Genomic DNA, 57671 nt, shown 5'->3' with positions numbered 1-57671 from the left:
TCATCTCTAGGGTTTCAAACTCCCAGCAATTTTGGAATGGCTGCATAATGTTGGTGTCCGGTTTTTCGAGGCAGGATCAAGATGCTTCAATACAAAAAACATCCACCATGAATAGCATATCGCGGCGTTGGCCATAAAACCAACTGTTGAGAGATGTGATGTCAAATGGGTTCGCAATCATGTGGTATAAATAAATCAATTTGATTTAACAAAGGGCATGAAAATTGGAGGAAATTTTTGACATCAAAACCATCACTGGCATAGTATACTCTGACGTGTCTCTTCAGCACACAAACGTTTAAGTAAAAACACAGGATTGCGGGTGCAAGGAATGATGGGCTAGGGTTAGGGGTCAAGCAACGATCGCGCCCAACGGTGAGCAATCGAACCATATCTAGCACCCAGCATTCGATTTTAGCCTATCTTCAGCAAGGAGCGCCCATGAAACACCAGTTATTCTTATCACTTACCGCAGCCGGCGTGCTGGCCAGCCAGTCTTTTGCGGGCACCATGGGACCAATAACCCAAAAAAACTGGTCGTGGATAGGCTCTATCAGCGCAGGCCCCGTCTGGGCTAGGGGTGGTGAGACGCAGACGTTTTTTCTAGCACCGGATGTTGAAAAAACCTATGTCGCCAGAAAATCCAGCAACGCACTCGCCTCAGGCGAGCTTTTTTTAGGCCTACAAAAACCATTGGCCACCCAATGGCTAGGCCAACTGGGACTGGCCGTGGCCACCACCGGTAATGCCAAACTTCAGGGTGTGATATGGGATGATGCCGACCCCCAGTTTGATAATTACAACTACCAATACAAAGTACGCAACACTCGCTTGACGGTAAAAGGCAAGTTGCTGCTTGATAAAGGCTATTGGCTGATGCCCTGGGTGGGTGCGAGTGGTGGGGTTGGTTTTAACCGCGCCCATGACTTCACCAATACACCCCGGATTTTTGAAGCAGTGCCTAACGCCAATTTCAGCAACCAGACGAAAACCGCGTTGACTTATACCTTAAGTGCCGGCGTACAAAAAGCGCTTAACGACCACTGGCAGGTGGGTGCGGGCTATGAATTTGCTGACTGGGGTAAAAGCACACTAAGCCGTGCGACAGGCCAAAGCTTGAATTCAGGGCTAGCGCTTGATCATTTGTATACCAATGGCGTTTTGTTTAACCTCACTTACCTGGCATAAGGACTGAAAGCCATGCAACACACCGTCAAAAACAACAGATTAACGAACAAGCTAATGCTTGGCCTGCTTTCTTGCTTTATATGGACCGCATCCCACGCAGCCGGTCCATTGTGGACCGTAATGCCAGCCCCAGGAAGTAATCCCACTCAGACCGTGCCGGAGAGCAGCACTTCATTCATACAATATATAGTACAGAATCAGTCGGGCAAGCCTAAAAAACTAGTGATTCAGCCGATGCCTGGCATTACACAAACCACACCTTGTCAATTGGCACCCAAGGGGCAGGTGGGTAGTAGCTGCACTTTAAATCTTTCTATCATCGGCAGCGCCTTGCCCCAGGGCGGTGTTCATGGTGGACCTGCACTCTGCCTGGCCAATCCAGATGGCAGCCCAAACCTACTCCAATGCTATCAGCCAAGCCAGGGCAATATATTAAATATCACCCGTAGTGATGCGTCAGCGAGTGCTATAATTACTGTTAATCCATCAACTTTATTGTTTGCTGAAAACTCAACCGGCGAGGTGACAGTTACCAACAGTGCGGACTCCCCCACGTCGGCCACTAATGTAGTTGCGCAGATTCCAGGAGTCAGCAGCATCAGTGTACAAAGCAACACCTGTGGTTCAAGCCTTCCGATTGGAGCGAGTTGTGCCATTATCTTTGCATCAGGCTCACAAGAAGGACCAACTGCTATTCCCATTGCAGGAGACAATACCAACACAGTGAATGTGAATGTGACGGTGACCAGCCAACCGCAGATAAGCATCACCAGTCCTGTACAGCAAAGCCGGGTCGTTACAGTATCAGGAACAGCGCTTTCATTAGAAGTCACCAATGATGCAGGCAGTGCTGTGAATGCCAATGCGATTACGGTCAGCAACAAGGCAAGCTGCCCTAATCTGTCCGTTAATGACAGCAATTGTACCAGTGTGGCGCCGGGAGATAGTTGTGATTTATTGTTAACCTCGCCAACGCCTTATGCGCCCTGCACTATCACCATAAGCGGTGATAATACCGCCAATAGCCCAACCACCTTGATTGCATTCCAGTATTTAAACGGCTTGGTTTTTCAAGAAAGTGGTGGTAGCGGTAAAGTAGTAACATTGTTAGCAGATGAGTTTACAGCTCAATGGAATGATGGTAGGGATGTTGCTGGCACGAGTATAAATGAGAGTACTGGCGCTAATAATACTGACTTAATTATTAATGCGGGTGGGTGCGGCACTGAAGCTGGATGTGCGGCATATGGTTGTCGCCATCTAGGTGGTGTGAATACGCCAGACTGGTATTTACCCGCAAGAAGCGGCCTGGTTGCAGTGGTTAACAGTCTTTGCCCTGGCGGCAGTTGCAATTTTGGCGGGTTTTCGTCCGTGACTTACTGGAGTTCGTCGCAGATCGACATCATCAACGCCAGCGCGTGGGAAGTGGAGTTCCCGTCGGGTATCAGCAGCGGCGACCTCAACAATAAATTCATCGGACATCCTGTTCGGTGTGTCCGGGATTTTCCCCCTTAGCCCCTTTATTCCTTTTCTTTTGAGGCAGCAAAGCTGCCTCATGATTTCTTTAAAGACGAATGTTTTGGATTTATATTGATGGCTTTCTATACGGAGTTACCGGTTTATAAGGCCAGTTATCAGTTGGTTCTAGGAGTGTTTGAGGTAACCCGCGATTTTCCAAGAGAATATCGATACACACTTGGTCAAGATATGAAGCGCGATACGCTTCATTTGCTTCGTTGCATTTACCGGGCCTACAAGCATCAAACCGTCATTCCGCAGTAACTTTTTGAATTAAATTTATAAGAAAATTCTTGATCAAAGAGAATGGTCGATTTAATAAAGCTGCTGTTGCTCTTGCGAATAAAAATGCTCGTATTGCAATGGCTATGCTCTTGTCTGGCCATGAGTATAGAAAGGCAGCTTAACAGGTTTTATATAGTAACGAACTATGGTGGATTAAAGACGACAATTGAATTGCGAAGAATAATCAACATGATGTTAAACAGGTAAGACCAACGCTTGAAAAAACCTGATAGGGTCTGTGGCAATTGAATTTGCCGATCAACAGATAAGGAGCAAGCGTGCAAATTTCATCAGGGCACGGGAGGATAAAACCCAATGTTAATTAGGCCTTACCAGATGTCGGATATAAGACTGGAAACTTAACCTATTTAATCAAAATGAGGATTAGACTTTGACAATACGGTCGAGTCCATATAAGACCCTAGGGAAAAATAGAAACGAATTACAGAGAACATTCGATGCTATACTATTCGATGCTATACTAATAGTACAGACCAAATGAGTCTGCACCAAGAAACATGGAAGATTAAAATACTAGTTGTATTTATTTTGAAACAGGAGTTCGCATCATGAATAAGATTATCCCGTTAAGTCTAGTAGGTCTAATGACTTTTGGCACAGTTACTTTTGCTGATAAAGTAATGATTACTGGCGAGCCAGTTACTTTAGAACATACTGGTGATGTCTATCAACTTCCTGATGATTATTCTGTAACCACTTCATACCATTATGTGACCGTTAATGATACAAAAAGAGTATGTTACGCAGAAAAACAGCCAAATTTTGCATCATTGGATGTAATAGATATCAATGTTAAGGTCGGTGGTTCAGAGATCGTATGGCATTGTTATGAATATAACCCAACGTACTTTGAAATTACTTCTTAACAATCACTTCACATAGTAGCTCGAGACCTAGGTTTCGAGCTAAATTTCATTCAAGAGCCCATTCAATAACCTTGGTTCAAAATAAATACTTGATATAGTAAATGGTATTGATTCTCAACCTTTATCCTAACGCGTAAATATTATGGAAAACGAGCTATCAAATAAAATCATCCAATATGAGAAACGACTTATTTCTAAACAGGAATCAGCTTGTGTTCTGCAAGATCTTCTTGACGATGACTTTATGGAAATGAGTCAAAGTGGGAACATCGGTAAGCAAGATGTCATTGCTTGGCTTAATCGTCACAGTAAATCGGAGCGCGAGGGCTTTCAGTTTCAGGCAAAGATGATATCCGAGGATGTTATTCTCTTAACCTATATTAGCCGTATTAAGGAAGTGAATGCCAATAATGTTCAACAGACGTTTCGGTCTTCAATTTGGCGAAAGTTGGGTGGTCAGTGGCGAATGGTTTTCCATCAAGGTACGCCCATCCATGAGATGATTTAATCGATTATTCAATGGCATAAGACCGCTTAATGTGTAAAGTTTTCTCAAAATGCGTGATTTATGCTGTTTCTTTTTCGCCCTGCCACATTTTGAAAAACTCGCAAGGGAATGCTTTTTAAAATGCGACAGAACAAAAAATAAAGGCACCTAAAAACTCGCATTTTGAACGATCACGGGTATAGAAAGGATCAATCATGGTGTATAAAGAGCCGCCAAAATGCGTGCCGACGTAGTTCTGATTCCAAAATCGAAGTTTTATTGCTACCAAAATATAGGTATAATCCTCACTAAAATCTTTTATGCGTATTCCCGCGCCCAGAAACGGAGGCCAAAATCGCATTAGCCTTAACAGCCACTTCGCGCTCATCGTGGTGTTTTCTTTTGTTGTTTCCCTCGTGTTTTATAATTCGGTAATAGTAAAACCAAAAAGCAACAGATCAACAGAGAAATAACTAGAATTCCAAAGGCAAAGCGATAGTCTTGTACCGAAAATAAAGGCGTTCCAAATTCTGTTTTAGCACCGTTCCATTTATAGTCCAGAGCATAGCCAATCAACGGCTGGTATAGTCCGGCACCAATGGTCACAATACAATTGGCCATGGCTGTTGCCATGCCTGTTGCAAGGAGTGGGCTCAAATCCTTAGCAATGGCAAATACCAGAATTTGAGGGCTAGCAAATACCCCAATTAAAAATAACAAAACATAAGCCACGGAAATCGATATTCCTGACACATAAATTAAGATATATGAACTCGCCAAACAACCGACACTACCAATAAATAAAGGAATTTTACGGCTTTTTATTTTGTCTGAAAGATGGCCAATAAATGGCGAAGCGATGGCGACCCCTAAAAAGACTAAGGATGTCGCAGAAGCGGCAGCTGCTGTTAGTAAATGATACTTTCTTGCAATAAAATCAACCCCCCATAGAGAGGCGAATACTGAAATAGGAAGGAATAAGAGTAAGCCAACTAATCCATTCAACCAAGTATAAAATGAGCCTGCTAAAAGACCAAAACGCTGCCAGATATTGCTCCATGAGTGATAGGTTTTCGGAGTCGAGCTTAATAATGCCGGCGGTCTTTTTTTAATGAAGAGGAATAAAACAATGGATAAAACAAATCCTGCTAGCCCCGTTAAATATACGGCATGTTTCCAGCCAAAATCATATACCATATGAGAGAGGACATTATCCGCAGTTACCGCGCCTAAGGTACCAATCGCTGAAGTAAGACCTGCAAACAGTGCAAACCGATTCTCAGGTAACCAGATAGCGGCAAGTTTTAATGCGCCGACAAATGCAAATGCAGATCCTATACCCATCAGTGCTCGAGCGAAGCATCCAATGAAATAAGAATGTGTAGCAGCGAAGAGTACAGCGCTAACAGCACAAATCAAACAAGAAAGCGTTAGAACTATACGCGGACTGTATTTATCAACCACGACCCCAGCAGGCAGTTGTAAGGGGGTATACGTGTAATAGTAAAAAGCCGATAAGAGTCCAATTTGACCAGCGTTAACCCCATAACTACTCATTAAAGGATGAATCATAATGCTTGGCATGATGCGCAGTAAGAAGTCATAGAAGTAAAAAACGGTAGCGAGTAAGCAAATAAACCATGGGGATATTATGGTTTTAAAAATCGATGGTTTAGGTTTGTCGCGTTGAGCCATGTTAGAATCCTTTAAATGTTACGTTTTATTATCAAGCGCAGTCCGTTTAAACCCACATGCCCAAAGATTCTGACCTTGATCTCTGGATTGCCACACTAGCTACGCTAGTTCGCAATGACGGTAGCTAAAGTCCAGAATAAATTAAGCTCATGAAAACATCCAGTATTGATCATTTATGATCCGAAGCTGATCTTGAAGAAGTGCTTTGGCGTTTGCATTAAAACAAAAAAATTGAAGAACAAAGGTGAGCCAAACTGAAGCGAAGCACGCAGCCATTAAAGAATTTGAGTAATGCAAATTTTGCGCAAAAAAAACGCTTAATGTGAAATATGCGCTCATCGCAGCTATAATTTATAATGCAAGTACATCAAAGGAATGAGTCATGACTTCGCAAATTAATATTAAAAGTACGCTTCTTTCCGTCCGTTTAGGGATGAGTTTTGTGTTGTTGTTAATTCTTTTTTCGGCTTCCACCAGAGCGAATCAGCCCTATATCCTCGTTGAGGAAACTGAATTCACTTCCTGTGATAATAACGTGGCGTTCGTCTATAAAATTTCTCCTTGCCGCTATCGCTATTGGACAAAATGGAATCAAATCAATCTTTACTGTCAAAAAAGGTGTCTAGTGGATAGTTGGCACTATGTAATTCAATGTGAAACACGTTGTTTATAGCAACAATAGCTTGGACGGTTAGAGAATTGCCGCATCCTATTGGCTCGGATTAACAACTTAGTGCTTAAAACCCGCGGACTGAAATTCATCGGCCTGTAGCTTAGCAGCGTGCTCTTCATCGGTTAACGCCTGGCCTGCTTCTTCCTTTCTAATAGCGGCATCCGCTTTCTCTTGGATAGCTTTATGCTCGCTGAGTAAAGTAGCAAGTTCAAGCTTATAAGCAGTCGAGTTGGATTGTTTATCAAAAAACTTAATGGTTGCACGATAAATTTTTTGTTCTTGACGAGTCGATCTCGCTTCAAGTTCTTTCAGTTTCAGGGCTTGTGAAGGAGCCTCATCACCTACTTGATGAAATAAATCACCAACTGGTTGTTGTGTTTCTAATTTCAGGGAAAAGTCCTGAAACGCTTTTCTAAGCTGATCGACCTTATTACCTTTTTCGTCCAGCACTTGAACTAAAGCCGCATTATAGTGCCCTACATTCCCTAATTGATTCTTTTTCTTATGGCTATAGGCACAAGTGAAATCGCCGCAAGCATAGCCATCGGATTGTGGAACCAAAGGTCCAGTGAACTGTATGTTCACATCAGATGGATTAAGATTACATGCTCTTAGAATTTCCTCTGCATAAGGCTGAATGGCACGAGCGTTATTCGGCCCATAAGGATCAAATAGCTCTAAGGTATATTTTTCATTTAAAGCCTTGGGTTTGCTTAAATAAAATCCTCTCCAATGGCCAGGACCAATAGGCATAAAAATATGTTCAATTACAGTATTCGCCAAAGCTTCTTTTAAGCCTTCTAATGTGGAAGAGATATTGCTCAATCGGTGCACAGGGGCTAAAACCTCAATATTTCCTTCCGATTTAGGCATAAACATGGTGATGTCATGATCTTGCAGTTGGTCTCTTAACGAGCGTCGGTGTAATCTTAATTGTGAATATTGCCCTTGTTGGTGGTGTTGAGTTTGAAGAAGTTTGGATTCGACGGCTAAAGCTTCATGAATGTCAGCGACGATCTCATTGGCCGTTCCATCTACGTCGGTAGAAAACTGTAGTTCGTTTACGCGTTTAAACAGTAACTCTAAAACAGGATCGCTTTGAAACGCAAGAGAACAATTGGCTTCAGCCAGTTTCAGGTTTACTCTACGAATGAGTTCTTTCGCTGAGGGACTAAGTTCTGCTTCTTGCAGAAGCAGGGCCTCTAAACTTTGATTGATTATCTTTCGCGATAGCATTTTATTTTCTGGGATTAAAAAGATTATAGTTTTATTATATTAGTTAAAGCTTAAGGAAACATTATACTTATCCTGGGAATGATTAAGTTGAATCATTTAATTCGTGTTATCCTAAATAAAAATTATTTATTTTATGATGTCTTCGAAATCAACCCCACTCTTATTACTTGGCTTCATGTCTGCCTTTTCGCTGTTGACCTTTGATTTATATCAGCCGGCGTTGCCAGTCATTGTCGAATATTTCAATACTTCGTACAGTTTAGGACAGCTTACGTTCAGTTTATATTTATTCTCATTTGGTTTAGGACAGTTAATTTGGGGACCGTTGATTGATCATTATGGTCGAAGGGTTATGCTACCTCTAAGCATAGGGATATTTTTGGTGGCGACCTTAGCCTGTACTTTAGCTCACGACATTTGGGTGCTTATTATTGCTCGTGGCATACAAGGGTTATCCGCTTGTTGTGCTGGGGTCGTCTCTATTTCTACCACACGAGATTGTGTGGATAGCACGGAACGGGCAAAAGCGATCTCTCATATATCGATGATTGTGGCGGTGTCACCGATTTTTGCACCATTAATTGGATCGGTTATTATGCATTTTTTTCCGTGGCAAGCAAATTTCATTTTAATGGGTTTAATTAGTGTCTTCTTAATAACATTAAGTTACTTTTTTTTAAGAGAATCCCCAAACTGGAGTTCTTCAAGCTATTCGTTTCAATGGATAGAGACCGTTAAATCGTATCAGTCTATTTTTCGACATCAGCATTTATGGGTTGGAACGACAACCATTGCTTTTTCGTTTTCCATGTTAATGATTGTAGTGATTAATGCATCTTATTTATTAATTACCCAATTGCAATTCACCCCAATGATGTTTGGGATTTTTTTTGGCATTAATGGAGCGATGCTGATTTTAGGAAATTATATTGGAATCAAGTTGCGTGAACACTTTTCGATGATATGGAATATACGCTTTGGTTCGGTATTCCTGCTGGTAGGCGCTGGCTTAATTCTTTTGGGCTATTTTTTCTGGGGCCTTAGTTTGTATATGCTTGCGCCTTGTTTATTGGTAAGTTTAGGTAACAGTTTTCTAAACCCTCCAGCGCTTGCGATAACATTGGCTCATTATGAACGTAACCCCGCTACTGCGACTGCAATTATCAATACCATTCGTATGTCTGTTTCAGCACTATTGGCTGGATTCATTGGCAGTATTTTAGTTCATCACTTGGTATTTCTCCCGCTAAGTCTATTGTTTTGTGCGATGGTCGTGATGTTCGCCAGCGCATATTTTCAAAGAAATTAGAATTATGGTTCCCAGAGAAAGTATCACGGATCTATACCTGTGATTGTTCTTTTCTTTTTCGCCCTGCCTCATTTTAAAAGATCGCTACAGGACACACCCATTTTGATCAATATTGACTCAATTGAGCTATAATTTATTATGAAACTTGGACTTCAAAGGAATGAATTATGGCCACCCGTACTTATAGGATATTTTTGGGGGTTCCTATTCTGGCTTTATTAGTCACATTTCTAGGAGCCGGATATGCTCCTTCCGCGTATGCTATATCTAATACAGAGTATACGCCTGAACAAAAACCCGTTGAATTGGCGTTTTGGTGGGTTCATCGTGACCGGTATTATAATTATAAAGCCCCAGGCTATCGTTACCGTTACTGGACGAATTGGCGTCAAGTTAGCCCACGTTGTCATCGAAGCTGTTTGGTCAATCATCGCGGAGATGTTATTCGCTGCGTGCGGCGTTGTTATTAAAGATGCGTGCGAGACTTGAACGATTACGGGGTATATAAAAACAAAGCGTTATAAAAACATAGACAAATGCTTTAAATATTATCAAAATAGCCGGTTTTTAATGTTAATGAATTAATCTTAAATCATGAAAAAAGTAGTCTATTGGTTTTTTGCGTTAACTATCTTGGTCGGGTTTAATCTTACCTTTGCTGCACAAGGGCAATCTCAACTATCTGATGCACAATATCAGCAGCAAGTTTTATATTATGTGAACGAATATCGTGTAAAACATCATCGTTCCCCTTTAAAATTAATGTCGTCGATTTCAAAGATTGCTGAAACACATAGTGCGGCCATGGCGCAAAAGCGTGTTCCATTTGGGCATCAAAATTTTAGTCAGCGTATTAGTGTCTTATACAAGCAAATTAAACACTGTCAGGGTGGGGCAGAAAATGTGGCTTATTATAAATATGGTCCAAAACAGCTAGTAGACGCCTGGATAGCTAGCCCTGGACATCGTAGGAATATTTTGGGTGATTATAATTTAACGGGAATTGGAATTGCCCATGATAGCAAGGGGTGGGGGTATTATACACAACTGTTTTTGAAAAGCCCGAATGCTGTGATAAGTTAATAGCATCGACGAATTTAAAACAGCAATGTGCTGCGTATGTGAATATATTTTCGAGCGAACAAACTAGAGGTAAAATTTTTAATTAGGATTATTGCTACTGTGGCAGCCGCTGTGCCATTAATTCCATAATAAATCGTTGCTGGTGGAACAAAAAGACATAGAGCGAATAAATCCATGAGATGTGAACGAAACATAAGTCGTTCATATCCAGTATAAATTAATAAAATACTACTAAAGCTCATTAGGCCGGCAAGAGAAATACCCAGACTTAGAATAATCACGCAATAGCGTGCGTCAGCATAGGATGGACCAAAATGGGATAATAAGGTTGGTGAGAAATAAAGGAGTGTGCTCGTTATAATAATGTAGATTGAAGTCACCGCGACATTTGTTACATCTAATTTTTTTTGCAGTATTTTTAAGCCCTCAGGGGTTTGAATTAATGAGACAATTTGTGGTTTTAATCCTTGATACAAGCTAGTTGGAAGCAGATATAAGACACCGGTAATTGCTAAGGCAGCAGCGTAATGGCCAACATCGGATTCGTTTGATGCAAATACTTCAATGATAATTAAGTCCATAGCAGAAATAAGCAAGTAAATAATTGAGGTTGAAATATATGAGGCTGATTTAGGAAACCATTCATTTTGGTAAACAGGAATGGTTTTTGTTTTTTTTACGGCTCTAGTCATCATTGACAATATATTTTCATTTAATGTCAAAGTACTAAAGATGGCTAAGAATAAAAAGGACAGAAATAAAATGCCTGTAATCGCAATGTTATCTAAGGTTGTGCCAAGAAACAAAATTGCTAACGCAAAGAAAAGCAGTTGAATCAAATAACGTAATATGTCAGTAATCACTGTAGAAAAATAAACTTGCTCGGTACTAAGAAAATAATTGCTGGCCATCATGACAAAAGCAGCGATCGGTGCTATCCAGAACATATACAGCGCTAAATGGTATTGATCATAGTCGTGGATTCCAAGGTGGTCCAAAAAAAGCATAATGGTTAACGATAAGCCTGCGAGAACAATACAGAGTAACGAGGTAAGCCCAATTAATTTAAGATTCCAAGCAATGTATTGTTCAGCTTGATTTTTTGCCTCAGTACGCAAGTAACTGGCCAAAAATCGTTGGGAGCTGACATTAGTTCCAAATAAAATTAACGTTGTTAAAATATTTAAAAGCTTGATTGCAACACTAAAGTTTCCGTAAAGATGCGCTTCAAGATTGCGAGCCAAAAAAACATTAAGTCCATATTGTATGAAATAGCTCATTAAGGCTAATAAAAAAAGAGAATAAGTAAGTTTAAGTTCTTGTTTCATAATATAGGGAACTTGATAGAAAAATTTTTATAACTATATACTCAATCAACATCAAAATGCGACTTTTATGCTATCCATTTTTTCGCCCTTGTGTTGTTTAAAAACTCGCAATAGAGCTGGCTCTACTCTATTTGGAAGAGCATATTGAAATATGGCAAGAAAGCGGCTTAAGTCAGCCCGCATAGTGCGAAGCTTTTAAATCCCTTGTTTTAAAACAGCAATGTGCTGCGTATGTGAATATATTTTCTAACCAACAAACTAGAAGTAAAACTTTTAATTAGGATTATTGTGCCTGTGGCAGCCGCCGTGCCATTAATCCCATAATAAATCGTTGCTGGAGGAACAAAAAGACATAGGGCCAATAATTCCATGAGGTTTGAACGGAATATAAGTCGTTCATGGCCTTTATATATTAATAAAACATTACTAAAACTCATTTGACCAGTAAGAAAAATAACCAGGCTTAGAATAATCACGCAACTGCGTGCGTCCTCATAAGATGGACCAAAATGGGATAATAAGGTTGATGAGAAATAAAGGAGTGCACTCGTCAAAATGATGTAGATTGAAGTCACAGCGACATTCGTTGCATCTAATTTTTGCTGCAGTATTTTTAAACCCTCAGGAGTTTGTAATAAGGAGACAATATGTGGTTTTAACCTTTTATATAATTTACCGGGCAGCAACCATAAGATACCCGTAATTGCTAAGGCAGCAGCATAATGACCAACATCAGACTCGTTTGATGCAAATACTTCAATGATAATTAAGTCCATAGCAGAAATAAGCAAGTAAATAATTGAGCTTGAAATATATGAGACTGATTTAGGAAACCATTCATTTTGGTAAACAGGAACGGTTTTTGCTTTTTTAACGGCCAAAGCCATCATTGATAATATATTTTTATCTAATGTCAAAGTACTAAAGATGGCTAAGAATAAAAAGGAGAGAAATAAGGTGCCCGTAATAGTAATGTTATCTAAGGTTGTTCCAAGAAACAAAATTGCTATGGCAAAGAAAATCAGTTGAACCAAATAACGTAATATTCCAGAGAGCGCTGTAGAAAAATAAACTTGCTCGCTACTAAGAAAATAGTTGCTGGCTAGTATGACAAAAGCTGCGATCGGCGCTATCCAGAACATATACAGCGCTAAATGGTATTGATCAAAGTCGTGGACTCCAAGGTGGTCCAAAAAAAGCATAATGGTTAACGATAATCCTGCGAGAACAATACAGAGTAACGAGGTAAGCCCAATTAATTTAAGATTCCAAGCAATGTATTGTTCAGCTTGATTTTTTTCCTCTGTACGCAAGTAATTGGCCAAAAATCGTTGGGAACTGATATTAGTTCCAAATAAAACTATAGTAATTAAAATATTTAAAAGCCTAATTGCAACACTAAAATTCCCGTAAAGATGGACTTCAAGATTGCGAGCCAAAAAAACATTAAGTCCATATTTTATGAAATAGCCGATTAAGGCTAATAAAAAAAGATAATAAGTATGTTTAAATTCTTCTCTCATAATATAGGGAACTTGATATAAAAAAATTTTTATAACTATATGAGTTAATTTATTTCTTTTCAAATGCTTTATTTTAAGCCACCTTAATCTTCCTAGCGGGTACTTTCTAGAGCGGGAATAGGAAAACTGAGCGTTACAAAAACATAGACAAATGCTTTAAATATTATCAAAATAGCTGGTTTTTAATGTTAATGAATTAATCTTAATTCATGAAAAATATTGCCTATTGGTTTTTTGCGTCAACTCTCTTGGTCGGGTTTAATCTTACCTTTGCTGCGCAAGGCCACTCTCATCAATTATCTGATGCACAATATCAGCAGCAAGTTTTATATTATGTGAACGAATATCGTGTAAAACATCATCGTTCCCCCTTAAAATTAATGCCAACGATTTCAAAGATTGCTGAAACGCATAGTGTGGCCATGGCGAAAAAGCGTGTTCCATTTGAGCATCAAAATTTTAGTCAGCGTATTAGTGCTTTATACAAGCAAATTAAATACTGTCAGGGTGGGGCAGAGAATGTGGCTTATTATAAATATGGTCCAAAAAAGCTAGTAGACGCCTGGATAGCTAGCCCTGGACATCGTAGGAATATACTGGGTGATTATAATTTAACGGGAATTGGAATTGCTCATGATAGCAAGGGGTGGGGGTATTATACTCAATTGTTTTTGAAACGCTCGAATACCGCAATAAGTTAATCGCCTAAAACACGCATTTTGAAAGATCACAGGTATACATCGCTAAAGTAGCGATTACATATACCTTCCAGATGACTTAAAGATTCGCACTGATTTACTTCGATTATAAAGGCTGTTTTTTGTGGTAAGCCGCGAGCATAATATTTGGCGAACTTTCTAGCTTGAATCACGGCAAATTTTTCACTGGTTAACAGTTTGGCAAGCTCGGTGATGTGCTCAAGAAACAATTCGCTGATTTGAGGAAAAGAGGGTTTGAAGAAGGGCTGGTTGTTATATTCGGCGATGAGCTGAGCGATGAGCCAAGGTTGGCCAACTCCTGCGCGCGCAATCATTACCCCAGCACACCCCGTCGCAAACATATTCCTTAGCGAATCAATACAAGCGATATCGCCATTACCAATGACTGGAATGTTAAGTTCTTCAACAAAAAATTGGATTTGATCGGTGTTGCATGGTGTTTCATAATGCTCAGTCCAATGGCGGCCATGGACAATTAAGTAGTCCGCGCCCGCTTCTGCGACTACTTTGACGATTTCTTGGTTATATTGATCCGAGCTATGGCCATCAACACGAATTTTAATCGATATGGGCACATGAGTGTTTGTTTTCATAGCCTTTATCGCTTCGTATAAATTAGCGGGGTTCGTTAAATGCTTAGATCCCGCTCCTCTAGAGCGAATTTTATTCACTGGACAACCACAATTCAAATCGATTAAATCCGCGCCATAGTCGGTGACGATTTTGGTGGCTTCAGCAATTTTCTTAGGCTCTCGCCCGGATAACTGGAAGCAAACTGGACCCTCATCTAGACTTTTGGCGACAAAGCGATGATTATTGTTCGAGCCATTGATAAGCGTTTCACAGGAAATCATTTCAGTGCAGGTAAATGCAGGTTTCGTGTACTTCCAGAATAGGCGTCGAAAAGGCGCGCAACTGATGCCAGCCAAAGGACCTTGGATTAAATTTACCGGAAATGAGGTTTGTCCAAGCGTAAGTTCTGTAATCAAAATTTACCCATGTACTGCAAAATGAAAACAATTTTAATGTAAAAAGATCAAAATTAGAACCTATTAGGCTTATACTGCGATTGGCTGAGCCAAATTCGATAAAATTAGCTGTTTCGCGGTTGAATAATCTTTTTTGCCACTAGCCAATTTTGGGATGACTTCAAGGGGCATTAATGTATTTGGTAACATAAGCCGCGGGATATCAGACGCTTTTAATCGTGACATCAAGTGTTCAGGGGCTTGTTTGCCACTGTAGATAAGTCCTATGCATTCTCCTTTTTTGCCATCAGGCAGTGAGACCGCAATGACTTCCAGTTCGGGATCATTAAACAATTGACTCACTTGTGCTTCAACTTGGCCTAAGCTAATCATTTCTCCGCCAATTTTTGCAAATCTTGAATAGCGATCGACGATGGTTAAGTAACCCTCTTCATCAAGACGTCCTTTATCTCCTGTTTTATACCAGACGATATCACCATCTTTAATAAGAACTTCATTGGTTTTTTTAGGATCATTGAGATAGCCACGCATGACTTGGGTGCCCCCAATCAGAATGAGTCCTTCTTCTTCGATAGGTAAGTCGATTAAAGTGTCAGGATCGACAATACGAAAGGCGCTTCCAGGTAACGCTAAACCAACCGTGCCAGGTTTATTGCCCTGATGAATATGCCAATCGGCTGGAGAGATTACGTCTGGAAGATTACAACTTGCAACCGGTGCTACTTCGGTAGCTCCATACCCTTCGTAAATGTCATGATTGAATTTATTTTTAAATTCTTCACGAACCGTAGGGGATAATTTTTCAGCTCCAGAAATAACCAATCGCAATGATTTTAGTAAGAGGGGATGAATCTTAGAATTGCGATTATACATGCTTAAAAATGTAGAAGTAGCACAAAACATCGTGATGCGATGACTATAAATTAGACGGGCGATGGCAAGTGCATTGGTTGGATCAGGATAACAAACCATGGTTAATCCTTGAATTAAAGGCACCAATGTCGTCATGGTTAGACCAAAGGCATGAAACAAGGGCAAAGAATTCAACATCACATCGTCTTCCTGAATGGCAAAAACGCTGGTGACTTGTTTAATATTGCTAAGAAGATTGCGGTGGGTTAGTTCAACCCCTTTCGGCTTGCCTTCACTGCCACTGCTAAATAAAATCGCAGCCACACTGTTTACGTCAGATTGTTTGATAAAATAGGGTTTCAGCAAAAATCCAGGTAATAATTTTACCGCCAAAAGGTTTCTTGCGATGCTCACTTTTGCGGTTTTCTTTTTTAAGTCTTCCAAATGAATGAGGTCGGTGGTATGAGCTAGGTTGGAAAGATTAAATCCTTTATCGTTTAGTTTATCTAGAAAAGTAGAAGAGGTAATAATCGTTTTGATGTTTGCTTGTCCAATGGCTGAGTTTAAAGCATGCTCACCGGCGGTATAATTTAAATTCACAACGGTTTTACCACGACAAAGAACCGCTAAATTGGCAATGACTCCCGCGGCGCTCGCCGGTAAAATAATACCAATATTGGACTGATCGTCCATTTTAGGAGCGAGTTTTTTAGCAAAATAGATCACAGCGGCAAGTAACTTATGCGCCGAGAATCGACTACCGCTTGAATCAATTAAAGAAATAGCATTGCCTTGATGTTTGGCCATGCGAAACCATTCTAACTGGATAGAATCCATTTCATTGGTGAAGTACTTCCAGGACTTGATGGATAACTCACGAACCTTTTGTCGCACTTCGAGCGCTGAGGCATGATTAGACATAGGTTGGCCGTAGATCACACTGATTCTGCGGTTATTCATTTTGGCTAAATCTTTATAATGTTCCGTGGCATAGGAAGTTTTCGCTCCCCAAAGCCCATGGAGATAGAAAGGGACGATTACAGCATTGGTTTCTTCAGCGGCTCGCTCAAAGCCCGAATGAAAGGCTCCTATTTGACCGTTTCGGCTTAAGCGTCCTTCAGGGAAGAGCGCGATGACTTCGCCTTTATTCAATGCAGCATGAATTTCTCTCAGCGCGTCTTTGCTGGCTGAATTGCCAATAGGAATAATCTTGAATTGTTTCAACAGCCATTTTAAATACCATTTTTCATAGATTGAGCGCTCCATGACAAACCGAATGGGACGGGGACATGCAATTTGTAAAACTGCCCAATCAATAAAGCTGGTATGATTTCCGAGCAATAAGATTCCTCCTGTCGAGGGCAAATGATTCAGTTGATAAACACTTACTGAATAGAATTTAGAAACCACACAATAGACCAAGTAACGAATGAGCGATTGTGGGAGCGCGAACAACGCATAGATGGCACCGGCTAAGGCAACCGTGGCTAATGCATACAAGAAATAAACACTTTCTAACCCTCCTAGACTAAATAAAGCGGTTAGAACTAAAAAACCAAACATAAAACACGTCTGTATAAAATTATTGGCCGATAAAATCTTACCCAGGTCTTTCTTAGTCGCATTAAATTGAATCAATGCATTTAATGGAACAATAAGCATGCCACCTAAGAACCCATAAGAGAAAAATAGCGCAAGGATCGCTAAAGGATTGGAGAGGGTAGGTAGGATGAAAAGAGAAACAGCAGCGCCAATCGTGGCTATGGGAATAATGCCTGTTTCGATGAATCCTTTTGAAAGTCGGCCGGCGTATAAAGCCCCCAGAACAATGCCTATGCCTCCAAATGCAAGTGAACCTTGCGCAAACACTACACTGATATTGCTTAAGTGGTCTTTTAAAAAAGCGCCATAGGTGGCTAAAAGCACTTGATTTAATCCCCAAAAAATCGCAAGCCCAAGCATGCAAGTGATAATAATGGGATTTTGGGTGGCTTTTGTCAGATAAGAAGCCAGGTATTTGCCTTTAAAATAATGTTTGGCTTCATAATTAGAGGATGGGTCTACGGCCGGCTGTTTAGGAAGACGAAGAGTTAATGCGCTTTCCAATAATGCACTAATAATCAATAAAAATCCCGCGGGAGCGAAGGCTTTAAGTAGTCTCGAATGATCCATCACCGTATTCATGTTTAACGATTTAAGAAAATGGCTAAAGATCAAGGTAAAGGCAAAAGTGCTACCTAAGATTGCCACAATAGTTAAGGTTTGGACCAAGGCATTGGCTTGTGAAATATGTTCTTTACCAAACAGTTCCTTAATATAACCGTATTTTGCTGGCGAATTGATGGCGCTTTGTACCGCTAGAAGAAAGGTCAAAGCAAATGCGCCCCAGAAAAACCCCTGGTAATAACATAAGGTTATGAGAATCGTTAGAGGGATAGCTATTGCAGCCGTGATTTTTAAGGTGGTCGCTTTTGGAAATTTATCGGCAAGAAAGCCTGATGGAGTGAATAAAAACATGTAGGGCAATAAAATAAGCCCATTTACTATCGCGGCTAAAATGGTATAGCTTTTTCCAGTGGCGGTTTGATAAAGGGTATCCTGAATAAGAATCTTATGGCCGATATCAACGAAGGTATTCAAAAATACCACTATCATAAAGGGGTAAAACCCGCGAATATTAGACAGTTTCATACTGGACTCCGTAAAGGCAGGGGTAATGCTCATTAAGTCATATTAGAGACGTTCGCTAGGAGAGTGTCTCTAATTTTTCAAAAGCGGCGAACATAGCAAATAAGCTTTTCTATGTCACGAGCTAATTGAAGTATCTTGGGGTCATAGCCAAGATACTGTGTGAGGACGATGATGCCTTATTTAATGACGCTTTCATGATTGGACTATGGTCATTTTTAACAATGAGCTAGAAAGTGTCGTCATTTGCAAATGAAGTGAAGCAGAATGATTTCTACCAAGGCAGTCCACTGCAACAGCTTGCACCTTGAGCGCTAAACACATAATTATTTCCGCCGCATAGGTTGTTGCATCCACCCCATCCGCAGCCGGTTAATTGAATACTTGTGAAAATCAAAATAAGAGAAAGAATGATTGTTTTTTTCATGGCCTAATCCTTGGCGTATGATCTTAATAATTATTTTACGACAAGAATCAAAAAAACACAAAAAGATGCAAATCAAACCAAATTATGTTAATTGAACGGTTAATGAATAAACCCCTTTCCCGCACGATCAAACAATCATTCTTCTTGGCAGAAACTAATTATTAGACTAATCTATTATTGTGCAATGCAATAAAAAAAGGGATTGGAAATGTCTAATAAACATTCGAAAGAGGATGCCGGAGTGTTTACCCTTTCTGAAAAGATACACATTTTAGAAAATTATTTTAATGCGCTAATGACGCGGCTCTCCAAAAACTTAACTACCTTTGAAAACGCCATGTTGCAAGAAGATAAAGCCAAGCGGGCAGAATTTCTCGATCGCATTTTTCACGCGCAACTCGGTCAACTCACGACAGGATTATCCCCGGCAGCAATTTTAATTGCTTATACTGATTGGTGGGCACATACGACGATCGCACCTAATCGATGCTTGCAATTGATGGAAAGCGCTTTTGATAAAATGAATGATTTTTATCAAAATCTAAGCGAATTCGCAGCCAATAAAAATACAAATTGTTTTGATATTGAAGACAAGCGATTTCATGAGCGATTTAAAGATGAAGGTTGGCGAGAATGGCCTTATTGTGCCGTAGCTAATAGTTTTATGCTTTGGGAAGACTGGTGGCAGGAAGCTTCCCAAATTCGGGGTATGGCCAAAGATCACCGCGAATTGGTTTCGTTTATACGTTATCAATGGATTAATGCGCTTTCACCTGAAAATAATCCACTACTAAATCCCACTGTGTTAGAAAAAACGTTGGAAACTTCAGGAAAAAATTTAATCGATGGGTGGCAAAATTTTCAAGAAGATTTCTGGCGATACCTCAAGGGGGAGCCAGTCGCTGGAGCAAAAGAGTTCGTAGTCGGGAAAGATGTGGCCATAACAGAAGGCAAAGTCGTCTATCGAAACGATTTAATCGAATTAATTCAGTATGCGCCTCAAACTGAGACGGTTTATCCTGAGCCAGTTTTAATCATTCCAGCTTGGATTATGAAATATTACATTTTAGATTTATCACCTCATAATTCGTTGGTTAATTATTTAGTTAAACAGGGGCACACGGTCTTTATGATCTCTTGGAAAAATCCAGATGCTAGTTATAGAAATTACGGCATGCAGGATTATATAAAAAAAGGAGCGTTAGAAGCCATCAATGCAATTAATGGCATTACAGGACGAGATAATATTCACGCCACAGGTTATTGTATTGGAGGAACGCTACTCTCCATGGCCGCCTCTTACATGGCTCGTCATCATGATGACCGTTTGAAAACCATTACGTTATTTGCCGCACAAACAGACTTCGAAGAAGCTGGGGAATTAATGACGTTTATTGATGAAAATCAACTGTGTTATCTTGAAGATATTATGTTCACACAAGGCTATTTGCGCGGCGATCAAATGTCTGCCACGTTTGAACTGTTGCGACCTAAAGAATTAATTTGGTCTAAAGGTGTGCAGCGGTATTTGCTTGGAGAGCGATTGCCATTGAATGATTTAATGGCTTGGAATGCAGACACCACACGGCTACCTTATAAAATGCAGACGGAATATTTACGCAAGCTCAATCTCAATAATGACTTAGCGGAAGGCGACTATATCATTGATGGCGAACCGGTTGCCTTGGAAGATATTAAATCACCCCTGTTTGTTGTTTCTACAGAACAAGATCATATTGCGCCTTGGAAATCCGTTTATAAAATCCATCTTTACACCAGTACAGTTGATATTACATTTGTGCTTGCCAACCGAGGCCATAATGGCGGTATTGTCTCTGAGCCAGGCCACAAGGGACGAAGTTATCGCATTGGCAAAACACGAGCGGATACGGCTTATATAGCTCCTGAAACATGGTATCAGGAACATAAACGCCATAAAGGCTCTTGGTGGCCAAAATGGCATCAATGGTTAGCCAAGCACTCAGGAAAGAAAATTACACCACCTGGCATAGGAGCACCCGAAAAAGGATATCGAATTTTAGAGGATGCCCCTGGCCGTTACGTTATGGAGAAGTAACCCCCCGTTACGTTTAAAATGCGATAGTTCAAAAAATAAAAGCGCCTAAAAACACGCATTTTGAAAGATTACGGGTATATTACTCTTCCAATGTGGCATCCATGGTAATCTTCGCGTTCATTAATTTAGATACTGGACAACCTGTTTTAGCGTTCTCAGCGGCTTTATCGAATGTAGCGTGGGTTGCATTGGGAACACGAGCGTTGACAGATAAATGAATGGTGGGAATTTCAAATCCATCTTCCGATTTTTCAAGGGTCACGGTGGCGGTGGTTTTGATGTAATCGGCAACTAAATCAAAGGTTGCCAGTTGACCGGATAAGGCCATGGAAAAACAGCCTGCGTGGGCTGCTGCAATTAACTCTTCTGGATTGGTGTTGTTTCCGTCTTCAAACCGATCTTTAAATGAATAGGCCGTTTCCGATAATATTTTGCTGTCTGTCGTTAATTGGCCTTTCCCATCTTTTAAACCGCCATTCCATATCGCTGTTGCATTTCGTTTCATTAAGATTCTCCCTTATCAGTATGTCTCTGAAGATTAGACTATTTTTAAAATTATTCCTAATTGCAGTGGTTTTTTTCTTCTCTTATTATGGAATAGACTTCATTATCACCAATGATGAGATGATCCAACAGTTGGGTATCAATCAGTTCCAGCGCCTTTTTTATACGTCTGGTTACCATCAAATCGCCTTGACTCGCATTAGCATGCCCAGAAGGGTGATTATGGGCAAGAATAATGGCGGCAGCGTTTAGTTTCAGTACTCGCTCGATAATCGGTCTTAGATGAACGAAGGCAGTATTAATGGTTCCGGTAAAAAGCTCCTCATAGGCGATAACGCGATTTTGATTATCCAGAAAAATGCTGACAAACGTTTCATTTTTTTTGTCGCGCAACTGTCGTTTTAGAAATTCATACGTTTGCTGGGTGTTGGTTAATTGCGTAAGGTGTTTTAAATCAATGTAATCACTGCGACGACACATCTCACGCACGGCTTGTAGTTGAGCGTATCTGGACATGCCTAAACCAGGGACCGTTTGAAAGGTTTCAAAGTCCGAATTGAGAAGGGCTCTTAAGTCACCAAATTGGTGAATCAAATCTTGGGCTAAATTAAGACAAGAGCGGTTTCGGTTTCCAGAACCAATAAAAACGGCAAGCAACTCAATATCGGATAAGCTATGCGCACCATAGGTTAACAGAGTTTCACGAAGCTGCAACGGACGTGCTGAATTTGAGCAAATCATCTTTATTCCTTTATTATGATAGCAAGGTTAGAATATCCTGAAGTTTTCTATCCAAAATCGAATGAATATGCAAGATTTTTCAAATAAAAATATTGTGTTGGCGGTTTGTGGTGGCATTGCCGCTTATAAGTCTGCCTATCTTGTGCGCGAACTAACCCAGTTAGGCGCCAATGTTCGGGTGGTCATGACGGACTCTGCACAAGAATTTATCACACCTATGACTATGCAAGCTTTATCTGGCCATGAGGTTCGAACCGAACTGTTTGATTCACAAGCCGAACGCGCCATGGGCCACATTGAATTAGCGAGATGGGCGGATTATTTGGTGATTGCTCCAGCATCCGCCAACTGTATGGCTAAATTAGCATGTGGCCTCGCGGATGACTTGCTTTCAACCCTGTATCTCGTGGTAGAAACTCCTGTGGTTATTTGTCCGGCCATGAATCGCAGCATGTGGGCTCATCCCGCAACGCAAGAACATTATGAAACATTGATAAGACGCGGTGTTGTGGTCGTTGGCCCCGAGGAAGGGTCACAAGCCTGCGGCGAACAAGGGTATGGTCGTATGAGTGAAGTCGATCAGATTATTGATGCCTTGCGCTTAGTGGAAATTAAACCCTGCTTAAAGGGCAAAGACGTCTTAATTACTGCAGGTCCAACTCGTGAAGCCATTGACCCGGTCCGCTACCTAACCAATAAAAGCTCTGGAAAAATGGGGTATGCGCTGGCAAAAGCGGCTCGAATGGCTGGAGCTAATGTGACTTTAATTAGCGGGCCGACGGCGTTAAGACCCCCTGAGGGGATTTCTTTTGTTTCCGTCGAAAGCGCTGAAGAGATGCTTAATGCAGTGAAACAGCATTTAAAAAAAGATGTGATTTTCATCGGCGCTGCAGCGGTGGCGGATTATCGGTTAAAAATTGTTGCAGAGCAGAAAATTAAAAAAAATAATCAAATGGATACCACGCTTGAATTACAAGAAAACCCGGATATTATATCGTTTGCTGTAGAAAGCGGTATGCCTTCTTTCGTGGTGGGATTTGCAGCCGAAACCTCCAGTGTGGAGCAATATGCTCGCGCTAAATTGCAGAAGAAACAGCTTGATATGATTATTGCCAATGAAGTGGGTAAGAATAAAGGGTTTGATGGCGATGTAAATCAAGTGACGGTGATTTCTAATGAGCAACACATGGATCTTCCTTTGGTGCATAAAGTTCGATTGGCGGGTCAAATTGTTGCAATCATCGCATCAACCCTGCAGAATACCCCTAATCAAAAGGGTTAAGAGGTTAATTAAACGTGCTGAGAAAAGAATCCAGAGCGTTAGCAAACAAGCCCATGATCCAAAATTCCCACCGTTAATTAAAGACAGTGATAACGTTTATTTAAGGAATAACATGGAAAAAGCAATCCAATTAAAAATTCTTAATCCTAACGTTGGTGATCGTTTTCCATTACCGACTTACGCTACTCCTGGCTCTGCGGGCCTAGACTTAAGAGCTTGTCTTGATGAGCCGTTGCAAATTGCAGGCGGTGAGACCGTCTTACTACCCACAGGGTTGGCGGTTTACATTGCCGATCCCAATTTAGCGGCGGTAATTTTACCTCGTTCTGGACTGGGGCATAAACATGGGATTGTCTTGGGTAACTTAGTGGGCTTAATCGATTCTGATTATCAAGGGGAGCTTAAAATATCCTGTTGGAATCGTAATGAAGAGCATTTTACGATAAACCCTGGTGATCGCATTGCTCAACTCGTTTTTTTACCGATAGTTAAAGCTGCTTTTACGATGGTTGACTCCTTTGATGAAAGTAAGCGAGGGGATGGTGGATTTGGCAGCTCAGGGAGAGAATGAATGAAACGCCGTTATCAACATAAGCGCGTTGCTCGTAGCGTATTTAGGGCATACGATATCCGAGGCGTGATTGGTGAGCATTTGGATGAAGATGCTTTTTATAGTATCGGTAAGGCAATTAGTTGTCGTTTGCATGGACTCAATCGAACCGGCTTATTCCTAGGCCGAGATGGGCGTTTAACCAGTGATTCTCTGGCGAGTGCCCTAACCCAGGGATTATTAGACAGTGGCATCAATGTATTTGATTTAGGCGTTGTTGCAACGCCCATGATGTATTTTGCAACTCACAATTATGAAATGGATTGTGGGTTAATGATCACAGGCAGCCACAATCCCGCGGATTACAACGGCATTAAAATGGTATTGGCCGGTAAAACTCTCGCAAATGCGGATATTGATCACCTATATCAATTAAATCAAGCGCTGGAGTCTATTGAAGGTCAAGGTCAATACCATGCGCTTGAGATCGCTGCCGATTATATTCACCGCATCGTTGGGGATATTACAATACATCGGCCATTAAAAGTGGTGATCGATAGTGGCAATGGCATGGCAGGCCCAATAGCTCCTACGATTATTAAGCAACTAGGCTGCGAAGTCATTGAAGTGTATTGTGATGTTGATGGCCGCTTTCCCAACCACCACCCCGATCCTACCATTGAATCCAATTTAGCGGATTTAAAAGCCGCCGTAGCTAAACATAACGCAGATATTGGCTTCGGGTTTGATGGCGATGCCGATCGCTTAGGCGTTATAACCAATGAAGGCGAGTTGATCTGGCCTGATCGCTTGATGATGCTTTATGCCCAGGATGTATTAAGTCGAAACCCAGGGGCATCCATTGTATTTGATGTGAAATGCTCAAGCCACTTAGCACAATTTATAGAGCAAGCTGGAGGAGTGGCTCGCATGTGTCCAACGGGCCATTCCATTGTGAAATCCATTATGCGTGAAGAAAACGCAGTACTGGCCGGTGAGATGAGCGGTCATCTCTTTTTTAAAGAACGATGGTATGGATTTGATGATGCGATATACAGCGCATGCCGTTTATTAGAAATTTTAAGCCGTTCCTCCCTTTCCGTCAGCAAGCAATTTAAAGAAATTCCAAATAGTATCAATACGCCTGAAATCAAAATTCCTATTTCTGATGAGGTCAAGTTTTTATTTATGCAGCGCCTAAGTGAGCAAGCTCAATTTCCAGATGCGCGATTGATTGCAATTGATGGCTTAAGGGTAGAATTTGCCCATGGCTGGGGCCTTATTCGAGCGTCAAATACGACGCCTTGTTTGGTGGCTCGATTTGAAGCGAAAGATGAATTAAGTTTGGCCAGCATTCAGTCATTGTTTAAAGCGCAACTTCATGCCTTAGATGGTAGTTTGGATATCCCTTTTTAATGTCAATGTTCAAAGGATCGTATTTTGCATGCGAATTCGGATGTTGTTATGGCTCTTATTGGCATTGTTTGCGACAAATCTCTTTGCAAATCGCACATTAAGCGGTACCTGGGATAGCCTTACCTTTATGTTCGATGAAAATAAACCGTTTTTTTATTTTGTTGAACTTGAGGGACGCTTTTACAATCGACCGGAGATTAATCAATCGTTAACACGCTTGGCCGCTGGCCATAGGATGGATGATCTTCGGTTTTGGCTTGGATATGATTACTCGCAATCCTTAGATAGCTCGAAAAGAAACATTCAAACCATCTGGCAACAGGTTTCCTTTAATTTAGTGGATTCTAATTCTTTTATTTGGTTTTATTATTCTCGCTTTGAGCAGCGATTTTTTTCACAAGGACATGGCACGGCGTTAAGAAGCCGTAATCAAGGAACAATAATTGCCAGAGATTTTTTTCCAAAGCGAATTTCACCTGTTTTTGTCGGTGAATTGTTTGTGAATGTGAATCATCCTCATTGGGTATCAAGAAAAACAATCAGCCAAACCCGATACTTCATGGGAATTCAAAAGCCGTTAACCAATTCAATGACGCTGACATTGGGGTATTTAAACATCAATGTCTTTCGCGAGCGTGAAATGGTTCATGAACATATCGCTCGTGTTCGTATTGGAGTCAATTTTGAGTGAGATGCTTGAAAAATTTTCGTCTACAACGAAGATATTCGTAATCGGTCTGTAAATCACCAAAATGCATACAAGACCTGTTTAAAAAACCATCCGCCTGACCAATCATGCCTCATTACGAAGTCGAATATCAGGAGTATCGGCCCTATTGCCCTTGCAGCCGAAAAGCATGGTCTATACCTCTATTGTGTTTGGTTGTTAAAGAAACGATAACGTATAGTGTTGGAGAGGACTATGATGATTAAGAGTATATTAGCAACCTTCTTAGGTCTTGCATTGACAAGCTCTTTTGCCTTTGCCGATAAGACGGATGACAAAGGTATGATGGCTACGTTTAAAACCGAAGATGGGAAGCAGATTAGGTGTTTGGTACATAAGGATGACCACGCCGTAGTGCAGGCAGTTGTAGGAGAAAAAGTCAAGCTAGATGATACTAAAGCTCTCGCCGTGGAGCAGGATATGGCACCTTAGTCGTTGAGCGAGCAGAAGTGGTACGATTTAGGGTATGTAGTTAATACAGCTTATAAACCGTAGACGTGGTCAATGACGCTTAGCCACATAGAGCATGATACTCAGTTGCTCGTTATGTTGTCGTCGTCCGGTGATTTTTTCTTGTCGAATTAAGTCTAGATTTAATTCATGGCATAAAGACTGAATATAATCGGGGCTATGGCTAAATCTGGCTGTGGGTTGTAGCTGCCATGGCTTATCATGGGCAATTTCGCAAGTAAATACAAATAAGCCATTTGGAGTTAACCGGTTGCTAAGTGCTGTAAAAAAGGGGTTAAGATCTCCAAAATAAGGCAGGACATCTGCCGCTACCGCTAGCTCAAAACGCAGAGAGGTGGTTTCTAAGAACTGGATTACATCCGATTCAACCAACTCGTCATAAATTTCTTTGTCTTTAGCTTTGGCGATCATTTTTGCTGACACATCGACCCCGGTTAAGTGTTGACTGATTTCTCGCAAAACCACACCACTTAATCCTGTTCCGCAGCCTAAATCCACCGTGTTTTGAACGTTCAGCACCGATAATTGATGCAATACTTTGCCTATTTGTTCCGGAAGCATATAGTTTAAAACGCTTTTCATATGTTGGTCATAGTAAAGGGCGTAGTTATTAAACAAATTGCTGATGTAATCGAGGCTGGCTTTGGCTTGATTGGTGTCGCCAGTTAAAGCTTGCAACATAAATTTCGTGGCAGAATCGCTTGGCTTAACATTCAGCGCTTTTCGTAAATAGTTAATCGCTTCTTGCCGTTCTTCTAACCGGATATAAATGGCAGCCATATTATTGAGAGCTGCGAAATGATCTGGTTCAAGAGATAATAATTTCTCAAAAAGAGTTAAAGCCTTTGGCAAATGACCTAAGGTCATTTCGGCAACGCCACTGTTGTAGAGATATTCGATGTTATCGGGATCGTTTTTCAGCAAGACATCATAATGCATGAGCGCGTTTTCAAATCGGTCATAGTGCATGAAGGTGGCGGCTAAATTATTACGCGCTTCGATATGGTCATTATCATACGCTAAGGCTTGAGTAAAATAATCAATCGCGATTTGACCTTGATCTTGCTTTAATGCAATGACGCCAAGATTAGTCAGTGCTTGGACATGCTCACTATTGATTGAAAGCACTTGTTTAAAGGCTTGTTCTGCGGATTCAAGCAAGTGAGCATTCAGGTGTAAAACCCCCAAATAAAAATGAGCATCTAAATGCTCAGGGTTTAAGGCGAGGACATTGTTGAACTGAGTCTCTGCGGCTTTTAAATGTCCAAGTTGTAACAGCAATAACCCCAGATTGTAATGAATAGGAGCTGAATCGGGTTGAACATGGATGGCTTTATGATAATGCTCTAGGGCTTTTGGGAATTGACCGCGCATCGCATACAGGGCTGCTAAATTATTGTGCGCTTGAGCGTAATCAGGGTTAATGTCGATCGCAGTTTGGTAAGCTTCAATGGCACGTTCATAGCGCTTTAACTGCTTATACGCATTAGCTAAATTATTATACAAACTTGCGTCTTTGGGCTGAATTGAAAGCGCCTTTTCGAAATAATCAATCGCTTGGTTCATGTCTCCCATTTGCGCGTAACAAAGCCCCATAAAATGTAAGGCATCGGCATGATCAGGCGTTATTCGCAAGACTTTTTGATACAATGCGATGGCTTCGGACAGCTCATCTTGCTGTTGTTTTTTATAGGCTTCATCAAACAATTGATTTACATTATTTTTCATCATGATCATTGCTGATAATCAATCATCCCATGCAACAGCGCTTTTAAAGCTTGAGCACGATGGCTGATTTGATTCTTAATCTCTTTTGGCAGTTCTGCAACGGTGGCTTCATAATCGGGTAAGAAAAAAATGGGGTCATACCCAAAACCACTGGATCCTCTGGGTTCATCCACAATAACCCCTCCAAGTGTTCCGGTAGCAACCACGGGCGTTGGATCTTCGGGATGTTCTACTAATACCATAGCACAATAAAAGTAAGCTTGACGCTCATAGGCAGGAACTGTTCTTAAATTACTCAGCAGTAACTGAACATTATCTTCATCGGTTGCGTTTGTACCGGCATAGCGAGCGGAATAGATACCTGGCTCACCATGAAGAGCTGGGACGACTAACCCAGAATCATCTGCCAGTGCTGGTTTCCCGGCTTGCTGACTCGCATGCCGTGCTTTTAAGATGGCATTTTCTATAAAACTCAACCCAGTTTCTTCGGCTTCTGTAAGGCCCAACGCTTGTTGTGGAATACAATGGATAGGCTCTAAAAGGGCTTGTATTTCTTTAATTTTACCTAGGTTGCTGGTGGCCAAAATAATTTCTTTCATACATACTCTCTTTTTGATTCAACGGGTTTGTGGGTAGTGTCTCAAATTAATTGGGACCGGTTAAGCTTTTGTAACTCATCAATCGCTTTGGCGTGACTAATTCGTCCCTCGGCTAAATCTTCATAAATCTTGTCGGCGACTCTACGTCGTTGCACGCCTTTATAAATATCCAGTAATCTGGCAACCGTAGCTTGTATGGCTGTGCGCCAACTGGGTTGTGGTTCAGTTTGAATCTGGCGTTGAATCGCTATCATTCTCGTTTCAAGCCGTGCTAAAATTTGAGTTATCTTTGTTTGATACCACTCTTTCTCTGCAATCGGTCTTTGATTCAAGTCCTTCATTGTCTTATGGACATACTCCTCACATAAGATATTAAACTCTTCAAACGCATCTAACGCTTCTAAGCCTTCTTTAATCTCACTGATATTCTTTTGTTTGGTTTTTTCACACGCGTTGAAGCACCTTTCCCAAGCCAGCCAATCTCTCACGACCGCCAGTCCTGGCCCTTTTATATTTTGAATGCCAACTACCGTATTTTTATAGCCAGGTGGGGTAATTTGCTGAATTTGCATATTAATATAATCCCCACTTGCTTCTAAGTGTTCAATGACGAAGAGCTTGTCAAAAAACCAGTCGTGCATTAGTTTTCTAAAGGCTTGATTCAGGGTCTCATGCTCACTAGTTTCTGCGTTTTTTGCTGTATTAAGAAATGATTTAAATTGTTGATAGTTCTTTAAGTTTTGATTATGTGCTTTTAAAATAGCATCCTGCCATGGTCTGAGATCAGATTCTTTAAGCGCTTCACTTAATTGCTCCACCGAATCCCACAATTTAACAAACGCAGAGATTTCTTGCTCGGGAGCAACGCCTTGCAGCATGGCTTGCAGTCGTTTTTGAACTGATTTTTTATGATAAGTGATGCGCATTCGCTTTGCGTACCTAATCACTCGCTCTTCTTCGAAATGATCCGTGTTCTCGGGCCATAAGTTGATGCTGGTTTCATAATTTTTCCAGGCTTGATCAAGGTATCCTTGAAGACCACGAAGATTGGAGCCTACTAAAACATGCTTATCTACATTTAAATTTTCAACCATCATTTCAGCAAACGCTTGCGAGCGATCGACTCGATCAGCGCGGTTATTAACCAACGTTGTTAGCCATTCATCATAATGGTCATAAGGATCGTGTTGATGAAGATTCATTTTTTCCCAGCTTTTTAAACAACCATAACGCTCATTGGCCGACATGGCATTGACGAAGATCAAATTGCGTGTTTGAATCGGAGCTGACGGAAAGCGTTTAAAGGCGCCGATGTCTGGAATTAAGCGCTCGGTAATGGCTTTCAATGCAAACGATGGTTCAATGCCTAGGTTTTCACTGAGTTTGAGTACTAAGGCCACATTAACAGAATGCTCTTCATAAGGAAACCGCTCGAGGATATCTGGCGTCACAAGGCCCGTATTCACCCAATCCACAGCAATTAAATCCGTATTCAATTGTTTTGACGCTTCCGCTAAGACGGGCAACATTTGCTCTTCGCTGGTAATTAGTTTTGAGCCAGGATTTATAAAATGGGTTATGGATTCAGCCACATTAATTCCAGATGGGCCTTGGATATCCTCATGGTCTGGATAAGTGTTGGTAATGGTTGAAATGTCATCTTTTGTCCATTGCCGTTGTAATATTTCAATGTAACTGGGGGTTAGCCCCATACATTCCCAGAGAAAAACATCCACATCCATTCTTTGGGCGAGAGATAAAAGTTTGATTTGCTCCCAAATAGAGGCTTTTTCATAAGGACGAAACAGATTAAACTCATGCGTGTCGCAGAGTGGATATCCATGCAAAAACATCGCTTCTGAACCAGTTGTTTTACACAGAACATTGTACCCTAGGGCACTAAACAGTGCGGCTTTCATTCGCTCTACGCCGGATTTACCCCGTGTGCCATACCCTCCAATAACTAACGGAATGTGTTTTCGAAAGCGATAAATTCGCCAGTTAACATAAAAAAGACGGCCGATAAAATAAAATAATACAATTAAAGAAAAGAGAAACAGCTCTGAAAGAGTATTGCTGTAAGCCGTAAAAACATAATTCTTAAACTCATCCCATTGGTTAAGTATTGGCGTAAACGATACGCCAGTAAAAAAACGGCTTACGGTTTCATCCGAGGATTTTCCATTGTAGGCGTTAAATTTGATTTTAAAACCAAGTTGTCTAAAGGCTGCTAAATAACGCTTAGGTCCGAAGGAACTGGATTCCTTCCAATTTCTTAGAGCAGCGTAGTTGGAAAATCCAAGGTTCAATCGCCACTTGGCCCAAAGCCGCTTGATTCTTTTTTGAGGCGCTTTAATTTCTGTAATGCCCTCGCTGGTGAATAGTTTAATGGCTTTATGAGGGTGCTTCAGACTGCTCAGAATATCATCCATTAACGGCAAATAAGGGCGATAACCATCTTCCTCATCTATGAATAAAGGCTCACCAGGAACGTTGGTTTTAGTAACCTCTGCAAGAATCGCAGAGGGCGCTCGAAGTTCTCCTGTTGAGATTCTTGCCGTTGTATAGGGAAAGCCTTGGCGTTTATTCGATGAGGGGTGAGAAATCTCATACATTAATCGCCAGAAGCGAACACCAAAGCTTGGGCCGCGCGTGATTTTTGAACGAAAGCGTCGAGATTCTAAATAGAGTCCAAAATCTTTTTGTGTCAACGCTGCCATGACTCGTCCCATAAAAATCGGGTCGGTTTGTTTGATTAATGATTTAGACAGCGTTTTGGTATGGCCGGGTTTAAGATTCTGAATGGCTTTCTTTAAAGCCTCGCCAAGGGCTTGTGCTTCTTGATTTTGTTGATACCAGAGCGCTTCAACCGCTTGTGCTGCCCAGCGTCGTACCTTAAGACTTGAACCTTCTAGGTGTTTTTTATTCAAGCAAGGGTTGAACTGATCAAACCAGGCTTTTGCTGAAGACGGGTCGATTTTTTTTAAACGTTGATAGCCGTCTACAATAACTTTGAAGCTGATTCTAAGCACAAACACATCTTGTTCATTGATAAAAACTTGCTTGAATACGTTGATTATTTCTTCAAACAATGATCGCTTTGTAATGAGATCTAAGCTACTGAGAATTGCCGCAGCACGAACTGCTGCGATGTTATCTTCTAAAACTAGTTGATACAAAATGGTGCTAATGGATGTATCAGGTAAGCGAATGAACTGTTTCGCTAACGTTTGCCGCACATAAGGGCTTTCGTCACCAACCGCTAAGGCGATTAATTGATTTTGCATCACAGAAGAGTCGTTGCTACAGAGAAGGCATACAGCATGACTGCGTATAAAAAAGTCATCCCCTGGTTTGGGATGACTTAGCCGCTTATGGATCAACTTGATCAGCACTTGAGGTGAGCTGTATTCCACGGTACTCATCGCCTCACATTGGATCCAAGTGTTATTGTTTGAATCGAGTGCGGCACGTAAAATCGAAAATCGCATTGTCTGGCTGATAAATGTTTTACGATAGGATGTGGGTAAACAAGCCATAATTCCTTTAATTGCTTGTAAAGTAATCACGACAACACGTTCATTGTTCTCATAATTTAATAGGGACTTAAGTGTTTCACTAATATTTACTTCTGGCCAATGCGTTGCAAATTGTTTTTCTTTCAGCCGTAGACAAAGATCTTTGGTGATAGGCTCTAGTCTCTCAACGCACAGTATGATTTGTAGTTCAAGTTGAGAACGTAAGGTTATATACCGCTCCACCATTGCTTCTCTATCCAACCATCGTCCTAAGGCTAGGCGGTCCTCTTTAAGATCTTCATCGGATGCGCCTAATCGCTTGGAAAAACTTAAGAGCAATAATTTCTTTTCTTCATCGGTAACGGCTTTACGGTAAAGCCGTTCAAATTTAGAGTGATGGAGGTACAATAAGGAGATTTCATGTAGGGATGTTTTAATCTGAGTGATTAAAAAGTTTAATAAGCTAGATTCCCAGTTGATGGATTGTCGTTCATTCATGGGCAATTGACTAGCTCTCTTTTTTTCTTTTCTTAGAAAGGCATCAAGGATGGGTTTAAGTCTTTTATTATCGATGTTTGATAAATAAGTACCCTTTGAGGGTTTAATTCGTTCCATGAGTTCTTTTTGCATGGTTCAATCCACATTCATTGCATTATTTGGCCAACCAGGAACTTCTCGTTGGCGTATGTCTCTAAATTCAAACGGTTCGGGAGCAACGTCGCGAAAACCTCGTCCATTGCTGTTTCGCCAGGTAAATATAAGAAATCCAGTAGTGGCTGGCGCATCAATGTCTCGTTGTATCTGAAATCTTATTTGATAGAGATTTAAACTATCGCACCATGTTTGCCAAAGAAGATCAAATCCATACGTTCTTCTTAAAAAGTCCTCCGGATAATATTTGGCATATTGATACGATACACCTGCCTGAAATGGGCCTAAAAGTTGCTGCCAACCGAGATTGACTTTGCTGTAAAGAATGCTTAATCGCTGATTGTTTGCAACATCACCTCCAGCGTAGGCAATGGAATCTAGCCAAGGTCTATGATAAAACGTATCCGAGAACTCAAAAATTTGGCGGTGATCTGATGTGTATGGCGTGAAAATGTCTTGATCGACCGTCCTTACATCATAGTCTTCCGTATTGTCTAAACTCATGCCGCGAATTAAGGCTGAAAACCGAGGAATGTGGAACGTTTTGGGGGTAAAATCGCGTTTTTGGTGTATGGAGCCTATCCAAGTGGTGGACCATTCCTGTTTTCCATCCAGTGGCAGCCATTGATTGCCCTCTGGATTTTGGAAAAAGGCATCTCCATAAAGCGTCATATTCACTGGTAGCCAGTTTGGCCGAAATTGGATGCGCTCCACAAGCCCTAATGTCGCGCCACCAAAACGGCGAATATGTTCTTTAAAATTGGTGGTGAAATAGGTATTTAAATGTTCATTGTAATAGTGATGCCCCAATTGGGGCTCTAAAAATTCTTCTAGGTCTAAATCGTTCACATCAGAGACAAGCACATTCTGTCGTTTAATCTCACCCAGCGAATAACTCCATGTGCCATCTTCTTGCCCGCCTAGCTTAAGTCCATCTTTTAAAATCACTTGCTTCGGCTTGGTTGGGGTAGGTAAGGTCTCATAAGAAGGTAGTACGGGCTGATAATTAACTTCATTAAAGCGCGGTTTTGCGGCTTTGATGGGCTCATATTCAACTCGTTGCGAGATGCGAAATAAGGCTTCTGGTCGTTTGGTGGAAGGCAGTAACTCCAGTGTATGTGTGCCTTCAGGCACAAATTGATAGCGTGTTATGATTTGTCGTTCGCGTTGTTCATCAATGCGAATCATCACAGGGCCTACGATTTTAAACTGTACGGGTTGTTTACGGGTGGCAATGTAAAAAATTTCTTCAATATGCTTAAACTCGGGTTTAAGACCATTTTCTTCAAAATTAAGAATAAGATATTGGTTAAAAACGGGGTTAACGAGCTCGATTTTGATCAAATGTTCACCGCTTGGTACAGAAATTCGTATGATTTTTTTCTGTTGACTGGCCTTGAAATTCAAACGTTTTGGTTTTTGATCATCAATGCGATATTGCACCGTCATCGGGGCAGGCGATAGAATAGGGACGTCTGCCACTTGCATAACGATACCTAACTGGACCGCTTGTTGTGATTTTATCGTATAGACCAATCGCCCTTCGCCAGTTAATACAAATTCTTGGTTAGAAAGCGCTGGGGTTAGGGCTTTCCGTATCCGCATCAATTGACCTTCTGGCTGCCAGTGTTCTTGTTTGAAATAGCGAACACCAGCGCTATTGTAAATATTAGTAAACAAGAGCCATTGCAAATGACGTGTTAAACGGGTTTTTAAAGGTTGTAGTTCAGGAATTTCAGGATAGCTATAATATAACATCTCCCCCTTCGCTAACGCTTCAGCGCGTTTCTCTTTATTATGTTCGGCTAGCCAAAGCAACGCATTCATTTTCCGGATAATGGCTTCTTTCTTTTGCTCGGGTAAGGTGTTGGGGGGCATGGTATTGTTAGCCGCGAATGGTGTAAGCGAGAATATAGTAAAGCACCCTATGACGATGGCGTTGATCATCAACTTGTTTATTTTGCTGTTGGCTAACGTTTGCATCGTTCTTTGCATAAGGGAATGGCTGTTTTTTGATTCGTACACTTGGATTTATTTTTAATCACCGTAAGGCAGTGATAAAAGAAACAAGGATGTTTAACTGCTTTAGGATCTATTAAGCCACCTTGGAGCGCTGCCTGTCTAGTGGCAGAATTTAAGGTAGGTAAAATCGGTACTGGAATTTCAGGGCGCAGTAAATGGGGGCGTAATAAAAACGAATGATTCCCTGCATCGACGGTAATATTATGAGGTCCTGCTCCGAGATTAAACTCAACAAAGAAACGCTGACCGGCTACATCATTGGGTTTGCCAATGATTTTAATGGCTTGTGACGGGAAATTATTGCTGATGGCATAGGGCGTAACGCGTTTATGCTCACGAATATAAAACCAGCCATCAAGCGGCTTAAAGGCAGCGCTAGAATGCATGGGACGAACTTCAAGCCTAACTTTAATCGGCCCTATAATGCGCATTTTTACAGGTCGGGTGCGGGTGCCTTCATAGACTTGTGAGTACAGATCTCTTTCAATGCTATAGAGTGTGTATCCGTTCGCATAATCTTGTATGATATTGTCCTCGTTTTTCCAAACGTAATGGCCGGGTTGATTGGCTTGCCAATGCTCCCAGGCTTTAACACCATTCGCTCTGATTTGGGGATTAGGCGATGTAATTTGTGTTTTAATGACACATCCCTCAAGCAATATTTTTTTCCAGGGTTGCCCCAAACGACCAGACGCTGTAAATCCTTCTAGAGCTTCTTTAAAGTTGGATTGCTCCATGAGACGTAATGCGTTCCAAAATTGTTGGGCCTCAATGGTTGGGAGCTGTTGAGTTAAGCGCACATAAAGACCCCACCAGCGACTCTGATAGGCGGCTCTAAGCATTGAATCAATTGGTTGAAGCGGCTCGGGCAAGGTTAATCCAACCATGAGGGCTAATGTCGGTTCATGTTCAGCAAGCAACGCTTCAACCAATTGCTTGGTGACTTCAACTTGAGGGCTTATCATCATCATTGCGGCCGTTAAGGTCGTGATTTCTTCAATGGCATGTTGTTGCTTATAAAGCGCTAGCAGTTTCTTGTAAGCCCAAATTCTTATGGGGGAATCGCCAGATAAGAGGTAACTACGCAATTTCATTTCTGCAAGATAATGCTCTCCAAGATGATACAATGCATTAATTTCATGCTGTTTCGCGAAGGGTTGTATTTCTTTTGAACCTTGCTGAGATAATTGACTCCACAGTTCTAAAGCAGGCACCCATTGCGACTGGCGCTCAAGTTGTTCGGCGTTTGTTTTTAGCTGAGCGACTACCTTTTGGTCGAGGGTTTTGTGTGTATGTTGCAACATAGTGGGTTGAGTATGAACGGGAGCAGAGAACTGCTTATATCGCGACTGAATAAATTGGACTAAAGGAAGCCAATGGTTTTGCAGGGTTTTTTCAGCCGCGGGCAACTGAGTGGCATGAGGTATGTGTAAGTAGGTTTGTAACAAGCGGATCACAGGTATGTCAGGAGACAACGTTCGGAGGGCGGCCCAGTAGCTGGTTTCAGACAGCACGAATGGATCAGAGGCCCGATATTGCAGCGCTAAGGAGACCGTTTGTTTGTCATTGGCTTTCCAAGCGGTTACCACCTGAACGTCAGGCGGTAAAGTCAGTTCTAAGGTATTAGCTAAAATTAAAGGGGCTGGGCTTTGCCATTGACTAAAAGGGCCACTTAAGGTTGGGCATAGAGTGACTTTTTTTAGCTGTTTAAGCATCTCAGCTCCTGACTGCCCTTGAATTAAAGCATATTCTTGCCAGGGCAGTTCAGGATTGCGCGTCACATGCATGGCAATTGGTGTTTGGTGATTAAACTGAATATAAAATAATGCGCCTGGAGTCGTGTGCGTAGGATCCACAATGACTCGTAACGGAACGGGAGCAGGGCGTTTGGGTAGGTAATAGTGATGTTTGGCAGCGTCATTTTCTCTTGTAGCGGTGGGTAACCCGACAAAAGTTGCACTGGAAACTCTATCCAGCAAGGCATTTAAAAATTGCTCGGCAAAAACAAGCCCTTTACCTTGATTGCCAAAATTATGCAACGGTTTAGGAAGAAACCAAGCTAAATACTGCGAAAAACGTGGATTTTTATTGACCGGATTTACAGTGCGATAAAAAGTATGATATCCAAACAGTTCGTCCGCTAATTGTTTGATCCGTGGGTAATCCTGATGGTCTCTTGCATAATGTTCCATCACCATTACCCCAAGGACACCACCTGCTTTTCTGGCATTATCGCGTATGATGCGCAGGACGGCTAATTCTGTTTTGGCGGGCAGGGCGTTAGGATGCTTAATAATGGCTTTAACGTCGCGAGGTGTCATTTCCCATAAGTTAAGTCTTGATTGCTTAATCAATTGTCTCGCTTGTGCTGGAGAGCATTTCGGTCCATTTAATTTGGGAAACAAATAGTCTGGATTTTGTTGCTGAAGCAGTCTTCCGACGATTCTTACCGAGGGTTGAATTTGTAAGGTATGATCGCCTGGAGGAATCTCTAAAAAACCTCGTTCAAGACGCCCAACGACTTCAAATTGACCATTAATTTTTACCGGCCAACTGGTTTCCAGAGAGGTAACGAACTCTAAGATCTTGAAGGGATGATGGTTGAGTTTCGTCTTGAGTTCATAGGTTTGCACCAGGCTCGATTCAAATGGAGGGTAAGCCAGTCGATGTTCAAACGTAAGCCTTGTCGGGCCTTTAATCCGAATCGATTGTTCGACTCCAGGTTCTAACAACCAGTAAGGCTGCTGACCACCATCTAGCTCTCGCCCCATGAGTACTTGTTTAGAACATAATGGCACAATTTCACGATAAGGGGCCATTTCAGGAAGATATTCATAGCGCGAGGCAAATAGGGCGAATTGAAGCGGGGTTGTCTTGTGTTTGGGTCGAGAAAGGATAAAAAGCTGGGGTTTATACCAAGCTTCTTCGCTCACTAAAGAATGGTTATCGCGGCTAGGGATTAGAGGGACTTTGGCATACAATCCGCTGCCATTGGATGTATCGACGGCTAACTCGGAGTTTGAAAGGAGTTGGCAGGGGCTGGTTACCCGCAATCGGCTTTGCTCATTTATCCGAACTTTGACGGATTGGCCAGGATGCAGCGTTATCAGATGCATGCCAAGTGCTGGAGAGTAACTGGGTTTGGCTCCTGATACCCACTCTGGTGGCCCTTCGATGTTGTCCCAACGTAAGGGCGTTTGATAAGTGGATAATAACACGCTTTGCAGATTATCCAGTTCTGAAAACGCAGCCTTAGAAAAGAATAATCCGCATAGGAGGCAGACTCCCAATACTATAGCTTTGTTCATTCTTCTAAGCAGTCCATTAGCATCATTAATAAATTTGGATTGTTTAGTAATGCCTTTCGAACACCATAACTTAACTCAAGATGGATTAATCCCGGGTGTCGTAATGACTGAAGCATTTTCCCAATCGTATTTTTTGTTCCTCCAAGCTCGAATATATCGATAAAACTAATATAAACCTCAGGATCAACCGTTTCTTTCAAGCAGGTTGCTATCTGTTGAACGGCTTTAGAGGGATAAGATGTACCACTGCTAATAATGATCGTTGCATTTTTGCCTGCTTTACTCAAGCGTTTGGATTGAGAAAAGCCATGAAGTTGAATTAAGGTACGATTAGGATGCGCTTTTGCAAAGGCACGGCTAAAGGCCATTAAAAAACTTTGCTGATGATGAACCAAATCAAGTTTTAGTCGTGATATCGTATTCCAGGCTGCTGCAGAAAAGCCATTTTCAGTAAAGAGTTTCAAGGCGATCTCGCGGGTTAACCGATCATAAAAACTATGTGGAGCTTGTAAAGCATTACCGCTTACGCTCTGGTGAAATACGTAAAATCCCCGGCCTTCTTTACGGTGATCTTGTTCCCGAATTAAGATAAATGATTGCCCGTCTTCTTCGAACGCTTTTAGCTCAAATCCTAAATGATTCCATTTTTGTTGTGAGTGATTGTTGATGCTTCCCTGAAATAACTCAAGGAATAACGCTTCGCTTTGACGAAGCTCATCCGGGTCTGGAGAGACATAAGTTCCTCCTTGGCTAGCTTTTAATAAAGTGGGATAAATCGTTTCATAAGCACTGGCAAAGGATGAAGCGTTAAAAATAAACCCACAGAGGATTAGGAGGAGCGGTTTAAGGTATTCTATCGCTTTAATAGAATTTAACATCGCGTAACCGCGGCTCGATAAATATTCTTTTTTTACCCGACTCCCCAGGGAGTAAGCGCGATACCAGCACATATCCTGGTTCTCCTTCTAACAAAGTAACTCGGACGGTGTACGTTCCTGGTTTGACATCCTCCCCTAAGGGTATCGTAAGCAAGCGTCCTTTATCCACTGTTTGTGCTGGCGTGTTTAATACCGGCACTTTTGCTTGTAAATTCGGTTCAATATCAAAAACCCGCTTCAACAAACTCCAGTGACGCAGCGGACTTTTCTGTTCTTGTGGCGCCTCTATTTCAACGGCTACTTTACTGCGCTTGGTCGTCCCATAGGGAACATAATAACGCAGCGATAAGGTTTCTTTACCACGGCTCAGTTTTTCATAGTGAAATTCCAATGCCTGGCGCCCTAGATAATTGACCAAACGTTTTAATACGTTCCCTTTGGAAGTCGAGGTATGATTCATAAAAAATGCAGCATTATCCTCACTTCTGATTTCAAAAGCGTGCTTTCCTTGGCTTAAAGGCGGCAGCAGGATTTCACCGGCTTCGCCAGTCAATAGGCCTTTGTAGTGCAATCGGCCATCCACACTGAGACTAAAAGAGCCTGTAAAGGTGTTTTTGCGGATGTAAACCAAGCGCGGATCAACACTAGGTTTATCAAGAAATCCATTAAGTGTTAATGAAAAAACGGTATTAGTCGGAACCGCTTGAAAAACACTGGCTAAGGCTTCCTCACGCAATGACACGTAATCATCGATTGGTGTGAGTATTAAACGACCAAACCAATTGCCTATCGGATGAAAATCCTCCCAGAAATAATTTTGGACAAGAACGGCCCAGTTTACCTCTGGGGGTTCGATTTGCGTGGTTAATAAAACCGACTGGTTATTTAATAATAATTGATCGTTTTGGATGGGATTTAAGGAAAACCAAGCCGGTTGTCTTAAATCTGGCGCATCTAAAAAGTAATACGCTTCTGGTACTTTTATCGTACGAGTCATATGGTAGGGACGGTTATACGCCCTAAGAAGTACAGGATTATGGGATGAAAATTTTATTTCAGTGACTTCGGGCTGCAGCACAAAAAAATAACTCACAAGCGATGAAACCCGAGTTTGGATCGGTTCTTTAGCGACGCGCTCGTATTGAGATAACCATTCCTTTTCTTCAGCAGGATTGATGGTTAACGATCCTGATTTTATGGTTTTTCCCTGCTTATCAAGTAATGAATAATCCACTTGGGTTTGATAAAAAGGCGCACTATCATCGGGCAACAACAGCCGAACGTCAATTCTAAACAAGGTCGGTTGATGGCGAATATGATTAATGCGATAACTGACGGGTTCCTGCAATCGACTAACATAAGTTCTTAAATAAAGCGGTTCGGGTGTGATCTCTAGAGGTTTAGCCCCCAGTTCGTAAGCACGCACCACAAGCTGCCCGGCTGCCATGATAGTCAATTGTCCAGGAGGAAAAACATGGTCCCAGCGAATGGGTTTTCCCTTCCAGGTGACAGCAAATTGTTGAAATTCAAACGCAGTTCTATCTTGCCAGCGGATTAAAATTTTGCTGTTTAAAGGAGGGGGTGAGCCTAACTCTGCCGTTTCAAAATCAAGTTGGATTCTGTTTTCTCCTTTGGGCAAGGGAATCACACCGTGGACAACACGGTCCACAAACACACCTTTGGGTAGAACGGGTTCGGTAACCTCATCGAACGTTTCATGTTCTATCGTGTATAAATTACGTGCGATATAGTCTGAACCCTTAATGCCACTTGGGGCGATTGGTTGAAACGTTTCACTTAATAAGTTACGCACCTCTTGCTCACTGAGAAGGTGCGGTGGAAAGAGGCTTCCTTTGGCTACTTTTTCTTTCTGCTCTTGATTTAAGCGATACCATCTCATGGGGTATTCGTAGTCTGGAACGGGTTGTCTCGCATACACTCTTACATTAACCTGTTGAATAATTGGTGATTTTTCCAATAAACGCATGCGGATGGTTTTAATGGGTTGATTATGCCTAAAATTTAAACGGATTAATTTCCCATCCGAAGGAATAAATTTAGGCGATAAATAAAAGGAAGAGGTGACTGGCTTTGAAAATCTCGGATCATGATAGTATTTTACAGTCGCTTTAAAGTAATGGATGTTTGTTTCAATGTTCTCTCCATCCCAATTGATGAGTTGATATTCAATGGCATAAGGCCAATTATCTTGCGGTGTGATATCTAGGTGGGCAAGGAGGTCGGCATTAGTGACTAGCTTTACAGATTCCGTATTAGGCGGCAACTGAAATTCTAACCAAGCGTTGCTTGTTAGCGTGTAAAGAATACTTGATTCAGCTTCGTCTAATCTCGTTTGGATAATTGGATCGGCTGGTTTGGTGTCCAGATTTAAAAACCAACCCACACCAATGGCCAATAGAATCAGTATTAAAAATAATCCTTTCTTCATGGCGCATTTTCCAAGATAAGCCAAGCTGCGCGTGTTTCGATATAGTCACTCACCACTTGACGAGGCAGAGTTCTGGTGTGAATACTAACCAATGAATTCGGATCTGGGGCGGCTAAGTGAGCGACCAAGAGCAGACGATCGCTTGAGTCAAACACCAGTAGATAAGGTTGTCTGCTGTTCTCATCAATGAAGCGTTTAAACGTGTAGTCAGGCCAGGAATTAACCAGTGATTGTAAAATTATGATATCTTGAAGCCCCATATAGCGCTCTATGGCTTGTTTTAAGGCGTTGGGCGCTTCATCTGAAGTTCCCAGTTTACTCGAGCGCAAATACGAATAAAGCAGTCCTTGTACGGTAGGAATATTGGCGGCATTAAACTTTGCCTCATGAAAAATATTGTCCTCAGGCGTTCGAAAATAAGTGTTCGTAACCGGCGATAACCAAAGAATGGCTAACTGCTTGTTTTTTAATTGTTCAAAATAGTGTGTGATATAAGAACCGCTTGCTTCATACCCGGTTGTAGCTTTGGATCCACCTACCATCTTTAACTGTAATCCCATTTGTTTGATTGCTTCAATTAACTGTCTGTCTAACGTTGAAAATTGTTCAAAACGGGTGGCGCCATCGTCAAATGAAAGCAGCACATCTGCCTCGGGTGCTGGGTAGTTAGGATAAAGGCCAAACGCCCGACTTTGAATTAAGAGATAAGGAGTATCCCCCGTTTCACGTAAAAAAGTTTGGGTGGCAAGGTTCAATAAATTATGACGATTCACATACCGCAAGAGATCGGAGCTTTTATCAAGATTTGCATAGGGGTGAGCTCCAGCCAAGAACAGAGCGCGGGCGTTGAGTAATTCAAAGAGCGCGAGCCCATATTCAAAACTATTCATTTCAAATACTGGTCGAGGAATTTGAACAAAATAGGGATTATATTGATTTAGGCGAATAATGAATGTCCCTCCATAATGGCGCTCCTTCAATTCGGGGATTTCCCTGAGTATTAAATAATATTCATCCGTGTTTTTATGATGATAGTACGTAATTTGATAGCCCATAGCACTGGCTTGGGCATTGATAAGTTTTAATTTATTGAGTGTGTCTTTAGTCCATTGTAGCGATTGATCATGCTGAAAAGAAACCATTAACAAAGGCGTCAGTATTTCTCGGTCAAAATATAATAATTCTGAAAGGCTTGGGGCTTGATACAAATTCGAACCTTTGTCGGCTAAAGGGTTTTCTTTAAACACTCGTTCTAATAAATAGCCTTCCAGATTTTGGTTAGAAGAAATCATTTTTATACTAAATTGTGGAGAAATTAGAGCGTTTAATAATTGGTTGGTTGCTTTCGCTGTAAACACAATCTCAGCAAATCCGCGGTCCGTTTTATCCCACTGGAGATTTGATGACGCGCTTTTTCCCCATACAATCTCCATGGGTCCCACCCATTGTTTTAACGTTTGTAGATTTAATAGTGGCGGCAACGATTGTTTGATAAAGATTTTGGTTTGGAGTTGTGGGGCACTCGTTGTACGAACTTGGATAACATTTTCATCCGCAGCAGCTTTATGAAACGCTTGATAAAAAGTTAAAGGATTGGCTAACACATTAGCATAGGGACTGACATCCTCAGCCATGGGGCGACCAGACACAGCAAATGATTTCGCTTTAAAACGCGCATAAAGAGCAGCCCCAACATCATAAGCGTTCTCTTCACTTAAAGGTCGTGGAACCTCAATTAACCCAGATGCAGAGGCTTTTGTATCGATGACATAAAGTCCCCAGCCATTAACTGGTGGAGTTTCTTCCAATAAAAAATAACGGTTTTCTAGGGTGTAGATTTGATAATGAATTTGACTTAATTGTTTTTGAGCGTGTTTAAGTTCAGGAGTATGTTCTGTCGACTTTAAAGCAAGTAGTGTGTTAATGGCCTGAGTAAAGCGTCTTAGTTCTTGAAGGGTTGGTTGTTTAGAAGAGTCCATTAATTTATTTTGATACAACTGAATTTTTGCAAGTCTTAAGGCTTCTTCTAGATTGGTTTTTCTTGGTAAAGGCGCGATCTTTTGAGCGGCAAAATCAAGAGCTTCTGCTTGAGTGGTAAATTGGGGCACAAAGGTTAAGCTATAGCCAATGATACTGGCAACAAACACGGAAATAATCGAGGTTTGTAAGGTACTTAGGGTCAAATGAGCTAAGACGTGCTTATCATACATTTTGATTGCAATCAGTGTTGAAAGCAGATAGCCGAATCCGTAAAAATCTGTAACTTGAACTTGAGGAAAAAAGTAAAACGATAAATAAGCGAGAATGATCTTATAAACAAAACTGACGTTAAAAAATAAGAGTAATTTATAAGCCCCTTCAATGTTTCGATGACGGAAAAAACGGGACTCTAATAACGCAGAAGAAAGACCAAGAATAATAAAGGCTTCAACAAATGAAGATACAATTTTAATTGGTTGATACCACTGTAGCGCCAGTAATGCGGGAATTAAAATCCCATTATACTCCCAGCCATAACGTAGATTTAAGCGCGAAGCGATAAGTGCTGTAACAATTAAGATAATGTATGATTTTGGACTGGCCAGCATAGACATAGCAATATTGGCATACATGTATTGCAGATTGCTGACATCAAAATTCGTAACATTAATGAGCACATAGCGGACAATAAAATAAGTGATGAACAGCGTAACCAACATATGAACTAAACCACGATTTAAACCCGATTTCCAAAGCTGATTACTGATTAACGCGACAATAATTAAGCCAAAACTTTGTAAGCTGTCACGGTAATCAATTTGAATGCCAAAATGAATATTGATGAGGTTTGCAATTTCCGGGAGAACCCAACCATCCATTCCAACCCGCACTAACACACTTGCCAGAAACAAGGCAAAAAAACGATCACGGCCAAATAAATGATTAAAATGATGAAATTTTGTAAAATAGTAAGAATACGACCATACAAAGACGTAGGTCAGCACGGCTTCAATAAAAATAACAAATACGGATAAAGGCTTAATGATAAGAAGTGGCACTAAGTATCCAGGGATTACAAATCCAGAAAGTAGCCAGCCTAAACGTAGATTAAAAAAAGCGATGACAAACACACCAATCCAGACCGTGGTAATCACCGAACTGGATAACGCGTAAGGAAATAATTGTAATGGGAATATATTCATTGAAACCTAACCCTTAATCTCCCGCCTGCAGCCCGCTTCGACCGCCCAATTAATTGAATTTCAAAGCCAATGAATATTAAGCAGGAATCGTCGGCTGTACTCAAGCTTTCTGTACTCAATCCTTCTTGACGAACTCAAAAAAAAGCCCACGTCTTTCTAAACTAAGCATGCCTTGTGCTTCTGTTTTATACGATTCTACACCCACATTGGGAACAGAAAGCCTAAGTTGAAATTGTTGTTCGTAGTGATTGGGCAGTTGTATATCAAAAACTATTTCAGTCCCTATTACGATGAGTTCTTGTAAAACCTCCCGAGCATTGTCAAGATTCATGTTGGTAATGCTGACTAATAAATCAAGTGCAGATAATTCTTCGGTCAAGATTTCCGCTCGTTTAAAGATTTGTTCGGCTTGTTCATTTGCTAATAATTGACGTCCGAACAGATCAAAATAGATACATCCTGTGGTTTGAGCGCTTAAAAAATCTTTAGTAATCGTTAGCCGCCGCTCTAATTTAGCAACCAAGGATTGCATTTTTTCAGCTACGCTGAAATGGCGTTCTAGATTTAAAAAGCGAAGCACGATGTTTTCTTTTTGTTGCTCTTCCTTTAGCCAGAGTTTGCGAAGATGTAAGAAAAAAGCAATTTGGTTGCCAAGCTGATTGATATAAATTTTTTGATCATGGCTTAACTTTTGCTCTTTATCTAAGCAAAATACCCAAAACCCTAACGTTTCGTTTGAGTGTATTAAGGCATATAAAAATTGACTTTTGGTTTTCCCACAGTCGATAAAATTCTCAACTTGCATTAAGTTGTGGGTTTCAATCGCTGTTTTATAAGGGTCTCGATGATAGTCACGCCGTCGTTCGTTTATATTATTAAGACTGCAGTTCATCGCGCTGACTTCTTTAAGACGATGAGAATTTGGGATGCATTCGAGAAAGATTGCACAGCTTAAGTTAAGGGTTTGATTGAGCATCACAATAATATTTGACCAGTATTGATCCGATGCATATACCTTAATATCCAGTGCTTTATCTTGAATTTTACTCGATAATTCAAACAATACTTCTAACGCTTTTTTTTCTTCCTCCATTAGGCGATAACGCGTTAAGACCACATAAAGAGCAAGATGAGTTAACCATATAGCCAACAGTGGAATCCATAGCTTGAACCACACGAGTATCGCCCAGGCGAGTAGAAAATCCATTACAAACAAGCTGAATAGCAACAATACCGTGGTCGTTTGTCTAGATGTTGCGTTTAGCATCAATAGACTACCTATACTGACCAAGATTAGAAACAACAGTTTAATAAAAGGCCCCATCCATTGTATGGCTTCTTTGGATAGAAGCGTTTGCAATGCATAAGCATGAAATTGTGGTTCTGAAATGGTTAGCCCATTGTGAATGAGGGGAGTGGTTAAATTATTCGAATCTGGTGATGTGTTGCCAATGATTATCGCGCGATTTTTTATCATTTCGGATACCAGTTCATCCTCAAAGGCCCGTGAAAGGGTTAAAAAAGGAAGGGAAGCTGTTCCCGATAAAAAATCAATATAATATGTTTTGGCTTTTGGGGGCTTTGTCCAATGATCCAATTGTTGTGCAACACGGATCTCTACCGCTGGCATGGGTTGATTATTAAATGAATAATCAGTGTGTTGAAACCGATAAACACCATATTGGCTTTTTGGAAGCGCTTGGACACCAAAGGGAAGATTTAAATCTTTTGCATGCTCCGGCCAAGGTTCAAGAACTTGGGCTTTTGTGTCCGATAGCATCCGACGTCCAAATAAAACATTTCCATATTGTTTGGCTTTTGAATAAAAAGAGACTCCGGCTTGGCTGGGAAAAAATAAAAAAATCACTTGACTAGGATTGCTTTGTTCAAGGTTATCTAAAAACCGTATCCAAGTCGGTTCGTTGATAGCATGAATGTCCTGATTGGCTTGTATTAACAAAACCTTAGATTCAACAGAGGTTTGATAGCTTGGAGTAGAAACGAGTATAGAATCATAGGCATACCCATCTATCAGTTTATAGACATTTAAAAAACTAACGACCCACACAAGAATAGCGACTACGATACTGAGCAGTAAGGCAGGAGGAAGATTAAATTCAAATACGGGCCATTTTTTGATCACAACCACATCCTTTGGTTATACATATGAAACAGATGACCTGTTAATGAATCCGACTTATTTTTGAACCTAAGCCAGCATGATTGGATATATTAACGGGTTTTTATAGGGATATGCTAAGTTATATGCATTTATTGCTCAAGTGAGAATTCAACATAGATGGGGAAGTGATCAGAACCTATGCTTTCCAGACGTTTTAAAGCCTTACAATGAAAATGATTTGAACTAAAGACATGATCTAAGGGAAAACGAAGAAAAAAATACTTGGCATGAAATGAGTTAAACATACCTCGTCCTCGACGAGGATCAAGAAGCCCGCTTATGGTTTGAAACTCATCAGTCGTTTTAGACCAAGCAACATCATTTAAGTCGCCTAGTACAATAGTCGGATCATCTGTTTCAGCCACCATTCTAGCGACTTTTAACAACTCAATATCTCGCTCCTTACTGTCGCTGTTACCTCCATCCGTTGGCGGTGGTGTGGGAGGAACAGGATGTAGGCAAATCAGTTTGAAACATGGCCCTTGAGTGGGATTAACATGGGCATGAATGGAAGGAACTTCAGAAGAAATTAAAAATTTCACTTCAGGTTGCACCAATTCCATTTGTGACAGCAGTAACATACCATAGGTATTTTCTAAGGGATGCAACAATTTATAAGGATAAACACTAAAGACTTCTTCCAATTGTGAAACCCACCAGTGATCGACCTCAATTAACAAAATTATGTCTGGTTTTTGTTGTTTAATCATTGCGATGCATTGCTTAGCCTGCTTATTACACTTCAAAACATTCGCTGTGATTAAGGAAAAGGTTTTTTCATTCGGAGCACTATTTTGAACTTGTTTTGAAAAAAAAATCGTATAAGGAAAGATTTTAGAACCTTGATATAAGATAATTAGGATCAATATGATAAATGCGCTATAAGCTGTCCAGTGGTTCAGCGATTGAGTTAGCGTAAAAAGTATCAATGTTACCAGTGACAAAATAAAAATTTGCAATCGTGGAAAATCAAAATCCCTTATCCACCATTGTTTAGAATTAAGAAATGGCAACAGAGTACCAATCATTAGAAGCATACTAAGCCCAGATAGAAGATAACTTAACATGGTTAACCCTGAGTTGGGGTTAAATGTTTTAAAAACCAATTTTTTGTGAGTTTTGCGACTTCATCCAGAGTTCCAGGCTCTTCAAATAAATGCGTTGCACCGGGGACAATCTCTAGCTTATTACCACAGTGCATTTGACTCATCGCTTGCTTATTTAGATCTATCACCACATCATCAAGCTCACCCACAATTAATAGCGTGGGCGTTTCGACTGTTGGCAGATATTCCCCAGCTAAATCAGGCCTTCCACTACGAGAGACAATAGCTTTGACTTCCTCTTTTTGATAAGCCGCAGCCATTAATGCCGCAGCACCACCGGTGCTTGAGCCAAAATAACCAATATTTAAATTGGGAAATTGGGAATGGCTCCATTTTGTAACTTCAATAAGCCGAGTAGCTAATAAACCAATATCAAATCGATACTCACGGGTATATACATCAACGGCCTCTTCATCTGGAGTTAGTAAATCAAATAGCAGGGTTGCAAGGTTTGACTGGTTTAAATAATTGGCAACGTATTGATTGCGGGAGCTAAAACGACTGCTTCCACTGCCGTGAACAAAGAGTACGATTCCCTTAGGTTGTTCGGGTATCAATAAGAAGCCGTCGAGAACATCACCACGGTTTGGGATTTCCACTTCATGTTGCTTTCCTTGTGTATAAACCATGAGTCCTTTCCTCTTGAATAGGGTTAGTCACACTCCTGCCAACTTGTCTCGCGACACAACATGGCTCGATTGATTCGGACCAGTCATTTAAATTATAGGTGGCCCGAATCAATCAGGCCACGTCGGGGGTTGTATTCTAGCGTTGGCAAAACTGTATGCTAACTCATCCACCAAGATTTTAGGCAAACATGCCTACCCATTTAACACCAATATATGGGCCATGAATAGCAAAGTCTGAATCAAGAACATCAGTGTAGCGAGTGCTATCTCTTAAAGCATGGAAATAATTCACGAACATATAGCCCAAATCCACACCTAAGTTGCCTTCCCCTAGATTACAATCGTAGGTAAGGCCAGCTTTTAATTCAAGCTCTGGAATTAACATCGTTCTATTGCCGCTATCTGAAATAGAAGTGACAAAGGAAAGAAAATCTTCTGTTAGCGCAATGGCATCCACCGTATCGGTTGCAGTTCGACTGAACTTATTTTTACCCCATAACATAGAGGCCGCACCTTTGGCATACACTCCAAAGCCATATTCCATATCGTACGCTAAGTCTGTGCCGATACGAGGGCCTATACCCGAATACTCTAAGGAATGGTTCACTGTATAAGTGGCGGTTCCTGTTATGGTTCTAGCTTGATTTGTCCATACCGTAACCGTTCCCGAACGGACTATATCGGTATCGATCTCAGTGTATTGAAGACCACCATGGAAACGGATATTTTTAAAGGGACCAAAGTCGGCGTGCTGACCGAATTCTAAATTTACTGCATCCCATTGGGGCTCAATACTAAATTGTATTGTTTCTGACGCATGATGGTTTACCCAAGGCAGCTCCCTTAAGCTTGGGCTGATCCCGTTTGCAATGTTAGTTGTTGTGGTTTGAGAAGCGAGATGATACCAATTTAAAGTGAGATCATTTCCAGTTAGGAATAAATACGATGCCTCAAGCTTAAATCCCCAATTGAAATCCGGTTCGTTCGTTACATCAGCCGTAACAATTTCAGGAGCAAAAAGCCCGTAAGGCCCCGTTGTTGTTGATAGTACTCGGGAGCCAATTACATTTAAACTACCACTATAAGAAGGTTTTAAATATAACGCCTGTACCCCAACAGCCCACCCTGATTGCTCACAGGGTACCGTTACATTCTCAGCATTACACATTGCTCCCATACCACCGGCATAAGCAGCCCCAGCCGTGAAGACCACAACAGCGGCGGCAGTTTTTTTAAAACTTAACATCTTAAGACACTCCTTTTAAAATAAATTTCCGTGACATCCAGATTTTTAGCTGAGCAACTATATCAAGTTACGATTCCAAAAAAAAGCAAACGATTCTTAAGAATAAATAAAGGAGCATATTGGGTATAGACGCAAAAGCAGAGAGCTCAACACCTTTAGCTGGCGGCCAAGCGTATGGAGGGCAGATAGCCACTTTATCAGCGTTACAGTCCTTTCTGTGGCGCGTTTTCCTCATCCACTATAAGTAACGCTGTTTCAGGTTCTTTTCTTATCTCTGTAGTTGTGTGTGCCCAAATAAATTTTTTAGTATCTAATGGCTCTGGGCACATGGCTGATGCAATTAACGCTTTATATTCCTCATACATGGTTTCAAGCCTAACACCCCCTATGATTTCTTTTAAATGCATTTCAAGTTCAGAAAAACATGCAATCAAATTAGAAGCATCAGGGATAGTCTCGGGGTGGATTGAGGTCATGGAATGTGTAAGAAATTTTAAAACGCGATTGATATCCTTTTTATCCAAACTTCTAAATTGCTCTTGAAAACTTAATGGATGTGAACTGCTTGGATTCGCCATTGCTTGACTATACTCTTCCCCTTTGACCATGAGGTATTGCAAAGGCTTTTTAATGAAAAATTCTTGGTAAAACATTTGAGCGCGAGGATCAAGCAGCAGTTCTAATGTTTGGCCTAGCGCGTAAATATCATTATAACCGCGTGCTGACTCTGAATTTTCAACCATGCCTGCTGGATGTGAAAAGTAAAACGTGCCTTTTAAAGGTTCAATGCTGTCTTTTTTAGTAGAACAACCTAAATCAAATAAACACCAATGACCAAGATGAAACCCAATGTTTTCCGGTTTAATATCGCGGTGAACGACATGATTGCGATGCATATAATCAACCGCTTTAAGCAAATCAAGCATTAATCGGATAATAATAATTTGGAATGACTCGGGGTTCGATTCTTGTAAGCGCTCTAGGGTCTTTATCTGCCGATCCAGGGTGGTATCACATAAGGGAAAAAGAGCATATTCATTAAGCTCGTCCTTGAAGTTGGAAATTATTTTTACAATATTGTGATCGATAGAAGATTCATCCCCTTCCGTTAAGGCGAGATTTATGGCTGTTTCTTTGGCTTGACTGACGTCACTCATAGATTTTAAAACACACCAGCGTTGCTCTTCTCCTGGAAGTTTAACTTTTATTAAATATACATCTCCTTGCGCTCCCCGTCCTAGACGACTCTTGCTTTCTTTTATAATTTCAGCGCTGCTTTCAGAGATCAATCTTGAAAGCATATGTGATGACACACGATGAAGAGGGGCGGGAGAATTGGCCGATGATTCTGGACAAGCGCTCTGAAAAAAACGATTGGATTTAGGCATAAAAAAACCTCCTCGGTAAACGCTCTCAGTTTTTATTTTATTGCCTTAAACCATATCCAGCAATTGTTAATGAATTACAAGCCATGTTGGACAAAAGACGAAAACCCATCCTACTCTGGGGTTAAGGTAATCGCTCACTTTTTTAAGTAAAACGCCTGCAAAGTATATGGAATTCACCCATAATTAGTAAAAAGTCGATTGGGTATACGATGAAAAAATATATCATAAAAACACAGCGCTTAGGAATGCGGTTTATTGAAAAAGAGGACATCGATTATTTAAAAACGCTGGATAAAGATCCTAAGGTTACGAAATTTTTTCCCGAAGGCACGCTGAGTGATGATGAAATTAAGCAATTTATAAGAGACTGTGTTGAGGAATGTAAACAAGAAGGCCTGCCTTGTTTTGTTATTTTCAATTTAAACACATCAAATTTTGTAGGCGAAGCTTATTTTGATAGGCTTAAATCAGGCGAAGTGAAGGTGGGTTATCTGTTTCATAAGCAGTATTGGAATAAAGGGTATGCCACGGAGACTTTATCCGTATTATTGGATTGGGCGCGCGATCATATTGATGCCGATTATATTGTAGCCTACGCGCATAAAGATAATAAGGCCTCCATACGTGTTATGAAAAAATGCGGTATGGAATATTATAAAATCGATTCTTATCTAGGGATGGAGAGTATATTTTATCGTATTAAAAATCACTGACACGCTCTAAGAAGTTAAGTCTCGGCAGAACAAATTAACAATATTTCTGAGTACATTTTCGCAAAGATTAAGTTGGGCAATTGAAATGAATTCATTAGGGCCATGAGCCTGTTCAATGTTGCCTGGACCGCATAAAATGGTAGGAATATGAGCCTCTTGAAAAAGACCGGCTTCTGTTGAATATGATACTTTAAACCGTTCTTTAACGCCAGTTACAATACGCGTAATTCTAGTAATATTCGCATCTTCCATCGCAGAAAATCCTGGCTCGTCAGAAATCGTATCGAAATAAATATTGGCCTTTGCGTAAGATTTCCGCATTTCTGGAATGAGAATTTCCGTAATATGTTGTTCAATTTGGCAACGAAGGTTCTGAATAGGAAATTCAGGTAAATATCGAATTTCAAGCAGAAATTCGCACATACCTGGAATAATGTTTGATGCGATCCCGCCACTGATTAGATTGGTGGTAAGGGTGGTATACGGTAAATCAAAATTAGGATCAAAAGGCCCTTGTTGCTTAATAACTTCAGAAAGGGTATGGATATAATGAACTAAACGACATGCATACTCGATGGCATTGCATCCTTTCACACTTAAAGAAGAATGCGAAGCCAACCCTTCAATCTGACAGTGGTAAACTTGACGGCATTTTTCCCCGACAACAGGGTTCATGTTTGACGGCTCCCCCACAATACACCCTTCAGGTTGAATGTTTCGTTTAAGCAGGTATTCAATAAAATATTCAGCGCCAACACATCCAACTTCTTCATCATAGGTAAAGCCAAAGTGAATGGGCTTAGATAACTTAAGCGCTTTAAATTCAGGCGCTAATGCTAACATGACCGCTAAAAAACCCTTCATGTCACAAGTGCCGCGCCCATAAATATTGCCGTTTTTTCTTGTGGCTACAAACGGGTCGCTGTCCCATAATTGCCCACCCACATCGACGACGTCGGTGTGACCAGATAAGAGTAAGCCACCTTTTTGGCGCCCATTTTTTGCGGGAATGGTGGCGAGTAAATTCGCCTTGCCCTGTTCTGGCCCAGGTAGAATAAAAGAATTAATCTCATGTTGTTTAAACCAAGCATCAAGGCATTCAATTAATTCAAGATTAGATAATCTTGACACGGTATTCATGCCGATTAGCTTGGCGAGCCAACGTTCTGAATCCATTCGAAACCTATTCGCGCTTAGTTTAATGAAATAAAATCAATACATTACGTGATTTATTTTATCTGATAGCCGGCGCTCTCCAGCCGCTTTTTAAAAACATCTAAATCTCGTTCCATATCAAAAATCATCGTAATTTTTTTGCCGTCCGCACTAACATCAGGCAAATGATACCAAGAACGACGATTATAATGCAGATCTGCAGCTAATTTATCATAGGCCTCTAGCACATCTTCCACACGAGTCAATTTGGGCTCGGTTTCAAAGGTTGCAGTTATGGTATTGCTTGAATCTTCTGGAAGACGATGACGCGATTCTTCAGTAAGATTATGTTCGTTTAAGCCTTGTTTAATGTGATCATCTACGATGGGAGATAGCTTTTTCGCTTTATCGGTTTCTCGAATTTTAAAGGTTATATTTTCTGATTTCATAATCATCCCTGTATTTAAAGTTGTCCATATTTCATCATTATAGCATGCGTTTACTCTGGTCTTTTAAAAAGGTTATGCATGCTCATAAAAAATGGTATCCAACCCAAGTATTTGAAATCCGCCATCGGCTGGAACAACTTCTTGGCCAGTTGTTGTGGTATAAGTGGGTAGCCCATACATCGGTTTTTTTTCTTTGTCTGGGGCTGTCAGAATATCTTTTATTCCTCGATATTCTAAAATCAGTATAGACTCACCATCGTCACTTTGAGCTTCAAATGTTCTTACCAGTTCTTTCATGACCCTGTCTCCAAGTTATGAACGTTTGACATTATTATAGGCTACTTTGTTTTATGCATGCATATATGCTTTGGAGTTAAACACCCATACTTGGCGCATTACTTATATACCCGTAATCTTTCAAAATGCGTGATTTATGCTTTTTCTTTTTCGCCCTGCCGCATTTTAAAAAACTCGCAAGGGAATGAGCCATTACTCGCTTTTTAAAATGCGGCAGGACAAAAAATAAAGGCGCCTAAAAACACGCATTTTGAAAGATTACGGGTATAGTACTGGTCAAGGCGAAATAAGAGGGTTTTGATTTGTGTCTTGCTCAGATGAAGGTGTTCTCGAAAAAAAGCCATGCGTTGCTGAGGAAGACGTTCTATTCTCTTCTAGATATTCAGGAAAGAAATCCAGTAGAATTTGTCGGCCATCTTCAGATTTTTTTAACGTATCTATAACAGAAAATTCAGTGTCTTTTGAGGTTGCTGGCAACAATCTATTTCTTTCCACAATTTCATGTTTCAGATCAGGGTTTTTATCCAATATTAATCGCAAAGCGGTTCGACCTTGTTGCTCATATGCAAGCCTAAATAAGACATAGATTCCTGGATCAATTTCTGCGGTGTCAGGGATCCTATGACAGAGCGTTTCACAGCTTATCTGTTGAGCTAATGATAGATTGGCTTGTAACAGCAATTGCAAGATAGCGCATCCATCTGGTGTAGTTGCAAGACAATATAAGACAGAGGCTCCGGCAGCAGTTTTTGCGGAGTCAGAGATTCTATGGCAAAGCGCTTCACTGCTTATCTCTTGGATTAATGAAGGTTTATGTTGTAACAGCAATTGCAAGATAGCGCACCCCTCTGGAGATCCCGAAAGCAAAAATAAGCAAGAGACTCCGGGATATAATTTTGCGGTATCAGGAATCCTATTGCAAAGCGTTTCACAGCTTATCTGTTGGACTAATAAGGGATTGGCATTTAATAGTAAATGTAAGATAGTACGCCCACTTGGAGATCCCGAAAGCCAAAATAAGGGGGAGGTTCCTGGACTATTTTCTGCGGTATCAGGAGTTCTATGGCAAAGCGCTTCAATGCTTATTTCTCGGACTAATAAGGGATTGGCATTAAATAGTGAATGTAAGATAGCGCGCCCATCTGGAGATGCCGAAAGCCAAAATAAGATAGAGGTTCCTGGATAATTTTTTGCGGTATCAGGAGTTCTATGGCAAAGCGCTTCGCTGCTTATCTGTTGGGTTAATGAAGGATTGGCTTCTAACAACAATACCAAGATAGCGCGCGCCTCTGGATTGCCCGCAAGCCAAAATAAAGGAGAGGTTCCTGGATCAAATTTTGCGCTGTCAGGAAGCCTATGGCAAAGTGCTTCACAGCTTATCTGTTGGGTTAATGAAGGATTAGCTTGTAATAGTAATTGCAAGATGCCACTCCCTCTTTCAGTTGCCGCAAGCCAAAATAAGACAGAGGTTCCGACAAGATCATTTGCGCTGTCAGGAAGCCTATGGCAAAGTGCTTCACTGCTTATCTGTGGGATTAATGAGGGGTTGGATTTGAACAATAACTGTAAGATAGCGCGCCCCTCTGCACGCGCTGTAAGCCAAAATAAGACCGAGGTTCCTGGGTTAGTTTTTGCGTTGTCAGGAACCCTATGACAAAGCGCTTTACTGCTTATCTGTTGGGCTAGTGAGGGATTAGCTTGTAACAGTATGTGCAAGATGGCGCGCCCCTCTGGATGCGTTGTGAGCCAAAATAAGACCGAGGTTCCTGGGTTAGTTTTTGCGATGTCAGGAATCCTATGACAAAGCGCTTCGCTGCTTATTTCTCGGGCTAATGAGGGATTGGCATTTAACAGTGAACGTAAGATAGCGCACCCATTTCCAGTGTCTGCAAGCATAAATAAAGGCGAGGTTCCTGGATTAATGCCTGCATTGTCAGGAACCCTATGGCAAAGCGCCTCACTGCTTATGTGTTTTGTTAATGAGGGGTTGGTTTGTAAGAGCGACCGTAAGATAGTGCGCCCATCGGAAGTAGCTGCCAGCCAAAATAAGGCAGAGGATCCTGCATCTTCTCCCGTGGTTTCGGGTCGAATGAGGCAAAGCGCTTCGGGGGAAATGTTACTTATTAAGGCATCAGAATGGATGGCCAAGAGGGTTTTGAAAAACTTCAAACCCCTCTTATGCCGCAATAAGCCGGATAACCCAGAGAGCCCCAGTTCCTTATCGATTTGATTTAAGAACTGAGACGCTAACGCTATGTTTTTTTTAAGGGTATTCAACAAAGCAGGAAAAAATGTCACGTCAAATAGGGTATCGATAAACCCGCATTCAAAAAGATAATAGACAGATTTTTCATCATTTAATAAACGAATTAATTGTGGTTCAGTAAGCGGATGGTTGGCCCATTCTGCTAGTAGTTCCACACTCAGCGCATCACTAGGTTTTTGAGCGGCGACAGCGGCATGGGCGTGTTTTTTTGGTTTTCGTTTCTTTTTTGGTGTCTTCACGTGCTTTTGTGGAGTTGGTGCTTGAACTTCTGGCGCAATTGCATCGTCTTGGGCAGCAGCGGCCGCTTGTGCTTGTGCTGGTTCAGGTGAATGTTGTTCTTTGATAAACGCAGCAAACTCTTCTGGCGTTCGATTTAAGGTGTTTAAAAAAATATCACGAGCTTGTGCTTCGTTGCCGGCCATTAAGAGCCTTTTGGCCTCGTTTACCCAGTCTTCTTTAGCGGCAGGTCTTATAGAAGGCGCAGAAGGGGTGGCGGCAGCGGCCGATTGTTCTGGCGAAGGCTGAAGCCCTTCTTTTAAGGCCGAGACCAAGGGCATTATTGCACGAGATTCATGTTGTACAAAAACGATGGCGTTTTGCGCGCGGGTTACGGCGGTGATTAAGCCGTTAAAAAAAGGAAGAAGCGCGTCGTTACTTTGCTCACGTTTTGCACGATTTCCTGAGGGTTGTGTAGAGGAGGTTTTCAGTAATTTACAAGCGCTCTTACAGTCTTCGCTGTCCAACAAGCGATATAGCGCGATGGTGTTATACTCAAGGCCTTTGATTTCTTCTGGGGTAAAGACCAAGGCGGTGCCGAATTGTTGCTTGGCTTCTTCTCGATACTCATCTAAGGTAATCACGGCAAAATGAATGGTTTTGGCGTCACTTTGCAGTTGAGGTGTTAATTGATCTGGGTGACACCAACTGACTTCGCCTTCCCCTTGAAGGCTGTCGGCTGCGATGATTTCTGAGGATTCCATCTTATCTGCAGCGCCACCGGTGATTTTGTATTTTTCCACAATCAAACGGTTTGCGATATTGACAATTTGCTCTGAGCATCGATACGTTGCTTTTAAGGCGATTTCAGTCGCTTTTTGTTGTTGTTTATGAAACATCTCACGCAAATAAGGAAATCGGGATTTCCCATCATGCAAGACTTGATGGTCTCCTAGAAAATAAGCAATGTTTCCTCGTATGGCGAGGGTATGTAAATTCTGCAATTGCCGATAGGAAAAATCTTGCGCCTCGTC

Annotated in this window: 44 protein-coding genes (1 of these 44 running past the window's edge); 18 read left to right on the top strand and 26 right to left on the bottom strand. The window is 41.2% G+C overall.

Translation table 11 applies throughout. The annotated features are described in order from the left end of the window. The 6 genes from E1O47_RS07425 to E1O47_RS07400 form a co-directional block, all read left to right on the top strand. Positions 1-48 carry the 3' portion of an IS3 family transposase gene (locus tag E1O47_RS07425; RefSeq protein ID WP_133130627.1) on the top strand. The gene continues 162 nt to the left of window position 1, outside the view, so only the last 48 of its 210 coding nucleotides appear in the window; its start codon lies beyond the left edge, outside the window; it ends in the stop codon at positions 46-48. Between the two features lie 393 nt (positions 49-441). Continuing rightward, on the top strand, positions 442-1188 hold the full coding sequence (locus tag E1O47_RS07420) for an outer membrane protein (protein WP_133130626.1): 747 nt from the start codon (positions 442-444) through the stop codon (positions 1186-1188). 12 nt (positions 1189-1200) lie between these two features. Beyond that, the gene (locus tag E1O47_RS07415) at positions 1201-2703 is read left to right on the top strand and encodes an Lcl C-terminal domain-containing protein (RefSeq protein ID WP_242602052.1); all 1503 of its coding nucleotides are present in this window, start codon (positions 1201-1203) and stop codon (positions 2701-2703) included. Between the two features lie 78 nt (positions 2704-2781). Beyond that, positions 2782-2970 (top strand): four helix bundle protein, encoded by a 189-nt coding sequence (locus tag E1O47_RS07410; RefSeq protein WP_133130625.1) that lies wholly within the window; start codon positions 2782-2784, stop codon positions 2968-2970. A 590-nt stretch (positions 2971-3560) separates the two neighbouring features. Further along, positions 3561-3878, top strand: a complete 318-nt coding sequence (locus tag E1O47_RS07405) for a hypothetical protein (protein ID WP_133130624.1) — start codon at positions 3561-3563, stop codon at positions 3876-3878. Between the two features lie 142 nt (positions 3879-4020). After that, positions 4021-4386: a nuclear transport factor 2 family protein gene (locus E1O47_RS07400; RefSeq protein WP_133130623.1), complete on the top strand. Its 366-nt coding sequence runs from the start codon at positions 4021-4023 to the stop codon at positions 4384-4386. Positions 4387-4501: 115 nt separating this feature from the next. Here E1O47_RS07400 and E1O47_RS07395 read toward each other — a convergent pair whose 3' ends face one another. Together E1O47_RS07395 and E1O47_RS07390 are read right to left on the bottom strand one after the other, a co-directional pair. Then, positions 4502-4726 carry a DUF4442 domain-containing protein gene (locus tag E1O47_RS07395; protein ID WP_133130635.1) on the bottom strand — a complete coding sequence of 75 codons (225 nt, stop codon included), beginning with the start codon at positions 4724-4726 and terminating at the stop codon, positions 4502-4504. Between the two features lie 23 nt (positions 4727-4749). Further along, positions 4750-6060 (bottom strand): MFS transporter, encoded by a 1311-nt coding sequence (locus tag E1O47_RS07390; protein ID WP_133130622.1) that lies wholly within the window; start codon positions 6058-6060, stop codon positions 4750-4752. A gap of 382 nt (positions 6061-6442) precedes the next feature. On the opposite strand from E1O47_RS07390, the gene E1O47_RS07385 reads away from it, so the two are divergent. Next, positions 6443-6733 carry a hypothetical protein gene (locus E1O47_RS07385; RefSeq protein ID WP_133130621.1) on the top strand — a complete coding sequence of 97 codons (291 nt, stop codon included), beginning with the start codon at positions 6443-6445 and terminating at the stop codon, positions 6731-6733. Positions 6734-6790: 57 nt separating this feature from the next. Here the strand turns inward: E1O47_RS07385 and E1O47_RS07380 are convergent, their stop codons facing one another. Then, positions 6791-7969 (bottom strand): hypothetical protein, encoded by a 1179-nt coding sequence (locus tag E1O47_RS07380; protein WP_133130620.1) that lies wholly within the window; start codon positions 7967-7969, stop codon positions 6791-6793. Positions 7970-8102: 133 nt separating this feature from the next. Between E1O47_RS07380 and E1O47_RS07375 the strand changes: the two genes are divergently transcribed. The 3 genes from E1O47_RS07375 (at position 8103) to E1O47_RS07365 (ending at position 10361) form a co-directional block, all read left to right on the top strand. Then, a complete protein-coding gene (locus tag E1O47_RS07375) occupies positions 8103-9278 on the top strand; it encodes a multidrug effflux MFS transporter (protein WP_133130619.1) in 1176 nt (391 codons plus the stop codon). A gap of 167 nt (positions 9279-9445) precedes the next feature. After that, complete coding sequence (locus E1O47_RS07370; RefSeq protein ID WP_133130618.1) at positions 9446-9748, top strand: hypothetical protein; 303 nt, start codon at positions 9446-9448, stop codon at positions 9746-9748. A 124-nt stretch (positions 9749-9872) separates the two neighbouring features. Then, entirely contained in the window at positions 9873-10361 is a 489-nt protein-coding gene (locus tag E1O47_RS07365) for a CAP domain-containing protein (protein ID WP_242602051.1), read from the top strand. Between the two features lie 14 nt (positions 10362-10375). Here the strand turns inward: E1O47_RS07365 and E1O47_RS07360 are convergent, their stop codons facing one another. After that, on the bottom strand, positions 10376-11689 hold the full coding sequence (locus E1O47_RS07360; RefSeq protein WP_133130617.1) for an oligosaccharide flippase family protein: 1314 nt from the start codon (positions 11687-11689) through the stop codon (positions 10376-10378). A gap of 209 nt (positions 11690-11898) precedes the next feature. Further along, complete coding sequence (locus E1O47_RS07355; protein ID WP_133130616.1) at positions 11899-13212, bottom strand: lipopolysaccharide biosynthesis protein; 1314 nt, start codon at positions 13210-13212, stop codon at positions 11899-11901. 209 nt (positions 13213-13421) lie between these two features. Here E1O47_RS07355 and E1O47_RS07350 point away from each other — a divergent pair, with 209 nt between their 5' ends. After that, complete coding sequence (locus E1O47_RS07350) at positions 13422-13913, top strand: CAP domain-containing protein (protein WP_242602050.1); 492 nt, start codon at positions 13422-13424, stop codon at positions 13911-13913. 26 nt (positions 13914-13939) lie between these two features. Here the strand turns inward: E1O47_RS07350 and E1O47_RS07345 are convergent, their stop codons facing one another. Beyond that, positions 13940-14920, bottom strand: a complete 981-nt coding sequence (locus E1O47_RS07345; protein ID WP_165475070.1) for a tRNA dihydrouridine synthase — start codon at positions 14918-14920, stop codon at positions 13940-13942. A gap of 69 nt (positions 14921-14989) precedes the next feature. Then, entirely contained in the window at positions 14990-18463 is a 3474-nt protein-coding gene (locus E1O47_RS07340; RefSeq protein WP_165475069.1) for an acyl-[ACP]--phospholipid O-acyltransferase, read from the bottom strand. 632 nt (positions 18464-19095) lie between these two features. On the opposite strand from E1O47_RS07340, the gene E1O47_RS07335 reads away from it, so the two are divergent. Further along, positions 19096-20964 (top strand): PHA/PHB synthase family protein, encoded by a 1869-nt coding sequence (locus tag E1O47_RS07335; protein ID WP_207384303.1) that lies wholly within the window; start codon positions 19096-19098, stop codon positions 20962-20964. A gap of 79 nt (positions 20965-21043) precedes the next feature. On the opposite strand, the gene E1O47_RS07330 is transcribed toward E1O47_RS07335, so the two are convergent. Together E1O47_RS07330 and radC are read right to left on the bottom strand one after the other, a co-directional pair. Continuing rightward, the gene (locus tag E1O47_RS07330; protein ID WP_133130613.1) at positions 21044-21469 is read right to left on the bottom strand and encodes an OsmC family protein; all 426 of its coding nucleotides are present in this window, start codon (positions 21467-21469) and stop codon (positions 21044-21046) included. Between the two features lie 56 nt (positions 21470-21525). Then, on the bottom strand, positions 21526-22209 hold the full coding sequence (gene radC / locus E1O47_RS07325; protein ID WP_133130612.1) for a RadC family protein: 684 nt from the start codon (positions 22207-22209) through the stop codon (positions 21526-21528). Between the two features lie 67 nt (positions 22210-22276). On the opposite strand from radC, the gene coaBC reads away from it, so the two are divergent. From coaBC to E1O47_RS07300, 5 genes are all read left to right on the top strand, one after another. Beyond that, positions 22277-23491, top strand: a complete 1215-nt coding sequence (gene coaBC, locus E1O47_RS07320) for a bifunctional phosphopantothenoylcysteine decarboxylase/phosphopantothenate--cysteine ligase CoaBC (RefSeq protein ID WP_133130611.1) — start codon at positions 22277-22279, stop codon at positions 23489-23491. 112 nt (positions 23492-23603) lie between these two features. Further along, positions 23604-24062 (top strand): dUTP diphosphatase, encoded by a 459-nt coding sequence (gene dut, locus E1O47_RS07315; protein ID WP_133130610.1) that lies wholly within the window; start codon positions 23604-23606, stop codon positions 24060-24062. After that, entirely contained in the window at positions 24063-25457 is a 1395-nt protein-coding gene (locus E1O47_RS07310; protein ID WP_133130609.1) for a phosphomannomutase/phosphoglucomutase, read from the top strand. Between the two features lie 28 nt (positions 25458-25485). Beyond that, complete coding sequence (locus tag E1O47_RS07305) at positions 25486-26148, top strand: DUF2490 domain-containing protein (protein ID WP_165475068.1); 663 nt, start codon at positions 25486-25488, stop codon at positions 26146-26148. A gap of 231 nt (positions 26149-26379) precedes the next feature. Beyond that, positions 26380-26616 (top strand): hypothetical protein, encoded by a 237-nt coding sequence (locus E1O47_RS07300; protein ID WP_133130607.1) that lies wholly within the window; start codon positions 26380-26382, stop codon positions 26614-26616. A 69-nt stretch (positions 26617-26685) separates the two neighbouring features. Here the strand turns inward: E1O47_RS07300 and E1O47_RS07295 are convergent, their stop codons facing one another. The 13 genes from E1O47_RS07295 to E1O47_RS07235 form a co-directional block, all read right to left on the bottom strand. Continuing rightward, on the bottom strand, positions 26686-28383 hold the full coding sequence (locus E1O47_RS07295; RefSeq protein WP_133130631.1) for a tetratricopeptide repeat protein: 1698 nt from the start codon (positions 28381-28383) through the stop codon (positions 26686-26688). 5 nt (positions 28384-28388) lie between these two features. Beyond that, the gene (rdgB, locus tag E1O47_RS07290) at positions 28389-28982 is read right to left on the bottom strand and encodes an RdgB/HAM1 family non-canonical purine NTP pyrophosphatase (protein WP_133130606.1); all 594 of its coding nucleotides are present in this window, start codon (positions 28980-28982) and stop codon (positions 28389-28391) included. Between the two features lie 41 nt (positions 28983-29023). Beyond that, complete coding sequence (locus E1O47_RS07285; protein ID WP_133130605.1) at positions 29024-33130, bottom strand: hypothetical protein; 4107 nt, start codon at positions 33128-33130, stop codon at positions 29024-29026. Between the two features lie 3 nt (positions 33131-33133). Beyond that, positions 33134-35146, bottom strand: coding sequence for a hypothetical protein (locus tag E1O47_RS07280; protein WP_133130604.1), 2013 nt, complete (start codon positions 35144-35146; stop codon positions 33134-33136). Next, positions 35122-38481: a hypothetical protein gene (locus E1O47_RS07275; RefSeq protein WP_133130603.1), complete on the bottom strand. Its 3360-nt coding sequence runs from the start codon at positions 38479-38481 to the stop codon at positions 35122-35124. The genes E1O47_RS07280 and E1O47_RS07275 overlap by 25 nt, the downstream gene beginning before the upstream one ends. Then, a complete protein-coding gene (locus tag E1O47_RS07270; RefSeq protein ID WP_133130602.1) occupies positions 38478-39359 on the bottom strand; it encodes a hypothetical protein in 882 nt (293 codons plus the stop codon). Before E1O47_RS07270 ends, E1O47_RS07275 begins: the two co-directional genes overlap by 4 nt. Continuing rightward, entirely contained in the window at positions 39343-41808 is a 2466-nt protein-coding gene (locus E1O47_RS07265; RefSeq protein WP_133130601.1) for a hypothetical protein, read from the bottom strand. Before E1O47_RS07265 ends, E1O47_RS07270 begins: the two co-directional genes overlap by 17 nt. Further along, positions 41805-44990 (bottom strand): poly-gamma-glutamate biosynthesis protein PgsC/CapC, encoded by a 3186-nt coding sequence (locus E1O47_RS07260; protein ID WP_133130600.1) that lies wholly within the window; start codon positions 44988-44990, stop codon positions 41805-41807. Before E1O47_RS07260 ends, E1O47_RS07265 begins: the two co-directional genes overlap by 4 nt. 115 nt (positions 44991-45105) lie before the next feature. After that, a complete protein-coding gene (locus E1O47_RS07255; RefSeq protein ID WP_165475067.1) occupies positions 45106-47133 on the bottom strand; it encodes a CHASE2 domain-containing protein in 2028 nt (675 codons plus the stop codon). Positions 47134-47261: 128 nt separating this feature from the next. Beyond that, on the bottom strand, positions 47262-48239 hold the full coding sequence (locus E1O47_RS07250; protein WP_133130598.1) for an endonuclease/exonuclease/phosphatase family protein: 978 nt from the start codon (positions 48237-48239) through the stop codon (positions 47262-47264). A 2-nt stretch (positions 48240-48241) separates the two neighbouring features. Further along, positions 48242-48907: a dienelactone hydrolase family protein gene (locus E1O47_RS07245; protein WP_133130597.1), complete on the bottom strand. Its 666-nt coding sequence runs from the start codon at positions 48905-48907 to the stop codon at positions 48242-48244. A 178-nt stretch (positions 48908-49085) separates the two neighbouring features. Further along, positions 49086-50153: an Lpg1974 family pore-forming outer membrane protein gene (locus E1O47_RS07240; RefSeq protein ID WP_133130596.1), complete on the bottom strand. Its 1068-nt coding sequence runs from the start codon at positions 50151-50153 to the stop codon at positions 49086-49088. 203 nt (positions 50154-50356) lie between these two features. Beyond that, on the bottom strand, positions 50357-51541 hold the full coding sequence (locus tag E1O47_RS07235; RefSeq protein WP_133130595.1) for a protein kinase family protein: 1185 nt from the start codon (positions 51539-51541) through the stop codon (positions 50357-50359). Between the two features lie 209 nt (positions 51542-51750). Between E1O47_RS07235 and E1O47_RS07230 the strand changes: the two genes are divergently transcribed. After that, entirely contained in the window at positions 51751-52254 is a 504-nt protein-coding gene (locus E1O47_RS07230) for a GNAT family N-acetyltransferase (RefSeq protein WP_133130594.1), read from the top strand. Positions 52255-52260: 6 nt separating this feature from the next. Here E1O47_RS07230 and argE read toward each other — a convergent pair whose 3' ends face one another. From argE to E1O47_RS12270, 4 genes are all read right to left on the bottom strand, one after another. Continuing rightward, positions 52261-53430: an acetylornithine deacetylase gene (argE, locus tag E1O47_RS07225; protein ID WP_133130593.1), complete on the bottom strand. Its 1170-nt coding sequence runs from the start codon at positions 53428-53430 to the stop codon at positions 52261-52263. A gap of 53 nt (positions 53431-53483) precedes the next feature. Then, positions 53484-53858: a hypothetical protein gene (locus E1O47_RS07220; protein ID WP_133130592.1), complete on the bottom strand. Its 375-nt coding sequence runs from the start codon at positions 53856-53858 to the stop codon at positions 53484-53486. A 72-nt stretch (positions 53859-53930) separates the two neighbouring features. Beyond that, positions 53931-54155, bottom strand: coding sequence for a hypothetical protein (locus E1O47_RS07215; protein WP_133130591.1), 225 nt, complete (start codon positions 54153-54155; stop codon positions 53931-53933). Between the two features lie 276 nt (positions 54156-54431). Beyond that, positions 54432-57671: hypothetical protein (locus tag E1O47_RS12270; protein WP_165475066.1), on the bottom strand; the 3240-nt coding region annotated here is incomplete at its 5' end.

The sequence above is a fragment of the Legionella yabuuchiae genome (assembly GCF_900640115.1).
GTDB lineage: Bacteria > Pseudomonadota > Gammaproteobacteria > Legionellales > Legionellaceae > Legionella_A > Legionella_A yabuuchiae.
This window is presented reverse-complemented; position numbering and strand designations above follow the sequence as displayed.

What these genes read in the sequence shown, in the direction of transcription:
- E1O47_RS07300 (WP_133130607.1), top strand. Translation starts at nt 26,380, where the DNA reads ATGATGATTAAGAGTATATTAGCAACCTTCTTAGGTCTTGCATTGACA.
- E1O47_RS07260 (WP_133130600.1), bottom strand. Translation starts at nt 44,990, where the DNA reads ATGAATATATTCCCATTACAATTATTTCCTTACGCGTTATCCAGTTCG.
- E1O47_RS07335 (WP_207384303.1), top strand. Translation starts at nt 19,096, where the DNA reads ATGTCTAATAAACATTCGAAAGAGGATGCCGGAGTGTTTACCCTTTCT.
- E1O47_RS07360 (WP_133130617.1), bottom strand. Translation starts at nt 11,689, where the DNA reads ATGAAACAAGAACTTAAACTTACTTATTCTCTTTTTTTATTAGCCTTA.
- E1O47_RS07380 (WP_133130620.1), bottom strand. Translation starts at nt 7,969, where the DNA reads ATGCTATCGCGAAAGATAATCAATCAAAGTTTAGAGGCCCTGCTTCTG.
- E1O47_RS07285 (WP_133130605.1), bottom strand. Translation starts at nt 33,130, where the DNA reads ATGCAAAAAGAACTCATGGAACGAATTAAACCCTCAAAGGGTACTTAT.
- argE (WP_133130593.1), bottom strand. Translation starts at nt 53,430, where the DNA reads ATGGATTCAGAACGTTGGCTCGCCAAGCTAATCGGCATGAATACCGTG.
- E1O47_RS07410 (WP_133130625.1), top strand. Translation starts at nt 2,782, where the DNA reads ATGGCTTTCTATACGGAGTTACCGGTTTATAAGGCCAGTTATCAGTTG.
- rdgB (WP_133130606.1), bottom strand. Translation starts at nt 28,982, where the DNA reads ATGAAAGAAATTATTTTGGCCACCAGCAACCTAGGTAAAATTAAAGAA.
- E1O47_RS07390 (WP_133130622.1), bottom strand. Translation starts at nt 6,060, where the DNA reads ATGGCTCAACGCGACAAACCTAAACCATCGATTTTTAAAACCATAATA.
- E1O47_RS07240 (WP_133130596.1), bottom strand. Translation starts at nt 50,153, where the DNA reads ATGTTAAGTTTTAAAAAAACTGCCGCCGCTGTTGTGGTCTTCACGGCT.
- radC (WP_133130612.1), bottom strand. Translation starts at nt 22,209, where the DNA reads ATGATTTGCTCAAATTCAGCACGTCCGTTGCAGCTTCGTGAAACTCTG.
- E1O47_RS07305 (WP_165475068.1), top strand. Translation starts at nt 25,486, where the DNA reads ATGCGAATTCGGATGTTGTTATGGCTCTTATTGGCATTGTTTGCGACA.
- E1O47_RS07365 (WP_242602051.1), top strand. Translation starts at nt 9,873, where the DNA reads ATGAAAAAAGTAGTCTATTGGTTTTTTGCGTTAACTATCTTGGTCGGG.
- E1O47_RS07310 (WP_133130609.1), top strand. Translation starts at nt 24,063, where the DNA reads ATGAAACGCCGTTATCAACATAAGCGCGTTGCTCGTAGCGTATTTAGG.
- E1O47_RS07400 (WP_133130623.1), top strand. Translation starts at nt 4,021, where the DNA reads ATGGAAAACGAGCTATCAAATAAAATCATCCAATATGAGAAACGACTT.
- E1O47_RS07280 (WP_133130604.1), bottom strand. Translation starts at nt 35,146, where the DNA reads ATGCAAAGAACGATGCAAACGTTAGCCAACAGCAAAATAAACAAGTTG.
- E1O47_RS07220 (WP_133130592.1), bottom strand. Translation starts at nt 53,858, where the DNA reads ATGAAATCAGAAAATATAACCTTTAAAATTCGAGAAACCGATAAAGCG.
- E1O47_RS07215 (WP_133130591.1), bottom strand. Translation starts at nt 54,155, where the DNA reads ATGAAAGAACTGGTAAGAACATTTGAAGCTCAAAGTGACGATGGTGAG.
- E1O47_RS07295 (WP_133130631.1), bottom strand. Translation starts at nt 28,383, where the DNA reads ATGAAAAATAATGTAAATCAATTGTTTGATGAAGCCTATAAAAAACAA.
- E1O47_RS07420 (WP_133130626.1), top strand. Translation starts at nt 442, where the DNA reads ATGAAACACCAGTTATTCTTATCACTTACCGCAGCCGGCGTGCTGGCC.
- coaBC (WP_133130611.1), top strand. Translation starts at nt 22,277, where the DNA reads ATGCAAGATTTTTCAAATAAAAATATTGTGTTGGCGGTTTGTGGTGGC.
- E1O47_RS07350 (WP_242602050.1), top strand. Translation starts at nt 13,422, where the DNA reads ATGAAAAATATTGCCTATTGGTTTTTTGCGTCAACTCTCTTGGTCGGG.
- E1O47_RS07385 (WP_133130621.1), top strand. Translation starts at nt 6,443, where the DNA reads ATGACTTCGCAAATTAATATTAAAAGTACGCTTCTTTCCGTCCGTTTA.
- E1O47_RS07250 (WP_133130598.1), bottom strand. Translation starts at nt 48,239, where the DNA reads ATGTTAAGTTATCTTCTATCTGGGCTTAGTATGCTTCTAATGATTGGT.
- E1O47_RS07270 (WP_133130602.1), bottom strand. Translation starts at nt 39,359, where the DNA reads ATGTTAAATTCTATTAAAGCGATAGAATACCTTAAACCGCTCCTCCTA.
- E1O47_RS07405 (WP_133130624.1), top strand. Translation starts at nt 3,561, where the DNA reads ATGAATAAGATTATCCCGTTAAGTCTAGTAGGTCTAATGACTTTTGGC.
- dut (WP_133130610.1), top strand. Translation starts at nt 23,604, where the DNA reads ATGGAAAAAGCAATCCAATTAAAAATTCTTAATCCTAACGTTGGTGAT.
- E1O47_RS07235 (WP_133130595.1), bottom strand. Translation starts at nt 51,541, where the DNA reads ATGCCTAAATCCAATCGTTTTTTTCAGAGCGCTTGTCCAGAATCATCG.
- E1O47_RS07370 (WP_133130618.1), top strand. Translation starts at nt 9,446, where the DNA reads ATGGCCACCCGTACTTATAGGATATTTTTGGGGGTTCCTATTCTGGCT.
- E1O47_RS07275 (WP_133130603.1), bottom strand. Translation starts at nt 38,481, where the DNA reads ATGAACAAAGCTATAGTATTGGGAGTCTGCCTCCTATGCGGATTATTC.
- E1O47_RS07340 (WP_165475069.1), bottom strand. Translation starts at nt 18,463, where the DNA reads ATGAAACTGTCTAATATTCGCGGGTTTTACCCCTTTATGATAGTGGTA.
- E1O47_RS07415 (WP_242602052.1), top strand. Translation starts at nt 1,201, where the DNA reads ATGCAACACACCGTCAAAAACAACAGATTAACGAACAAGCTAATGCTT.
- E1O47_RS07265 (WP_133130601.1), bottom strand. Translation starts at nt 41,808, where the DNA reads ATGAAGAAAGGATTATTTTTAATACTGATTCTATTGGCCATTGGTGTG.
- E1O47_RS07245 (WP_133130597.1), bottom strand. Translation starts at nt 48,907, where the DNA reads ATGGTTTATACACAAGGAAAGCAACATGAAGTGGAAATCCCAAACCGT.
- E1O47_RS07375 (WP_133130619.1), top strand. Translation starts at nt 8,103, where the DNA reads ATGATGTCTTCGAAATCAACCCCACTCTTATTACTTGGCTTCATGTCT.
- E1O47_RS07230 (WP_133130594.1), top strand. Translation starts at nt 51,751, where the DNA reads ATGAAAAAATATATCATAAAAACACAGCGCTTAGGAATGCGGTTTATT.
- E1O47_RS07330 (WP_133130613.1), bottom strand. Translation starts at nt 21,469, where the DNA reads ATGAAACGAAATGCAACAGCGATATGGAATGGCGGTTTAAAAGATGGG.
- E1O47_RS07355 (WP_133130616.1), bottom strand. Translation starts at nt 13,212, where the DNA reads ATGAGAGAAGAATTTAAACATACTTATTATCTTTTTTTATTAGCCTTA.
- E1O47_RS07395 (WP_133130635.1), bottom strand. Translation starts at nt 4,726, where the DNA reads ATGCGATTTTGGCCTCCGTTTCTGGGCGCGGGAATACGCATAAAAGAT.